The organism is Microbacterium sp. RU1D, assembly GCF_900156435.1.
GTDB lineage: Bacteria > Actinomycetota > Actinomycetes > Actinomycetales > Microbacteriaceae > Microbacterium.
Genome location: NZ_FTPQ01000004.1, coordinates 1 through 56309, shown reverse-complemented (window position 1 = coordinate 56309; position 56309 = coordinate 1). Strand labels below are relative to the sequence as shown.

The 56309-nt window shown below is 65.8% G+C and carries 58 protein-coding genes and 1 pseudogene (1 of these 59 running past the window's edge); 46 read left to right on the top strand and 13 right to left on the bottom strand.

All coding sequences use genetic code 11. From position 1 onward, the window contains the following. The 13 genes from B0B15_RS15650 to B0B15_RS16340 all read left to right on the top strand — a co-directional run. On the top strand, window positions 1-1343 hold the 3' portion of the coding sequence (locus B0B15_RS15650) for a hypothetical protein (RefSeq protein WP_143016384.1). It extends 112 nt beyond the left edge of the window; only the last 1343 of its 1455 coding nucleotides appear in the window; the start codon falls outside the window, past its left edge; the stop codon is at window positions 1341-1343. Beyond that, complete coding sequence (locus B0B15_RS15645; RefSeq protein ID WP_076677893.1) at window positions 1340-2116, top strand: FHA domain-containing protein; 777 nt, start codon at window positions 1340-1342, stop codon at window positions 2114-2116. Before B0B15_RS15650 ends, B0B15_RS15645 begins: the two co-directional genes overlap by 4 nt. A 146-nt stretch (window positions 2117-2262) precedes the next feature. After that, window positions 2263-2562, top strand: a complete 300-nt coding sequence (locus B0B15_RS15640; RefSeq protein ID WP_076677891.1) for a hypothetical protein — start codon at window positions 2263-2265, stop codon at window positions 2560-2562. 139 nt (window positions 2563-2701) lie between these two features. Continuing rightward, complete coding sequence (locus tag B0B15_RS15635) at window positions 2702-2908, top strand: hypothetical protein (RefSeq protein ID WP_256334332.1); 207 nt, start codon at window positions 2702-2704, stop codon at window positions 2906-2908. A 352-nt stretch (window positions 2909-3260) separates the two neighbouring features. Further along, window positions 3261-4274: a hypothetical protein gene (locus tag B0B15_RS16345; protein WP_146185214.1), complete on the top strand. Its 1014-nt coding sequence runs from the start codon at window positions 3261-3263 to the stop codon at window positions 4272-4274. A 285-nt stretch (window positions 4275-4559) separates the two neighbouring features. After that, on the top strand, window positions 4560-5207 hold the full coding sequence (locus B0B15_RS15625) for a DUF6349 family protein (RefSeq protein WP_076677885.1): 648 nt from the start codon (window positions 4560-4562) through the stop codon (window positions 5205-5207). 32 nt (window positions 5208-5239) lie between these two features. Continuing rightward, complete coding sequence (locus B0B15_RS15620; RefSeq protein ID WP_076677883.1) at window positions 5240-5545, top strand: hypothetical protein; 306 nt, start codon at window positions 5240-5242, stop codon at window positions 5543-5545. Between the two features lie 332 nt (window positions 5546-5877). Continuing rightward, window positions 5878-6126 (top strand): glutaredoxin family protein, encoded by a 249-nt coding sequence (locus B0B15_RS15615; RefSeq protein ID WP_076677881.1) that lies wholly within the window; start codon window positions 5878-5880, stop codon window positions 6124-6126. Window positions 6127-6228: 102 nt separating this feature from the next. Beyond that, window positions 6229-6465, top strand: coding sequence for a hypothetical protein (locus B0B15_RS15610; RefSeq protein ID WP_076677879.1), 237 nt, complete (start codon window positions 6229-6231; stop codon window positions 6463-6465). Window positions 6466-6590: 125 nt separating this feature from the next. After that, on the top strand, window positions 6591-7247 hold the full coding sequence (locus tag B0B15_RS15605; protein WP_076677877.1) for a ParA family protein: 657 nt from the start codon (window positions 6591-6593) through the stop codon (window positions 7245-7247). 10 nt (window positions 7248-7257) lie between these two features. Next, the gene (locus B0B15_RS15600; protein WP_076677875.1) at window positions 7258-7635 is read left to right on the top strand and encodes a ParB family protein; all 378 of its coding nucleotides are present in this window, start codon (window positions 7258-7260) and stop codon (window positions 7633-7635) included. 1 nt (window position 7636) lies between these two features. Next, window positions 7637-8152, top strand: coding sequence for a hypothetical protein (locus B0B15_RS15595; protein ID WP_076677873.1), 516 nt, complete (start codon window positions 7637-7639; stop codon window positions 8150-8152). Next, window positions 8149-8307 carry a hypothetical protein gene (locus tag B0B15_RS16340; RefSeq protein WP_164878236.1) on the top strand — a complete coding sequence of 53 codons (159 nt, stop codon included), beginning with the start codon at window positions 8149-8151 and terminating at the stop codon, window positions 8305-8307. The genes B0B15_RS15595 and B0B15_RS16340 overlap by 4 nt, the downstream gene beginning before the upstream one ends. A gap of 516 nt (window positions 8308-8823) precedes the next feature. Here B0B15_RS16340 and B0B15_RS15590 read toward each other — a convergent pair. After that, the gene (locus tag B0B15_RS15590) at window positions 8824-9072 is read right to left on the bottom strand and encodes a hypothetical protein (RefSeq protein ID WP_076677871.1); all 249 of its coding nucleotides are present in this window, start codon (window positions 9070-9072) and stop codon (window positions 8824-8826) included. Between the two features lie 77 nt (window positions 9073-9149). On the opposite strand from B0B15_RS15590, the gene B0B15_RS15585 reads away from it, so the two are divergent. The 18 genes from B0B15_RS15585 to B0B15_RS15500 all read left to right on the top strand — a co-directional run bounded on the left by B0B15_RS15585 (window position 9150) and on the right by B0B15_RS15500 (window position 25747). Then, complete coding sequence (locus tag B0B15_RS15585; RefSeq protein ID WP_083709110.1) at window positions 9150-9392, top strand: DUF305 domain-containing protein; 243 nt, start codon at window positions 9150-9152, stop codon at window positions 9390-9392. 263 nt (window positions 9393-9655) lie between these two features. Beyond that, window positions 9656-10036 (top strand): ArsR/SmtB family transcription factor, encoded by a 381-nt coding sequence (locus B0B15_RS15580; protein WP_083709113.1) that lies wholly within the window; start codon window positions 9656-9658, stop codon window positions 10034-10036. Further along, window positions 10036-10977 (top strand): cation diffusion facilitator family transporter, encoded by a 942-nt coding sequence (locus B0B15_RS15575; protein ID WP_076677867.1) that lies wholly within the window; start codon window positions 10036-10038, stop codon window positions 10975-10977. The genes B0B15_RS15580 and B0B15_RS15575 overlap by 1 nt, the downstream gene beginning before the upstream one ends. 111 nt (window positions 10978-11088) lie before the next feature. After that, entirely contained in the window at window positions 11089-11523 is a 435-nt protein-coding gene (locus B0B15_RS15570; RefSeq protein WP_076677865.1) for a hypothetical protein, read from the top strand. 79 nt (window positions 11524-11602) lie between these two features. Next, window positions 11603-12271 (top strand): DsbA family protein, encoded by a 669-nt coding sequence (locus B0B15_RS15565; RefSeq protein ID WP_076677862.1) that lies wholly within the window; start codon window positions 11603-11605, stop codon window positions 12269-12271. Next, the gene (locus B0B15_RS15560; protein WP_076677860.1) at window positions 12271-13272 is read left to right on the top strand and encodes a flavin-containing monooxygenase; all 1002 of its coding nucleotides are present in this window, start codon (window positions 12271-12273) and stop codon (window positions 13270-13272) included. Before B0B15_RS15565 ends, B0B15_RS15560 begins: the two co-directional genes overlap by 1 nt. 423 nt (window positions 13273-13695) lie before the next feature. Further along, the gene (locus tag B0B15_RS15555) at window positions 13696-14238 is read left to right on the top strand and encodes a signal peptidase II (RefSeq protein WP_083709109.1); all 543 of its coding nucleotides are present in this window, start codon (window positions 13696-13698) and stop codon (window positions 14236-14238) included. Continuing rightward, window positions 14235-14567 (top strand): DUF6804 family protein, encoded by a 333-nt coding sequence (locus B0B15_RS15550; protein ID WP_076677858.1) that lies wholly within the window; start codon window positions 14235-14237, stop codon window positions 14565-14567. The genes B0B15_RS15555 and B0B15_RS15550 overlap by 4 nt, the downstream gene beginning before the upstream one ends. Further along, window positions 14564-15151 (top strand): TlpA family protein disulfide reductase, encoded by a 588-nt coding sequence (locus tag B0B15_RS15545; RefSeq protein WP_076677856.1) that lies wholly within the window; start codon window positions 14564-14566, stop codon window positions 15149-15151. The genes B0B15_RS15550 and B0B15_RS15545 overlap by 4 nt, the downstream gene beginning before the upstream one ends. After that, window positions 15148-15915, top strand: a complete 768-nt coding sequence (locus B0B15_RS15540; RefSeq protein ID WP_076677854.1) for a cytochrome c biogenesis CcdA family protein — start codon at window positions 15148-15150, stop codon at window positions 15913-15915. Before B0B15_RS15545 ends, B0B15_RS15540 begins: the two co-directional genes overlap by 4 nt. Window positions 15916-16048: 133 nt before the next feature. Continuing rightward, entirely contained in the window at window positions 16049-17584 is a 1536-nt protein-coding gene (locus tag B0B15_RS15535; protein WP_278100885.1) for a cytochrome c biogenesis protein ResB, read from the top strand. A 10-nt stretch (window positions 17585-17594) separates the two neighbouring features. Next, the gene (locus tag B0B15_RS15530; RefSeq protein WP_076677849.1) at window positions 17595-18521 is read left to right on the top strand and encodes a cytochrome c oxidase assembly protein; all 927 of its coding nucleotides are present in this window, start codon (window positions 17595-17597) and stop codon (window positions 18519-18521) included. Continuing rightward, a complete protein-coding gene (gene lnt, locus B0B15_RS15525; RefSeq protein WP_239278247.1) occupies window positions 18518-20083 on the top strand; it encodes an apolipoprotein N-acyltransferase in 1566 nt (521 codons plus the stop codon). The genes B0B15_RS15530 and lnt overlap by 4 nt, the downstream gene beginning before the upstream one ends. Window positions 20084-20832: 749 nt before the next feature. Continuing rightward, window positions 20833-21498, top strand: coding sequence for a copper resistance CopC family protein (locus B0B15_RS15520; RefSeq protein WP_083709108.1), 666 nt, complete (start codon window positions 20833-20835; stop codon window positions 21496-21498). Between the two features lie 535 nt (window positions 21499-22033). Beyond that, entirely contained in the window at window positions 22034-22360 is a 327-nt protein-coding gene (locus B0B15_RS16860) for a M23 family metallopeptidase (RefSeq protein WP_239278227.1), read from the top strand. After that, complete coding sequence (locus B0B15_RS15510) at window positions 22357-22809, top strand: DUF4307 domain-containing protein (RefSeq protein ID WP_256334328.1); 453 nt, start codon at window positions 22357-22359, stop codon at window positions 22807-22809. The genes B0B15_RS16860 and B0B15_RS15510 overlap by 4 nt, the downstream gene beginning before the upstream one ends. An 11-nt stretch (window positions 22810-22820) precedes the next feature. After that, complete coding sequence (gene ccsB, locus B0B15_RS15505) at window positions 22821-23804, top strand: c-type cytochrome biogenesis protein CcsB (RefSeq protein WP_256334329.1); 984 nt, start codon at window positions 22821-22823, stop codon at window positions 23802-23804. Between the two features lie 236 nt (window positions 23805-24040). Continuing rightward, window positions 24041-25747 (top strand): bifunctional copper resistance protein CopD/cytochrome c oxidase assembly protein, encoded by a 1707-nt coding sequence (locus B0B15_RS15500; RefSeq protein WP_176776671.1) that lies wholly within the window; start codon window positions 24041-24043, stop codon window positions 25745-25747. A gap of 71 nt (window positions 25748-25818) precedes the next feature. Here the strand turns inward: B0B15_RS15500 and B0B15_RS15495 are convergent, their stop codons facing one another. After that, window positions 25819-26490: a cation diffusion facilitator family transporter gene (locus B0B15_RS15495; protein ID WP_076677837.1), complete on the bottom strand. Its 672-nt coding sequence runs from the start codon at window positions 26488-26490 to the stop codon at window positions 25819-25821. Continuing rightward, a complete protein-coding gene (locus tag B0B15_RS15490) occupies window positions 26487-26864 on the bottom strand; it encodes an ArsR/SmtB family transcription factor (RefSeq protein ID WP_076677834.1) in 378 nt (125 codons plus the stop codon). The genes B0B15_RS15495 and B0B15_RS15490 overlap by 4 nt, the downstream gene beginning before the upstream one ends. Before the next feature lie 89 nt (window positions 26865-26953). Here B0B15_RS15490 and B0B15_RS15485 point away from each other — a divergent pair, with 89 nt between their 5' ends. From B0B15_RS15485 to B0B15_RS15450, 8 genes are all read left to right on the top strand, one after another. Continuing rightward, window positions 26954-27235: a metal-sensitive transcriptional regulator gene (locus tag B0B15_RS15485; protein ID WP_058233655.1), complete on the top strand. Its 282-nt coding sequence runs from the start codon at window positions 26954-26956 to the stop codon at window positions 27233-27235. A 28-nt stretch (window positions 27236-27263) separates the two neighbouring features. Then, on the top strand, window positions 27264-27587 hold the full coding sequence (locus tag B0B15_RS15480; protein ID WP_058233654.1) for a cation transporter: 324 nt from the start codon (window positions 27264-27266) through the stop codon (window positions 27585-27587). Further along, window positions 27584-29890 (top strand): heavy metal translocating P-type ATPase, encoded by a 2307-nt coding sequence (locus B0B15_RS15475; protein ID WP_083709106.1) that lies wholly within the window; start codon window positions 27584-27586, stop codon window positions 29888-29890. The genes B0B15_RS15480 and B0B15_RS15475 overlap by 4 nt, the downstream gene beginning before the upstream one ends. Further along, entirely contained in the window at window positions 29887-32037 is a 2151-nt protein-coding gene (locus tag B0B15_RS15470; protein ID WP_083709105.1) for a heavy metal translocating P-type ATPase, read from the top strand. Before B0B15_RS15475 ends, B0B15_RS15470 begins: the two co-directional genes overlap by 4 nt. Window positions 32038-32129: 92 nt before the next feature. Next, complete coding sequence (locus B0B15_RS15465) at window positions 32130-32534, top strand: four-helix bundle copper-binding protein (protein WP_076677831.1); 405 nt, start codon at window positions 32130-32132, stop codon at window positions 32532-32534. A 90-nt stretch (window positions 32535-32624) separates the two neighbouring features. Beyond that, complete coding sequence (locus B0B15_RS15460; RefSeq protein ID WP_076677829.1) at window positions 32625-33092, top strand: DUF6153 family protein; 468 nt, start codon at window positions 32625-32627, stop codon at window positions 33090-33092. An 88-nt stretch (window positions 33093-33180) separates the two neighbouring features. After that, complete coding sequence (locus B0B15_RS15455) at window positions 33181-33783, top strand: DUF305 domain-containing protein (protein ID WP_058233676.1); 603 nt, start codon at window positions 33181-33183, stop codon at window positions 33781-33783. Window positions 33784-33847: 64 nt separating this feature from the next. Then, complete coding sequence (locus tag B0B15_RS15450; RefSeq protein ID WP_256334330.1) at window positions 33848-34720, top strand: F510_1955 family glycosylhydrolase; 873 nt, start codon at window positions 33848-33850, stop codon at window positions 34718-34720. A gap of 81 nt (window positions 34721-34801) precedes the next feature. Here B0B15_RS15450 and B0B15_RS15445 read toward each other — a convergent pair whose 3' ends face one another. From B0B15_RS15445 to B0B15_RS15435, 3 genes are read right to left on the bottom strand one after another with little or no spacing between them, the layout of a single operon-like run. Next, on the bottom strand, window positions 34802-35329 hold the full coding sequence (locus B0B15_RS15445; RefSeq protein ID WP_058233650.1) for a signal peptidase II: 528 nt from the start codon (window positions 35327-35329) through the stop codon (window positions 34802-34804). After that, entirely contained in the window at window positions 35326-35937 is a 612-nt protein-coding gene (locus B0B15_RS15440; RefSeq protein WP_058233649.1) for a cadmium resistance transporter, read from the bottom strand. The genes B0B15_RS15445 and B0B15_RS15440 overlap by 4 nt, the downstream gene beginning before the upstream one ends. Then, on the bottom strand, window positions 35934-36260 hold the full coding sequence (locus B0B15_RS15435; protein WP_058233674.1) for an ArsR/SmtB family transcription factor: 327 nt from the start codon (window positions 36258-36260) through the stop codon (window positions 35934-35936). The genes B0B15_RS15440 and B0B15_RS15435 overlap by 4 nt, the downstream gene beginning before the upstream one ends. Before the next feature lie 285 nt (window positions 36261-36545). Here B0B15_RS15435 and B0B15_RS15430 point away from each other — a divergent pair, with 285 nt between their 5' ends. The 3 genes from B0B15_RS15430 (at window position 36546) to B0B15_RS15415 (ending at window position 43411) form a co-directional block, all read left to right on the top strand. Continuing rightward, window positions 36546-37136, top strand: coding sequence for a recombinase family protein (locus tag B0B15_RS15430; protein ID WP_076677903.1), 591 nt, complete (start codon window positions 36546-36548; stop codon window positions 37134-37136). Further along, a complete protein-coding gene (locus B0B15_RS15425; RefSeq protein ID WP_076677827.1) occupies window positions 37136-37660 on the top strand; it encodes a hypothetical protein in 525 nt (174 codons plus the stop codon). Before B0B15_RS15430 ends, B0B15_RS15425 begins: the two co-directional genes overlap by 1 nt. An 84-nt stretch (window positions 37661-37744) precedes the next feature. Continuing rightward, a complete protein-coding gene (locus tag B0B15_RS15415; RefSeq protein ID WP_143733833.1) occupies window positions 37745-43411 on the top strand; it encodes a helicase in 5667 nt (1888 codons plus the stop codon). A 257-nt stretch (window positions 43412-43668) separates the two neighbouring features. On the opposite strand, the gene B0B15_RS15410 is transcribed toward B0B15_RS15415, so the two are convergent. Next, on the bottom strand, window positions 43669-43962 hold the full coding sequence (locus tag B0B15_RS15410; RefSeq protein ID WP_143016386.1) for a hypothetical protein: 294 nt from the start codon (window positions 43960-43962) through the stop codon (window positions 43669-43671). Window positions 43963-44230: 268 nt separating this feature from the next. Between B0B15_RS15410 and mobC the strand changes: the two genes are divergently transcribed. The 4 genes from mobC to B0B15_RS16605 all read left to right on the top strand — a co-directional run bounded on the left by mobC (window position 44231) and on the right by B0B15_RS16605 (window position 48915). Then, on the top strand, window positions 44231-44626 hold the full coding sequence (gene mobC / locus B0B15_RS15405; RefSeq protein ID WP_076677816.1) for a plasmid mobilization protein: 396 nt from the start codon (window positions 44231-44233) through the stop codon (window positions 44624-44626). After that, entirely contained in the window at window positions 44626-46236 is a 1611-nt protein-coding gene (locus B0B15_RS15400) for a relaxase/mobilization nuclease domain-containing protein (RefSeq protein WP_076677814.1), read from the top strand. The genes mobC and B0B15_RS15400 overlap by 1 nt, the downstream gene beginning before the upstream one ends. Before the next feature lie 22 nt (window positions 46237-46258). Beyond that, window positions 46259-47080 (top strand): hypothetical protein, encoded by an 822-nt coding sequence (locus B0B15_RS15395; protein ID WP_076677812.1) that lies wholly within the window; start codon window positions 46259-46261, stop codon window positions 47078-47080. Window positions 47081-47928: 848 nt separating this feature from the next. Further along, the gene (locus B0B15_RS16605; protein ID WP_076677810.1) at window positions 47929-48915 is read left to right on the top strand and encodes an SIR2 family protein; all 987 of its coding nucleotides are present in this window, start codon (window positions 47929-47931) and stop codon (window positions 48913-48915) included. Window positions 48916-48938: 23 nt separating this feature from the next. Here B0B15_RS16605 and B0B15_RS15385 read toward each other — a convergent pair whose 3' ends face one another. From B0B15_RS15385 to B0B15_RS16600, 6 genes and pseudogenes are all read right to left on the bottom strand, one after another. Next, window positions 48939-49307, bottom strand: a complete 369-nt coding sequence (locus tag B0B15_RS15385; RefSeq protein ID WP_076677808.1) for a DUF4913 domain-containing protein — start codon at window positions 49305-49307, stop codon at window positions 48939-48941. Then, entirely contained in the window at window positions 49307-51055 is a 1749-nt protein-coding gene (locus tag B0B15_RS15380) for a type IV secretory system conjugative DNA transfer family protein (protein WP_076677806.1), read from the bottom strand. The genes B0B15_RS15385 and B0B15_RS15380 overlap by 1 nt, the downstream gene beginning before the upstream one ends. Next, a complete protein-coding gene (locus B0B15_RS15375) occupies window positions 51052-52734 on the bottom strand; it encodes a hypothetical protein (RefSeq protein ID WP_076677804.1) in 1683 nt (560 codons plus the stop codon). Before B0B15_RS15375 ends, B0B15_RS15380 begins: the two co-directional genes overlap by 4 nt. Beyond that, window positions 52734-54236, bottom strand: a complete 1503-nt coding sequence (locus B0B15_RS15370) for an SCO6880 family protein (protein WP_076677802.1) — start codon at window positions 54234-54236, stop codon at window positions 52734-52736. Before B0B15_RS15370 ends, B0B15_RS15375 begins: the two co-directional genes overlap by 1 nt. Then, on the bottom strand, window positions 54236-55609 hold the full coding sequence (locus B0B15_RS15365) for a hypothetical protein (protein WP_143733832.1): 1374 nt from the start codon (window positions 55607-55609) through the stop codon (window positions 54236-54238). Before B0B15_RS15365 ends, B0B15_RS15370 begins: the two co-directional genes overlap by 1 nt. Then, window positions 55602-56309 (bottom strand): annotated as a pseudogene (locus B0B15_RS16600) (hypothetical protein); the annotation flags it as partial. The gene B0B15_RS15365 and the pseudogene B0B15_RS16600, both read right to left, overlap by 8 nt.

Sequence of the window (56309 nt, the reverse complement as noted above, 5' to 3'; positions counted from 1 at the left end):
AAGGCTCCACCCCTACCGAGGCGGGAGTCGCCGCCGCGGCCCAGCAGGCGGCCCAACTTGGTCTTCACGCGGTGCGAGTGCGTGCTGTCGTTGACGACACGGAGCACCGGATGGTTGTCACCGCAGACGGCACCGCTCACGAGCTCGCCATGCCGGCGCCTGAAACAGAGCAAAAGCGCTCACGTTTGCCGCTGCTGCTCGCGCTAGGACTTGCTGTAGTGATCGTCGTCGGAGGAACCGTCGCGACTCTCGCTGTCGTGTTGCAGTCGGCGCCGGCCCCCGTGGCCACCGCCGACCCCGGCCCCCCAGGTGCCGGGGCGAACATCCCGGTCCTGGTCCCGCCCGGGTTCTCCGAACAAGCAGCGTGGTCGCTGCCGATCGCCCCACGCAGCGAACCACGGCTCATCGACGACCAGCGGCTGCTGATCACCACGGACAGCGGCGAGCTGAATCTCGTCGACGCCGCGACCGGCGCCGTCACATGGCGCGGCGCCCAGGCACCTCGCGCGAACGACGTCGTACACGCCTCCGAAGTGCAGGGACGCCCGGTCCTCGCCACGGGCGAGTCCTCGCTCACCCTCTGGCCGCTCGATACGGATCGGTCCCCGGTGGCTCCTGTGGAAGTCAACGTCGGCCGCAGCGCAGAGGTGACTTACCTCGGCTCACAGCCGCTAATCACCTTGCCTAACCAGACCGCGGGCCTGTTCACCGGCGACGGTCTCACGTTGACGGACGTGCCCGTCACAGCGGTCCCCATCCTGTCGGGCCGCGAAGGGATCATCGCGGCCAACGAAGAGTCGTGGTGGACGCTCACCGCCGATCAAGCGCCCGTGAAGAAGCCGCTCCCCCGGCCCGAAGGTGTCGAAGGGGCCCCGCTGCTGATCTCCGCGGCCGACGACGACACTCTCATCGTCGTGTGGTCTCAGCGACCGGCTCTCACCGTGACACTGGTCGACCTCCCGTCGAACACGATCACGCTTACCGCCCCGATGAACGCCCGGATCACCGCCCAGGACGTTCCCATCCACGCCGCCGACGCCGAAACGCTCACCCTCGGCGAAGCGTTCATCGACTACAGCGCCGCCCCACGTGCCGTCGCGCTCCCGAGCCGCATGACCCCCGTCGCCGTATCCGGCTCCACCGTCTACGGCACCGAGAGCAACGAGGCCGTCCTCGTCGACGCCAGCGCGACGACGCCGAGCTCGGAGCCGTTCACCACTCTCACCACCGGAGTATCCGAGTCGCCGCTCGCAGCGCTCACCACGACGGTCTACGTCATCAGCGAGAAGGTCGACGAGACACTCGTCTACGCCTCGACCGCAACGGAAGGAGATGCCCCATGATGAACGTCAGCATCGATACAGACGGCACGGGCGTAGTCACGCTCCCCGGCCAGAGTGTGCCCATCACCGCAGCGGACTCTGACGCCGCGCGAGCGCAAGCCGTCGAGGTGCTGGTGGCGTACACCGCCACCACCGGTCAACGGCAGTACGCCCACGCGATCGACACGGGCACCTCCCTCATGCTCACCATCGACCCAGACGGCGCCGTCACGGTCGACAGGGAGCACGCCCGCGCCCTCGCCCCCGTGGTCGAACCCGCGGTGGACGAGGAACCCGCACAGCCAATCCGCGAAACCGTCGACGAACTCCCGGCGACACCAGCAGTCCTCCCCGAGCCTGCCGCCGACACAGTGCCGGCGCCCACGCCCCACATTGATCCCGACTTCGACCTCACCAGCGGTGGTGAACGTCGCTCGCGCGTGCGCAGCGCCATGATCACCTTTGACGACGGTTCCACGGAAATCATCCGCGGCACCATCCTGCTCGGGCGCCGGCCTCCCGAGGACGCCGAAGGTGTCGACGCGACCGTCACCGTCGATGACCCCGCGCGCTCAGTGTCGAAATCCCACTGCATCCTGTCGTTCCACGACGGCACACTCTGGGTCACCGACCAGTCTTCGGCCAACGGCACCACCGTCACCGAACCCGGAAAAGACCCCATCGACCTGACCCCCGGACACGCCCGAACGGTCGTTACCGGCACGCGCCTTCAAATCGGCGATCGCTCATTCACTGTAACCATTCCGGCTCCTCGAGCAACGCGGGCGCGGTAACCGGGCGCGGGCATTTCTCCCACACCCGGTGCAGGTCTTTGCGTACCCTACGAAGACCAGCATCCCGCGTTGTCGAATCTGCGCACCCCCGCATTGAGTCGGCAAGCTCCCTCGCTTTGCCATACCCAGAATCCAGGAGCCCCGAAGTGCCAGCACCGACAGTTCCAGCTGACGCGATCGCACTGCTGGCCCGCACCGGCCCCCGCAACATCATCAACTACCTGGTGAAGCACCCCGGCAGCTACTACGGCGAGATCCGTGAAGCGACCGTCACAGCGGTGAGTTCACTCACCCGCGACCTGCGTCTGCTCGAATCCATCGGAGTCATTCGCACCGACGTAGAACAGCCAATCGGAGCCCGCCGCGGCCGCGCTCCCCGTTACACGGTCGACGTCGACCGCATCGACGCGCTCATCGGCGAGCTCCGCGCGCAGCTGCTCGGCTAAGCACCCTCCCCCGAGGGGCCACCAACGTCCGACCGGCCAGCTAATGATGGCGCTACTACCGGCGTGTCAGCGTGTTAACGGTGGCGCTACCCAATACGTTCGCCCTATGGCAGTTCGTCGACTCCCCCGAGGCACGCGCGTGGATACCGTCGCGCTCGGTTGGAAGGTTGAGAAGGCTCAGAAGGAACGCTTCGAGCGCCTTGCCGCGCACGCCGGCGTTTCCTCCGCCGTGTTCTTCGAAGCGGTCGTGGACCATCTCAACACCGAACTGACCTCTCGCGGTCTGCCCGAATGGTGGCCCGCACAAGAACTCACGGACGGGGAGTTGCCTATCGACTCGCCCTAAAGAGAAGAGGCCCGCCGAAGCGGGCCTCAAAGCTCATGTGCCTCATCTGACTTGCTTGGCGGCGGGTCCCAGATGAAGCGGTTTTCAAGAAGTACCGGTGGAACCGGGCCTTCGTCGTTCCCTGACGCTGACCAGGAGAACAATGCACACTTTAGCGCGCCCGCGCGCCCATACGCATTCTCTAAACGCAAATTCGTCCCGCGTGTCGCGGGAATCTCCCCCTGCGCGCCCCCAGGACGCCGCACAGCGCAGCAGGTCACCCAGAGGCGGCAGCTGGGCACTCCCCGCGCCCGAGGGCGTCTATGGCCCTCTGAGGGCCTGGCCCAGTGCATCCGTCTGGTTCGACGCAGTGATGGACATCCTCCGCACCCCGGAGGGTGAAGAAGCCCGTCGACGCGCGAAAGTCGCCCCCGACACGCTCCTGCGCGTCGCACACGCCGACCGCACGGCCGCAGACCAATCCACGGGCCGCGGCGTCACCACCGCACACGACACCGTGGCGGGCGTGCTCGGCATGAGCGGAAAGACCGTCCAGCGAGCCCGGCAGCTGCTCGAGGTGCTCGGCCTGGCGGTGACCGTCGCTGAGGGCCGCTACCTGACCACAACCGAGCGCGCGCAAGCCCACGCTAAGCACGGTGGCCAACAGCTCCGGGCAGCGTCCACTCGTGCCCTGACACTCCCCCGCGGCTACACGCCCCCCACCGGCAACGCCGTCGCCGGCATCGATTCCACTGCTGTGGAAAATGTCCAGCTACCCACCCGTAGGGGGGTTAAGAACTTCTCTCCCGTTGGTAAAAAATCACCAAGGCGCGCGCATCCGCGCACGCGAGAAGACGCCGCTACGCGGCGCCCAGCTTCGACAAAAACCCGGCAAAAACCGGCTTCGCAGCAACCTCGCCCGATCGACGTTCAACGTCTTGCCGCGGGCCTGTGTGCGCGGATGTCGTGGCTGGACCGTGCGACCTCGCACCTCGGCAAGCTCTGCGACGTGCTGATCGCCCACGGCCTCACAGGGCGCGGATGGACTGCTGAATCGTTACTCGACGCAATCCAGCGCGGCCGCCTTGAGCGGCGTATCCCTCTCGTCGACGTCGCATCCCAGCGTGATCCGTTCGGGTACTTCGTATGGCTGCTTCGCGCCACCGTCGACGCCGGCTCTCCCGCTCCGTTCCTGCAGCTGCAGGTTGAGAGTCGGCGGCGTGCCGAGCGTCAGGCGCTCGAAGCTGCACACGAGGCCGCACGCCGAGCCGAGATCCGCGCCAACGCGGACGAGATCGCCGCGGTGATCGCGCGCATGCGCGAGCACTTCCCCTCCCGCCCGCGCCCAAGCCGTAGGCACTTCACCCCGCCTCACTCCGCGAGGTGATCGAGCCGGCTACGCCGACCAGCTGGGGCCTGACGGCCCGTTTGTTTGCCGTGAAGCCTTCGGCGGCTCCCTCCGCTTCGCTGCGGTCGTAGCTACCTCCGGGCTCCGTTCAAGTGGCTACGCCACCGGCTCCCCCGAGACTTTCGGCACGCGGTCGCTACGCTCCCTTATTTCGCGCCGAAACTCTCTCCTCCCCCGCCCTTCGGGTTGCACTGCACCCTTCGGTTGCTAAGGCGGAAAACCGCCTTCACGGCAAAAAAACGTGGAGGAGAAAGGAAAGAGACCATGACGCTGATGGACATGATCAACGACCTGATGCACGAAGACCACGTTGCGGGTCTGCCGCAATGGACGGGGATGCCGCTGGGACAGCTGGTCACCGATTACCACCACCCCGACGAGCTCGACGCGGCCTGGCGCCGCTGGGTCGAAATCAACGGCCACTTCAACAGCGTCTTCCTGTCCAAGATGTGGCACCGCAGCTACACCGTCCGTCACATGGATATCGGCGAGCACACGTTCGACCTGTACGACGTCGACCTCCGGTGCGCTGCAGGAGCCCACGACTCGCGGAAGATTGGCGACCCTCTCGGCCCGCTCTGCCAGTGCGTCGGCAGCATCACCGCCCAGGCCATCTGCTCCCGCTGCTCCTGGCACCACATCGGCACCGAAGCCGAATGCGTCGAGGCCTGGCACGACCACGCATTCCCCGGCTGGCGCGACCTTCCCACCCTTCCCGGCAAGCTCCGCGGCGGAATGGGCCCCACCAGCATGACGCCGAAGCTCGAGGCCTGGCTCGAGGACAACTACACGCCCGCGTTCCGCGTTCCGGGCGCCCCCATCCTCACCGAACGCCCCAGCTACGGCAGCCGCCACATACCCAACTACAGCCCCTTCGGCGGATTCGACCTCTCCGCCCCCAACAAGCCCTAATAGTACTAATCCCGTTACAGATTGGATCGACCATGACGAACCTCACCCCCCGCGACGTCGAAACCCTGCTCGACGATCTCGCCCAGCTGCTCCCGTTCCCGACGACCCTCTACGTGGACATGGGCGCCGAAGAGTGGACCGCCCAGCTCTACTACGGCCCCGTCGACCCCGACAGCGAACTGCCCATCCACCGCGTCGGCATCGACGCCCACACCGTTCGCCCCGTCTGGTGGATCGACCTGGACGAAGGAAGCCGCACCATCCTGCTCGAGGAAGTCACCCCCGACGACGTATGCGCGGTCGCCGCGCGCGTCGCTGAGACACAACAACATGACTAACCCCATTAGTACTGTTTCCGTTACACGACTGGCGGGAACAGTACTAATCCCGGCAGAAGAGCATCATGGGACCCAGCGGCAGACGGAGCAGCCGCCGGCATCGGACGATCGGACGGAGCCGATCGGCAGTCAAGGCCTGTCGGCCCGTTCTTTTGCCGTGAAGCCTTCGGCAGCATACGGTCGACCACCCTGCGCGCCAGAGCTTTCGCGGCATATCCTCGCTCGCTTCGCTCCCTCCGGTATTCCACGGTCACTGGCACTACGGCCGCTCTTCCTAGCGGCGATAAATCGCCTTCACGGCAAGAAAACGATTGGGATGGGAGGATCACGAAATGGACAAGCTCACGGTCTACACGACGGGCCCCAGCTGCGGAAAGTGCTCGATGACCAAGATGATGCTGAAAGGCAAAGGCATCCCATTCGTCGAGGTCGACATCACTCAGAACCCGGCCGCACACGAGTACGTGACGGAAGAGCTCGGCTACAGCATGGCCCCGGTTGTCGTCGTGGACGACGACGATCACTGGTGCGACATGCGCCCCGACCAGATCGACCGGATCGCCGCGAAGTTCGCCGCGTGACCCCCAGCCAAAACAGTACTAATCCCGTTACCACTAACCGAAAACACCCCTAATAGTACTAATAGGGGTACAGGCGCAAAGCGCACGACCGAAGGAGACACCATGGAGAAGATCGCCGTTACCCGCCTCGCAGACCTTCGCGCAGGGGACCGCCTCGTAAGCCTGGACGGCCGCGCATATATTCCGGTGCGGATCGTTGCGCAGGGGCTCGGGTGCATCGGCGCAGGAACCGTTCAAGGTGTGCGCCTGGTGAACCCGTTCCCAAGTAGCGACGTCGAGCACGTGTTCTACCCGTCGCAGATGGACGGGCACCGCATCGAGGTTGAGCGCAGCAACTAACCCTAATACCCCTAACAGTACTAATCCCGTTACTATGGAGTGAGATCCGAGACTCGCAGGGGTGCGCCGCCACGGCAAAGCGCACCCCTAAGAGTACTATTACCGTTACAAGGAAGGTGCCTCACATGACTCTTCGCATCCTCGCCGTCGTCGGGCAGAAGGGCGGCGTCGGTAAGACGACGACCGTCATGAACCTCGCCGCAGTGCTGTCAGATCATGCCCGCGTACTCGTCGTCGACGTCGACCCGCAGCGCAGCGCAACCGACTGGGCGGAGGCGGGAGGGGACAATGTGCCCTTCGACTTCGCTACCGAGTCAGACCCCCAAGTCCTCGCCGGTCTACGGCGCACCAACGAGTACGACGTGATCGTCGTCGACACCCCGGGAAGCTTGCGGGACACCGACGTTCTCGGCGCGGTCCTCGACAACAGCGATTTCGTCATCCTGCCCATGGAACCCGCGACCATGAGCGTGAAGCCCGCAGTTCGCGTCATTCGCCAGCTGATCGAGCCGCGGAACCTGCCCTACCGAGTCCTGGTGAGCCGTGTGAAGCGCGATCCCTCCGCGGTGCGCCGCAAAGACGACGCGCTCGAACTCCTCGACGAGATGCACCTCCCACGCTTCCGCAGCGTCATCCGCGAATACGTCATGCACACGGACGCACCGCTGACCGGGGAAGTGGTCACCACCTACCCCCGCAGCCGAGCCACCGCCAACGCCATCGACGACTACAAAGACCTCGCCCTGGAGCTCACGAGCCTCTGGGCCAACGGAAAGAGATAGGGGATCTCCCATGGCACGCAAAACCCTCTCCTCCCTCGTCGGGCGCCTCGAGGACGATCAGCCCGCTGAGACCCCACAGCCGGCGCCCGCCGCCGCCCCCGTGGAGAAGACCGCCGAGGCGGCCCCCGCGGCCGAGGCACCCGCGCCGAAGAAGCGCACCAAGTACCCGCCGAAGGTGTCGTTCTACCAGGAGCTTGAAGACACCGACCGCATCCGCGGTGCAATCCTGCACACGTTCGCACAAGAAGGGTTCCGCAACCTCTCGCAATTCCTCAACGCTGCCGCGATGAAAGAGGTCGAGCGCCTCGAGGCCAAGTACAACGACGGCAAGCCGTTCCCGCCCGTCAAGGCCCGCGAACTGCCCCAGGGGCGCCCAATGGGGGTATGACGTGAGCGCTCGAGCGCGGCGCGGCTGGGCGCTGGCCGGGATCATCCTCGCAAGCGGGGGTGTCGGATACGGCCTTCGCAGCGCCTTCCCGCCCTACCCAGCGCTGACCACACCCGTTGTCATCGACGAAGCTCTCTGGCGCGCGATTCTGAGCGGGCCCCCGATGGCCGGCGTCTTCGCTGTCATCGCCGCCGTCATCGCCTTCACTCCCGCCATCCGCTCAACCAAAATCGCCCGCGAGAACGCCGCGCGCGAACAGTGGTGGAACCGCGCGCAATGGGCCCTAGGGCTGGCCGCATCCGATGACCAGGAAGACCGCGAGGTCGCAAACGACGCCCTCCAGGCCCTGCTCGAGGACGCGACCCCCACCGAAGGCAAGATGATCTACCGCACGATCAAGAACCTTCAACGCCCAGCCGCCGTAGACACGCCCGCAATCGCGACGGAAAATAGACCGAGAAGGAAGGTGATCAGATGGCTCGGCATTCCCGCTCGTCCTTCACCGGACGCTTCGTGACATCGCACAAGGGCAGCCTCCAGCGCCGCATCGCGGCAGGCGAGGCCGACCCGATCAGCGATCGCGAGCGCGCACAGCTTCAAGAGATCCGCCAGACCTACATCCGCAGATTCGGCGTCGACCCCGAGGCCCAGACGGTCTCCAAGACCGCCTGACACGCGCTGAGAAGGGACCGTGCCCACGGGGCCGGTCCCTTCCTTCGTTCTCGAGCATCACCACATCAGCCGCTCGCACCGGATACATGCCGATCTTGCGCAAGGGAGAGCACGGTCCAGGGTGCGGCAACGCCGCATCGCATCGCGACGCGCAGCGCCCTTGACGGTGATCGACCGCGTGCCACGATCCCAGCATCCGGGGGAGGGGTGAATCACTTTCCGGACTCGCTCCCGGGGGCGCGCCCGAAGATGACTTACGGTCCATCTAGACATTTGTCTCATGGAGTCCGTCTTCGTTCTCAAAGGAGAAACGTCATGCCCCGACAGCGTCCGCAACCGCGGCCTTCCCTGATAAGTGAGCGTCCCGCCAGTTCCGACAACGCCCCTCACGCGGGGAGCTCGCCCCGTCGCCGGTCAACGCTGGCTGGTGGGAGCATTTTCGATCCCCCGTTTATGCCAACGGCACACGGGGACATTCCTGTGGCCGAAGGTGATGAGGGCCGAGCGCGATAGTCCTCACTTCCGGTTGCTCGTCGAGGGACCGGTGTGCTTGACGTACTCCGCCCAGGTGCATTCCACTGCGAGCTTCATCCCGTCCTCGGGAAAATAGCCGATTAGTTGCCGCTGAGCCGGATCGTCGTGAAACGTCACCGAGCGCAGCAGCTTCCGCCCCTGCACCTCGACCACGCGCACAATCGCGATTCGTCTGCTGCGGTCGAAGACGAGCCACACCCCCGGCTCGGGGGAGCGCTGCAGCTGAGACATCGGAGACCAAACCTGTACCACGCGCGGCCCTCACGCCCCGTTGACGGTCATGAGCCGTTGATCCCGCCACCGGCAGCATGGACCACGGCGGCGGCATGATGAGCGAAGACGACATGCAATCGCTCAAGCAGGCCACCGGAACCGACGCCGCCCGGCTGTTCCTCCAGCAGATGATCGAGCACCACCGCGGTGCCATCGACATGGCCCTGGAAGAAGCGACCAACGGCCAGAACAGCGACGCCGTCGCACTCGCCAACACCATCATCGAGGCGCAGACCTCCGAGATCGCCACGATGGAGGAGCTTCTCGCCACTCTCTGATCCCGCCCGGGGTGGGGCGCGGAAAGCCCACCGCGCCCCACCACCTGATCAGACGAAACGCACCCTGTGGCGCGACTACAACTACCACCGCGCGCCGGTCTCCGGCCCCGCGCCTTGTCCTTCACCACCCTCACCGCAATCGTCGCGCTTGCTCTGTGGGCGAGCATTCGGGTGGCCCACTGATCCGGCGAGAATGAGCATGGTTCCCAGTTGGATGCAGACGTGACGGACACGGCATTTGACGATATCATCGCTATGTGGCGATGAATAAAGAGGGTGGTCTACTCGATCCTGACGCGACCGCTGTGTACGCGCACCTATTCGACGCGCTTGGGGACCCCACGCGATTGGCGGTTCTCCAGCATCTGGCGTCCGGCGAGCATCGCGTCCGGGATCTCGTCCAGCACCTCGGATTGGCGCAATCAACCGTAAGTAAGCACCTCAGCTTCCTGCGGGACTGCCGACTAGTCACTGTTCGCTCGGAGGGTCGGGCTTCCTGGTTCGATCTTGCGCAACCTGTGGCGACTGCGGCTCTCATTAACGCCGCCGAACTCCTGCTGAGAGACACCGGCACGCGTGTCACGCTATGCGCTCACCTTCATCAGCCTGGTGAAGACTTCGCCCTTGGAACGGACGCGGCCTGATGGGCGCCGGTCACACGCACGCACCGTCTACCGGCGCGGCCGGGCATCCGACCGACCATCGGGCGCGTCTCTGGATTGCGTTTGCAATCACCGCGGCAATCGCCGTGACTCAAGCGGTTGGATCCTTCTTTACCGGCAGTCTTGCCCTCCTCACGGACACGGCCCACGCACTCACTGACGCATCCGGACTTCTCGTTGCACTCATCGCCGCGACGCTGGTGCTGCGGCCGGCTAGTGCGCGACGCACGTGGGGGTTCCGTCGCATCGAAGTTATCGCTGCCTTCGGGCAAGCGGCTCTGTTGATGGCGGTAGGGGGTTACACAGCCATCGAGGGGGTACGCCGGCTCTTCGAGCCCCCGGAGGTGCCAGCTGCGGAACTGCTGGGTTTTGGAGTCGTTGGGTTAGTCGCGAACGTCATCGCCATCTTCGTGCTGTCTTCCAGTCGCGGAGCTAACTTCAACATGCGGGCAGCGTATCTGGAAGTGCTGAATGACGCGCTGGGATCACTGGGGGTTATCGTCGCGGCTGTCGTCATCTGGACGACGGGTTTCTTTCAAGCGGACGCCATCGCCGGTCTTTTCATCGCCGCTCTCATCGTGCCGCGTGCGTTCAAGTTGCTACGCGAGACGTCGTCGGTGTTGATGGAGTTCACCCCCGACGGTTTGGACTTGGACGATGTGAGATCTCACATTCTCCAACTCGACCACGTCATAGACGTCCATGACCTACACGCCTCGACAGTCGCCACCGGCCTGCCGACAATCAGCGCGCATGTCGTGGTTGAAGACGAATGCTTCACGGACGGACACGCAGCCGCTGTCCTTAAGGACGTCAGAGCATGTGTGGCTCAACACTTCGAGGTGTCCGTGCTGCACTCCACCTTCCAGATTGAGACAGCCGACCTGCAAGATTCGGAACCCGGGGATGTCCGTCACGCTTAATCGCGGGCGCCGAACCGCTCGAACGGGCGTGTTCGCAGCCCGATCGCATATCGGCACACCGTCGGCCGTTCCCAGCCATTCGCCCAGAACCTCTCCGTACACTGGCTGCTGATGTATACCGACGCTCACGCCCGGCGCTCAGCGCTGGCGAAAGAGCACGGAGCGATAACGCGACTCATTACCATCATCGCCCTCGGGGCCCTCCTGCTGCTCGGAGTCGTGGCCCTCAACCATGGCGACAACGCCCCGGTAAGCGGTGTGGTCGCGACGGCATCTGACACTGCGCCGCACGACCCGGCCGCACCCGTCGCTACCTCTATCGTCGAGGCGAGCGTGTACGACGTATCGCCCGGAATGGCGCTGTGCGTTCTCGGCGTCGTCTGCGGATTCGTGCTGTACCTCGTTGTTCATCTCCTGGTGCGCCGCGGACCGGCTGGGATCACACTCGTCTGGCGCGCCCTCCCGCCGTCTTTGATCCACCCGGTGTCCGGCAGGCCTGAGGGCCACGCCCTCACAATCGCGCAACTGGGTATCTCTAGAACCTGACATCGGCACGTCGCCCCCGCGGCGACACTCATCCCGGGCAACCCGGGCTTTTCTTGTGCCGTCAAGTGTTGGAGTACCCATGAAAATCAACTGGAAGGCGACGGTCATTACCGCCGCCGTCGCCGTCGCGGTCGTCGCGGGGGCTGTCATCTATGTCCTAGTCGATCAGAACAACACCCGCGTTGCCGCCGAGGAACGGGGAGGAGGGTCGATAGCGGTTGTTAGAGACGACTCCCACGTCCTCGACGACGCCGGCGACGGCGCCATCACCATCGTGGAGTTCTTGGACTTCGAGTGCGAAGCCTGCGGCGCCTACTACCCCGTCGTCGAAGAGCTTCGTGTGAAGTATGAGGGACAGATCAACTACGTCGTTCGCTACTTCCCCCTTCCCGGCCACATCAACTCCGAAAACTCAGCGGTCGCTGCGGAGGCCGCGGCAGCCCAGGGACGCTTCGAAGACATGTACAACCGTCTCTTTGAGACGCAAGCACAGTGGGGGGAGTCTCAGCAAAGCCAAGCGGAGCTGTTCCGCTCGTACGCGACCGAGTTGGGCTTGGATATGACGGCCTACGACGAAGCTGTCGCCGACCCTGCCACTCTCGAGCGCGTTCGATCCGACCTCGACGACGGACGCGCCCTCGGCGTGGACCGAACCCCTACGTTCTTCGTCGACGGCGAACCTCTTGTCATTGAACGATGGAACGACCTTGAAAGTGCCATCACCACCCGCTTGGACGGCACCCCCTAGTGGCGGGCCTGTCACACCGACGAGTCATCATCGTGGGCGCAGGGCAGGCTGGATTGGCAACTGCAGCGGCACTGATCGCTCGCGGCATGGAACCGCAGCGTGACTTCGTGGTCATCGACAGTTCCGCGCGGGGACAACGCACGTGGAGTGCGCGCTGGCCTTCTATGCGGTTGCTCAGCAATGCTGAGCACTCCAGCTTCCCCCGCAGACCACTGGAGGGTGACCCGTATCGGTACCCCACCCCGGGAGACATCGAAGGCTATCTACACAGATTCGAAGCGGAGCTCGGGGTAAACCCCGTCTGGGGTGTCCAGGCCCTCGCCGTGACTCGCCACGGCAACGGCCCAACCCTGCTCTTGAGCACCACGGTTGGCGAAGTGCAGACCCGCAACGTCGTGTGCGCTACCGGCGCCGCAGCACGTCCCCGATTTCCGAAATGGGCCGCGGACGCCGAAGTCGAAGGAGTACAGATGCACACCAACGCCTACAGAACACCCGAGCAGATTCCGCGAGGCCGGGTACTTATTGTCGGCGGTGGTATCGCCGGGACGGAAGTTGCTTCCGACCTCGCGAAGTCGCACGACGTCACTCTGGCGGTCCGCACCCGACGGGCTGAAGCGCATCCGCGGCAATTCCCCACCCAGCCGCGCGTCTCACCGTGGCGGCGCGTGAAGATCGCCCCAGAACCCCTCTACGACGCACTCCGAGATAAAGGCGTCTCCATTCGAGCCGAGACGATTGGGGTGGACGGGGCCAAGTTCGCCTTCGCGGATGGCTACCGGCAGGCCTACCAGTCAGTCGTGTTCGCCACCGGGTACGAAGCGGGCGACGAGTGGTTGCCCACGCAGCCGCAGCTTCAGCGACGCATCCCCACCGCGACGACGCTACCCGGTCTGTTCGTTGCCGGAATCCCCGTGCACAGCCAGGCCAGAGCTAACACCCTTCCCGGGGTATGGACGGACGCGGCTCGTATTGCCCGATTCATCTACGCCCGACCTTGAAAAGACCAATGAGATTCTTCCTCGTATCCAGACCTCGCCATCGCGCAACGCAGGTCACGGTGACGCTGTGCGCCACTGTCGCTCTTAGCGCCGCCCTCATCGTTGCAGGACCCGCCGCGCCGACCTTTGCTGTCGTGGCCCCGGCGCTGAGCTCGGCCATGGATGTCAGCTTCACCACTGCGCCTCTGAGCGTCGAACGTTCAGGAACCACCGTAACGAGCTCCGAGACTCCATCACCTGGGCACCAGACCCATCCTCATTCCACGGCCACCCCACGCGCGGACGGTCGAGGAGTGCCCACCGGCGGTGGCGAGGTCGCTCCCGTGCTGGGAGTCTCCGCGGTGGCGATGATTCTCGGCGGAGCGCTGGTCACGCTTCTGGTCACAGCGCGGCGAACCCGCCACCTCCGGAAGGGCCAAGAAGGTGACCGCTGAGAAGACGCGGCCGTTCGCCGTCGCCTGCATGGTGGCAGCGGCCGCGGTGTTGATAGACCAGTTCAGTAAAGCCATCGCCCTGACTGCGCTTGCCGACGGGAGACGGGTGCCCATTATTGGGGACGCATTCGGTCTGCAACTCGCCTTCAACCCCGGCGCGGTGCTGGGAACGGGCTCGGGCATGACCTGGGTTCTCACCTTGATAGGCGTGGCAGCCGTTGCCGGGCTTTTCGTCCTGGCGGCCCGCGCGCGAACGGTGGGATGGGCGGGTGGTGTGGGGCTATTCCTCGGTGGAGCTGTCGGCAACCTCATCGACCGTTTCATGTCGCCGCCAGGATTCGCAATCGGCCACGTCACCGACTTCCTTGCATACGGGCGTCTGTTCATCGGCAACTTGGCAGACGTCTTCCTCGCCGCTGGAGCGATAGCGGTTGCAGTGATGCTGATGCTCCGCCAACGCGCCCACAGTGGCACCAAGGTCGCGCCTGCCACACCACCCACGTTCGGGGTTCCCCCGGAGGACAAGCAATGAAAAAGACCAAGACGCCATCTCGGTATCAACGAAACGCCCTCGCCCCCGGTCTGATCGCCGCAGCCGCCCTGTTCGTGGCGCCAGCGCTGCTGGACAGCGGCTGGTTCACGCTTGTGCGCTTCATCGTGGCAATCTTGGCGCTCATCGTCGCCTCGTTCGCCTACCAGGAGCGGCAGCTGTGGTGGGTGCCGGTGTTTGCTGTGATCGCGGTGGCATGGAACCCGGTGCTCCCCATCCCCGCTGAAGGTGTTGTCTGGACCGCGGCGCAACCCGCAGCCGCAGTCGTCTTCCTTGTCGCGGGAGCCATCATCAAGAGGGAGCGGGCATGAATCGCAAACTCCTCGCCCTCGGCACGGCGCTCATCATCGTCGGCGTGATGAGCGGTTGCACCGCCACGACCCAAACAACGGACGCCGGCGCGGGCGCATCGTTCTCCGATGGGAATTTCCAAGTGGCCGAGATTGCCCCGTCGGACAGAGGCGAACCCGTTCAGTTCGAAGGCGTCATCGAAACCGGTGAAACCGTCACCAGCGACGACTACCGAGGTGAGGTGCTCGTGGTGAACTTCTGGTACGCCGCCTGCGGACCGTGCATCGTCGAGGCTCCCATGCTCGAGGAGGTCTTTCTGCGCTTCCAGAACGAGGAAGTCGACTTCCTCGGAGTGAACACCTACGACCAAGCTGAGACAGCACTCTCTTTCGCGCGCGAGAACAACGTCACCTATCCCAGCGTCATCGACGTCAATGACGGTCAGGTGAAACTCGCCTTCGCGCAACTCACCCCGATCCAGGCCACACCCACAACGCTCGTAATGGACCGCCAGGGTCGCCTCGCCGCCCGCATCATCGGCCAACTTCCCAGCGCGTCCATCCTGTCCACCATCGTCGCGGACACGCTGGCGGAGAGACCATGAGCGCCGGGGCGCTCGTCGTCGACGGCGCACTCTGGCTTGCCATCCCCCTCGCCCTGGTCGCCGGTCTCATCTCCTTCCTATCGCCCTGTGTCCTACCGCTGGTGCCCGGCTACCTCGGGTACCTCGGCGGTGTGGCCGCCCCTCCCACCTCCACAACCGGAGGAGACGGTGCGACGACGGTCACCACACGCCCGCGGCTCGTAGCAGGCGTCCTGCTCTTCATCGCCGGATTTACTGTGGTCTTCGTCGCCGTGACCGTCTTGGGGGGATTCTTCGGGGTGGCGCTCTCGCGCTACGCCGATCTCCTTACCCGCGTCTTCGGCATTGTGAACATCGTCCTGGGGCTGGTCTTCACAGGCGCAATCCGGCTTGGACAGCGTGGCATGCGTCCGACCCTCCGTCGTCGAGCCGGGCTCGTCGGCGCTCCGCTTCTCGGGTTCTCACTTGGTGTCGGCTGGACACCGTGCATTGGCCCCACACTCGCAGCAATCCTGTCCGTGTCGTGGAACCTTGGTGACCCCGCCCGAGCCGGGCTCCTCGGTCTGTCTTACTCACTCGGCCTCGGAGTGCCCTTCCTCGTACTGGCGCTCGGATGGGGGTGGGCTGCGCGGTCCGTCACAGTCCTCCGCACTCACATCCGCACACTCAACCTCATCGGAGGCGCCGTGCTCATCCTGCTCGGGCTGCTCATGGTGACGGGCGTGTGGACCTCGCTCATGTCACTTCTGCAACAGGTGGTAATCAATGTCCCCCTCCCGCTCTGATACCCGCCACGTCGATTCAGACCCGCGGCGGCCGGCGGACCATCCTGACGGGGCCCCGAACGATCAAGACGGCCCACAGGTAAAGCTGGATGGCAAAGGGTGGCTCCGCTGGACATGGCGCCAGCTCACCAGCATGCGCACCGCGCTCATCCTCCTGCTCTCCCTCGCCCTGGCCGCAGTACCCGGCTCACTGTTTCCTCAACGAGGCGCCGACCCCAACGGCGTCATCCAATGGGAGCGCAACAACCCCGAGTGGTTCCCGTTCCTCGACGCCGTCGGATTGTTCGACGTTTACTACTCGCCCTGGTTCTCGTCCATTTATCTGCTGCTGTTCGTATCCCTCATCGGGTGCGTCATCCCGCGGGCGAAACACCACTACCGCGCTCTCAAAGGACAACCGCCGCGCACACCCATCCGGTTCGCTCGACTCCCCGAACACCTCGAGCGAGCCATCCCCGGCGAGCATCTCACCCCCGCGGCAGCTTTGGATCTTGCCGAAACAGAACTCGCCCGGCGTCGCTATCGCGTCCGCCGCTACGACGGGAAGGGGTGGACCTCCGTTTCGGCCGAACGCGGGTACCTCCGCGAGACCGGCAACCTGCTCTTTCACATCGCCCTGGTCGGCGTGCTCGTCTCCGTCGTCGTCGGCAAGGCGTTCGCCTACACCGGCCAGCGCGTCGTGGTGGAGGGGACAACCTTCGTCAACACCCTCAGCGACTTCTCCTCCTTCGACCCCGGCCGTTTCGCGGACGGATCCAACCTGACGCCGTACTCCCTCACGCTGGACCGTTTCGACGTCACCTACCAGCCAGCAGGCTCCCCTGGCGGTGGGCAAGCGGGCGACTTCGCCGCCAACGTCACGATCAGATCCCCCGGAGCAGACGACCGAACCGAGCGGGTGGTCGTCAACTACCCCATCACTGTAGGGACCGACCGCATCCATCTCCTCGGAAACGGTTACGCGCCTACCCTCACCATCCGTGACGCGGAAGGTCAGATCGTTTATAGCGACTCACTACCCTTCCTCCCGCAAGACTCCAACATGACCTCACTAGGCGTCGTGAAAGTTCCGGATGGCTTGCCGCAGCAGCTCGGGCTGATCGGCTTTTTCTACCCCACACAGGACACCTTGCCCTCAGGTGCCGCCACCTCGATCTACCCCGACGTAATCAACCCCGTCATCACCCTCAACGCATTCGCAGGCGACCTGGGCATCGACGATGGAACCCCCCGTTCCGTCTACGCCCTGGAAGTTGACCAACTCACCCAGCTCACCGGCGGCAACACCGGACAGGAATCCATTGAACTCAGGCCCGGTACCACCGGTGCGCTGCCCAACGGGTGGGGCACCATCACCTGGGAGGAAGCCGACGGTGCTCCGGTGAAACGGTTCGCGTCCCTGCAGATCCAACGCGACCCCAGCAGCGGCTGGGTCCTCGCGTTCTCTGTGCTGGCCTGCGTCGGGCTGTTCACCGGACTTCTCATACCTCGCCGCCGAATCTGGGTGAAAGTCCACCACTCGGCGACCACAACCGACTCGACGATCCACGTGGAGTACGCCGCCCTCGCCCGAGGAGACGACCCGGGGCTTGCCCGCGCGGTCCAGCACCTAGCGGAGGCTCACACAGAAGTGTGTGAGCGGGCGAATACGGCCGCGCAGCCACGATAGGTCCACAGCTATGAACGCCCCCCTCGACCTTGGCGACTACCTGCTGCCCGCAGCGCACCCCTTTACCCTTTTGCCGGGCGCCGCAACGGTGATGGCCACCATCTACCTCCTCGGGGCGCTGCGTCTGTGGCGGCAGCATCGACGGTGGTCGGTGTTGCGCACGGTGAGCTTCGTCTCCGGCTGCGCAGCCCTCGCCGCCGTCACCGGCCTCGCTGTAGAGGACTACGGCAAAGCCCTGCTTTCGGTGTTCATGTTTCAGCAGCTGACATTGATGATGGCCATCCCACCGCTGCTCGTGCTCGGTTCCCCGGGAACCCTTCTGCTGCGTGCCACCCCGCACCGCGGCGTCGGAAAAAGTGTCCTCAAAGTGGCGCACGGCGCGTTGCGGTGGCGAGGGTCAAGATGGGCCCTAAGCCCCTGGGTCGCATTACCCGCCTACCTCGCGGCCTTCTACGGCCTGTACATCGCAGATCTGCTCGATCCCGTCCTAGCCCTCCCCGGCGGTCACACCGCCTTAGAATCGGCGTTCCTGATCAGCGGGATCCTGTTCACCATCCCGGTGCTCTCCACAGATCCACTACCGGTCCGCATGAGCCACGGAGGACGGGCACTCGACCTTTTCGCTGAGGCAGCGTTGCACGCCTTCTTCGGGGTGTTCCTCATGATGGCGACCAGTCTGGTAGTAGGAACATTCGCTGAATCGACCATTGCCCTAGGGATCGACCCCATCGAGGACCAACGCGTAGCCGGCGGTCTTGCATGGTCCTATGGCGAGGCGCCCACACTCATCATGATCCTGATCGTGATGCACCGGTGGTTCCGGCACGACTCCGTTCGTGACGCCGCCGCAAGCAGATGGGCGGACGCGCACGGGGATCCAGAGCTCGACGAGTACAACGAGTACCTGCGCCGTCTAGAGAAAGGCGGGTCCGCATGACAGCACTTCGAGGGGCAACCGGCGCGCTGCGCATGCCCTCTATGTGGACCAGCGGCACGGATTCCTTGCCCGTGACGGCGGCGTTGCCCTTGGCGGCAGCGGCGGGGTTGCTGATGGATGCGGCCACACCGGACCTCGGATGGTGGCCGCTTGCTTTCGTGAGCGTGACGATCCTGCTCGCGGCTCTCCTCGGAAGAGGCACGCTCGCTTCCTTCGTCGTGGGTTGCGTCTTCGGGGCCGTGTTCAACCTTGCCCACCTCGTATGGGTGGCGCAATTCCTCGGACCAGTGCCCTGGTTGGCCCTCAGCGCCCTGCAGACAGTCCTGATCGGTGTCAGCAGCATAACCATCACCCTCACCTACCGTTGGGTGAAGGTACGTAGGCTCGGCGGGGCCTTAGACCTGCTGGGTATCCCCGCGCTGGTAGCAGCCCTGTGGGCCGCGCGGGAAGTACTTGTCGGAATGTGGCCGTACTCGGGCTTCCCCTGGGCACGGGTAGGAATGACGCAAGTGTCGGGACCATTTCCTGAAGTGGCGTCCTGGGTGGGAACGACGGGTGTGACCTTCCTCGTCGTGGGCGTGTGCGCCGCCCTCGTGCAGGCCCTCAGACCGGGGCGTCGCACTCTGCGTGCCGGCGTGCCGGCGCTCGTGGGAGTCCTGCTCATGGCGGTCACACCCCAGTACGCCACCCGGAGTATCGGAACGTTCACCGTCGGGTGGGTCCAAGGCAACGGGCCGGCAGGCTATTTCGACGACCGCAACGAAGGCGACATGCTCCGAGCCCAAGCATCAACATCGAAAACGATTCGGGGCCAGCAGATGGACGTGCTCGCCTGGCCAGAGGGCTCCGTGGACATCGACCCGGCGTCTTCAGAACCCACACGTCGAGTGCTGAGTGAAATCTCCGCCGCGTACGGTGCCCCGCTCCTAATGAACGCCGCAACCACGAGAGGCGAGCAAACGTTCAACTCAACCATGCTGTGGACGACGGACGGTAGCGAGCAGAGCTACGACAAACTCAACCCCGTCCCGTTCGGCGAATACGTGCCCGACCGGTGGCTGTTTGAACGTCTCGCACCTGACCTTGTCAGTCTGATCCAGAGGGAGTACACCCCAGGCAGATCGGCGCCAGTGATGGATATAGGAGGCACCCGCGTCGGGCTGGCGATCTGTTTCGACGTCATCTACGACGACGTGATCTTCGATGCAGCACGGCAAGGCGCGCAGGTCTACATCTTCCAGACAAACAACGCCGACTTCCGCGGAACAGACGAGAACGTGCAGCAGCTCGCCATCGCGCGAATGCGAGCCATCGAAACCGGGCGCGCAGTGGTCAACGTCTCCACCGTGGGAACAAGCCAAGTGATCAACCCCGATGGGTCGACCGAAGAGACCATCGGGGTGGACACGGCCGCTGGCCGAGTGAGCGAGGTGCCGCTACGGGCGGGGATCACGCCGGCGAGCTGGCTCAGCCCCACCATCGAAATTGCAATGGTCGTTGCATCGGCCGGTGTGCTGTTGTGCGTTCGTCTGCGCATCCACGTTCGTGCGCGGAAACGGTGATGAGCTGGACAAACGGCAGACCGCATCGCGCACCCCGCGCGAGCAGCGCACGCTTGGCCTCCGATGCCAGGCTGCCCCGGCTTGGCTGTGACGGCCAGTTCGGATTGGTACCATCGCTGCGATGCCGGTAAGCACGGGACGCGCCCCACTTGGGGCCAGTACCGCCTCCGTCGTGAGAATGAGGATCATCGCCAGCCTCGTCCTAATCTTGATGTGTCTGCTCGCTGTATGGTCAAGCAGCCACTCTGATGCTTCCACGACCTCCGATGCGGCGTCCGCGACCCACACGTGGGAGAGCGATCAAGGTAGTCGAACAGTCCTCGATGAGCCCGCCGGTGACGTTGTCAACAGCCTGACGCAGGCTCTCCCAGCGGCGGCCGTAGCGCTATGCCTGGTAGGCGTGTGTGTGGCGGGAATGCTGCTGGAGCATCGCTTCCGTCTCATGCGGTCGAATCTCAATGTCATCCGCTCACCTCGACGCGATCAGCCTCACGTTTTACGTACCGTCCGCTCACACACCACGACGCTGAGCTTGACCGAACTGTCTCTCTCACGGACCTGACCCGTACCGGGGCTCCGAAAATCACACCTTCTCGGCTGATCTGACGCCAACGAAGTTGTAGTCGAACGCAACTTCCCACCCCTTCGGGCGCGGCCGTACAGGTGCACTCGGAGCGTTTCTGATCCGACGCTCGACGACTGCCGTGGGCGCCCAATCCCCGGGCGCCGCAGTCCCACTGAAAGACGCCATGCACACACTTTTCGCCCCCCGTTCGCCTCGCTGGTTCGCAGCCGCCGGCATTGCCGTGACGGCACTATCCCTGATGTTCGTTCTACCCGGTTCGCCGCCGGCTCGTGCTCACGACGCTTTGGTCCAGTCCTCCCCAGCAGCGGACTCAGTCGTCTCAGCGACGCCCGCTGAGGTGTCAATGACATACAGCGGGGAGGTCTTCGACGCCTCCAGCGCCATCGCGGTCGAAGTGATTGACTCCTCAGGAGCGAACGTTGCACTGACGCCTCCGGTCGTCGCTGACACGACGGTGACCCAGGCAGTGAAGCCAGTCACGTCTCCAGGCGTAGTCACGGTGCGATGGCGCGTGGTCTCCAGCGACGGTCACCCCATCAGCGGTGAGTACGCGTTCACGGTTGACGCTCCCGTAACGCCCACGGCGTCCGCCGAACCGGACCCCTCTGCAACCACGGGTGCCCCCTCCTCATCTGAGCAGAGCCCGGCCATCTCGTCGACACCAGAACAAAGCGCGACAGCAGACGCCGTGGCGGAGGTCGAAGAGCCACGGAGCGGAATCGGTCTTCCGCTGTTAGTGACTGGCGTCGCTGTCGTCATTCTGGGCGCGGCGGCGCTTGTGCTTTTCTCGTCCGGACGGCGTCGACGACAGCAGCAGGTGGGGCAGTGAAGGAACACCGTCAATGAGCAGTGAGATTTGGTCGACACACCAGTCACGCCCTCTAACGCGCAGGGAACGGCGCCACGCTGATGAGTTCAGGATGCGTGAGGCGCGGAGCTCCCACGGTCCTGAGGCCGCGCGCGCAATGCGCGCCCGCCCGCTTGTTGCGAGTGCGTTGGCGCTGGCGCTCATGTGTCCTCTGGCGCTGCCGGCGTACGCGGCCTCACCTGTCACGGACTCCGAGCCGACCTTGCAGCAAGCCGCTGCGGACGACTCACAACAATTCACCGTGTCCTCCGCGCTCCCCGCTTCGCCCCTGGACAGGCAGAGCTACGCAGCGACGTCTCAGGAAGAAATTCATCAGAAAAAGGCGCGAGAGGCTGCGGCGGCCGCGGCCGCCGCAGCACGCGCAGCTCGGCCCGCTACCACCTTCGCTGCTGAACGCGCAGTCCCCGTCCTCGCCGCCGGTAGCGGGGTTGTGCGCTGGCCATTGACCTCGACGTTCAGAGTCACGGACCAATTCGGAGCAAGAGGCGGGGCGCACATGGGCACCGACATGGTGACCGCGGGCGGCACGCCAATCTACGCGTCCGTGGCCGGGACAGTCGATGTCTCGAGCGAGAGCTATGGCGCCTACGGCGTCGCTGTCACCGTTGAGTCCGTCGTCAACGGCCAACGTATCCGGGCCGTCTACCCGCACATGCAGTACAACACCCGGCAGGTCGGCAGCGGCCAGGAAGTGCAGGCGGGCCAACTCCTCGGACTCGTCGGAAGCACAGGCCGCTCCACCGCAAACCACTTGCATTTCGAGGTGTCCGTCAACGACGTCACCGTGGATTCCCTGGCGTGGTTGGAAGCGAATGCTCAGTGACTAAACGCGCCATTACAAAGCGCGGCGGCAGGCGCCGCGCCGCACCGCAGCGAACGGCACTGCAAAAGAAACTCGACGATCGATACGGCCGCACTTCGCTTCCCTGGCGTCGCCGAGCTTTCTGGATCAGTGTTGCTGTGTTCGCGGTGGCTGCCATTGCCTACCTGGTCTGGATCACACTTCAAAATAGCTTGGACGACATCTCCATCGCCGAGACCGGCTACCTCGTCGTCGATGAGCGGGCTGTGACGGTGTCCTTTCAAGCCACCCCTCCCTCCGGCGCACGGTTCGCGTGCGCCATCCAAGCCCTGGACGAGGATTTCGGCGTCGTGGGGTGGCGGGTCGTCGAGTACGCCCCCTTCCCCGAGACCACTCGATCCTTCACCGAGCGCGTTCCGACTCTCGCCCTGGCAACCACCGGCACCGTCAAAGAGTGCTGGACAATCTAAGGATTCCACCCGTGACCGAATCATCCGCCCTCACCCTTGATGGGCTGTCCCTGCTGATGGTGTGGACGGCCATCGGCGTTTACGCGCTCGCCTTTGCGGCGTATGCCATCGACCTTGCCGTGCGCGTGTCTCGCGTCGAGGCGCCCGCTGCGGAACTCGTGACGGTCGGGGACGTGGCTCCACCGGTGGCGCCCCCGGCGGCCGCGGTGCAATTGCAAGTGCCGCCACGTGAGCGCGAACGTCTCGTATGGGCACGTATCGGAACCGCCCTCACCATTTTGGGATTCGCGCTGCAGCTGAGCGGGGATGTCCTCCGAGGCATCGCCGCAGCTCGTGTGCCGTGGGCGAACATGTACGAATTCGCACTCACCGGCACTCTTCTCATCGTCGGCGTGTTCCTTTTCGCCCTTCGGCGGTACGACCTGCGTTTCCTCGGCTCCTTCTTGCTTGGGATGGTCGTCCTTCTTCTGGGTGGTGCGACCTTGGGGTTCTACGTCGAGGTCACCCCTCTGATGGACCCGCTGCGTAGCGTGTGGCTTGTCATCCACGTCTTCGTGGCCTCCCTTGCGACTGCGCTGTTCGCCATCGCGTGCGGCCTGTCCGTGACGCAACTTCTGCAACACCGGCGTGAGAGTCGCCCCTCCGTCAACACGCGGCGGGGCCTGCTTCGAACCCTGCCCACCTCTGAAGATCTGGAAGCCCTGGCTTACCGGTTCGCCATCATTGGCTTCATCTTCTGGACCTTCACCCTGATTGCCGGCGCGATTTGGGCAAACGACTCCTGGGGACGCTTCTGGGGTTTTGATACCAAAGAGGTGTGGACTTTCATCATCTGGGTGCTGTACGCCGGGTACATCCACGCTCGTGCCACCCGTGGATGGCGCGGTAACCGTTCTGCGTGGCTGTCTATCGTGGGGTTCGCTGCGGTGCTGTTCAACTTCACCGCCGTGAACATGTTCTTCAAGGGTCTGCATGCCTATTCGGGGCTGAACTGATGCCTACTTCCGGCGCTAAGCTCGGGCACGCCCACTCGACGGTAAGGGTGGGGGCACCTGGCTCCACGCGGCTTCCGTCTCTGCAACCGCGCCGGTGGAACGTGTACCGCGTGATTGCGCTCATCATCCTCGTCGTCAGCGCAGTCGCTGCCTTGGTGTGCGCTCTCGCAGTCGGCGGTGGCGCTGCCCCCTTGCAACTGGCCGACGCCGGGCCCCTCGCACGGTGGGGGCTGCCAGTGTCAAAGCTCGTCGTGAACATGAGCGCCGCGGGAATGGGAGGGGCGCTCTTTGTCGCCTTGTTCTCGTTGCGCGTCGAACAGCGCGGGTTTGAATTGGCGTTGGATGTTGCTGCGCTATCTGCCGCCATCTTCACCGTGGCATCTGCTGCTACTGGCTTCTTCAGCTTCATGGTCATCTTCAACCCCGCTTTGAATGCCGGTCCCGAATTTGGGTCTCAGCTTGGCCGGTACCTCGTGCAGACCGAGGGGGGACGTGTGTGGTTGATGACGACCATCGCGGGTGCCATTCTCGCGGTGCTCACATTTGCGGTGCGTTCGTGGGGCGGGACAGCAACCGTGGCACTTCTCGCGCTGGCAGCGCTTGTCCCGATGGGAACACAAGGCCATTCAGGTGATGAGGCCTCTCACCAGCAAGCCACGACAGCCATCGTCATACACCTCATCGCCGCAGCGGTCTGGCTCGGTGGTCTGCTGCTGCTGGCGATCATTCGTTCCGTCACTTCCAAGAGTGAGATGGCGACAGTTCTGATGCGGTACTCCACCATCGCCGTTATTGCCTTCGCGCTCGTCGCGTTCTCGGGCACGGTTCGAGCCGCCATCGGCCTAGAAACTCTCGGTGCTCTCGCCTCCCCTTACGGCCTCATCCTCATCGTCAAGGTTGTAGCCCTCACCGCCATCGGTGTTCTGGGGGCGATCTACCGACTGCGTCTACTCCGAAGGATGCGCGCCAACCCCAGCGACGCCAAGACTTTCTGGCTGCTGTTGTGTGCGGAGTTGGGATTGATGGGGATGGCTAGTGGAGCGGCTGCCGCTCTCGCGAGAACACCGCCGCCGATTCTCCCCGAACCTGCAGGCGCGCTCACACCCGCTGAGGTACTCACCGGCGCTCCGCTACCTCCTGAGTGGACTATGTCGCGTTGGTTCACGGCGTGGAGCCCCGACCTGCTGTGGTTAGTTGCCGCCGTGCTCGGACTCATCTTCTACGTGAGCGCTGTGCTGCGGCTAAAGGCGCGTGGGTACCGATGGAACCCCTGGCGGGCGACCGCGTGGGTGGCAGGGACGCTCCTCTTGGTATGGGTCACTAGCGGAGCGTTGGGCGCTTACCGTAGCTACATCTACAGTGCGCACGTTCTTGGGATAGTCATTCTCCTTGTCGGGGTGGTGCCCCTTCTCGCAGCCGGGGCGCCAATCGAGCTCGCCCGCAAGGCAGCCCATCGCCGCGAAGACGGCAGCAGGGGAGGGTATGAATGGGCGCAGGTGCTCATGCATTCGCGAGGTGTGCGTTTCGCTTCGGCACCCGTGGTCGCTGTCCCGGCCACCGCGATGTTGATTTGGCTGCTTTTCAGTTCTGACCTCCTCCGTTGGACAGTAGGGGATCTCCTAGGGCGGCAAATGGCGACGGCAGCAACCCTCGTCGTGGGATCTCTGCTCGTGCGTGGCTTGATAGGTGGTGACGGGTCCAGCCGCCGGCCGACACAGATGAAGCTGCTGATGGTCGTCGGTTTAGCTGTGGCGATGGCGGTTGTATCTGTGTACATCTCTACTGCCGGTCTAGTAGCCGCCGACTGGTTCGGTGCGATGGGCCGCACCTGGGGTAGAGCACCAGCCGAAGACCAAGACTTCGGTGGAGTGGTGCTGGCTGCTGGCTCCGCGATCGCGGTCGTTCTGGGTGGGTGGGTGGTGTTCCTCTCCCGTGCGCGGTAGAACGACGTCCTAGATTCCTCATGCGGCGTGCGACAGAAGCCGTCATGGCTGATCTGAGGTGCTCTACCCGCTCAGCGGTGATGGTCGTCGTCGTGCTCCTCCTCGAGGAGCATCCCCACGGAGGTGGCGCAGGCGTCACCGCGCCATGCCTCGATACCCTCTCGGATTGCGAAGGCGGCGATGACGAGTCCGGCGATCGCATCGGCCCACCACCAGCCGAACAGGCTGTTGACAATGAGGCCGACGAGAACCGCGGCGGACAGGTAGGTGCAGATGAGGGTCTGCTTGGAGTCGGCCACAGCGGTTGCCGATCCCAGCTCGCGGCCCGCGCGTCGTTCCGCCAGCGAGAGGAATGGCATGATGACGACGCTGAGCGCGGTGAGCACGATTCCGACAGTGGAGTGCTGCACGTCGACCTGGCCCACGAGCGCGAGCACCGACGTCGCGGTGACGTAGGCGGCGAGGGCGAAGAACGCCACGGCGATGACGCGCAGCGTGCCCTTCTCCCACCGCTCGGGGTCGCGGCGGGTGAACTGCCAGGCCACGGCTGCCGCCGAGAGGACCTCGATCGTGGAGTCCAGGCCGAACCCGATCAGCGCAGCCGATGAGGCGACGGTGCCGGCGGTGATCGCGACGACGGCCTCAATGAGGTTGTAGGCGATCGTCGCGGTGACGATCCACTTGATGCGGCGTTGGAGAGTGTGCCGGCGGTCGTCTGTGGGGCGAGAGGTCGTGGTGGTCATGCGCAGGTGCAGCTTTCTCCGGCGCAGCAGCCCGGTTCGACATAGAGGACGACGCGTAGCAGCTCGTCCAAGGCGGGTGAGAGGTGAGAGTCAGCAAGCCGATACCAGGTGCGCCGCCCATCCGGCACAGCCTCCACGAGCCCGCACCCTCGAAGGCACGCGAGCTGGTTCGACATGACCTGTCGGGAGACGCCGAGAGCGTCCGCTAGGTCGGAGGGGTAGGCGGGTGCTTCCCGCAGTGCCAGCAGCACGCCCGCGCGCGTGGAGTCGGAGAGCGCGTGGCCGAGGCGCGCGAGCGCGGCGGTATGCGTCACGGTGGCAGTCGCAGTGGCTGTGGACACGTGTCGACAGTACAGGACTTGCTGAATAATCATCCCCGGTTGGGCGGCCCACTCCGGTGGACGCGCGCAGGGGGATGAATAGGAGTGTTGCGCTACATACCCTAGGGGGGTATGGTATCTAGGTGAACGGATACGAGGGCAACAAAGACGACCTCCAGAAGCGGCTGCGTCGCGTCGAGGGTCAGGTACGAGGGATCGCCCGAATGGTCGATGAAGACAAGTACTGCATCGACATCCTTACGCAGGTCTCCGCCGCGACGAAGGCTTTGGAGACGGTTGCTCTATCCCTGCTCGGGGATCACCTCCGCCACTGCGTCGCGGAGGCGAGCGCAGAGGGCGGCCAGGTTGCCGCAGAGAAGATTCGTGAGGCCAACGACGCGATTGCACGGCTCGTCCGTTCCTGATCCCGCACCGACCCCAGAGGAGCAAATCATGACCGACCGCATCGACCTCGGCCTGAAAGACACCAACGCCGGCTGCGCTTGCTGCGCCACGTCCGCAGCGACAGACGCACCCGCGTCCACCGCGGCGACGGTGACAGAAGACGTCCTGGTGACCGGAATGACATGCTCGCACTGCGTGTCGAGCGTCACGGAGGAGCTGACTGCGATCGACGGTGTCGAGAATGTCACGGTAGACCTCAACGCCGGCGGTACGTCGCGCGTCACCATCCACAGCTTGACCCCGATCGATGCCGCCGCAGTGCGGGCCGCGGTGGAGGAGGCCGGCTACACCCTGGCCGGCGCACCCGCATGAGCGCGGTCGACGTCGAACTCGATATTTCCGGGATGACATGCGCGTCGTGTGCGACCCGGATTGAACGCAAGCTGAACAAGCTTCCCGGTGTGGAAGCAACGGTGAACTACGCCACCGAAAAAGCACGTGTTCGCGGGAACGACGTCGACCCTGCCACCCTGATCGCCGCCGTCGAATCCGCGGGGTACCAGGCGGCTCTCCCCGCACCGCCACCGAGCGGTGATATCGATGAGAACACCCCAAACCGAGAGGACGGCGAGGTCGGGGCGCTACGGCGGCGTCTGCTGATTAGTGCCGCCCTGTCGCTGCCGGTGGCAGTGTTGTCGATGGTCCCGGCGTTGCAGTTCGAGTACTGGCAGTGGCTTGCCCTCACTCTCACCGCCCCGGTGGCGGTCTGGGGCGCGTGGCCGTTCCACCGGGCCGCGGCCGTCAACGCCCGACACGGCGCGGCGACCATGGACACCCTCATCAGCGTTGGCGTCATCGCCGCATTCGGGTGGTCCCTTTACGCGCTGTTCTTCGGTGGCGCAGGCGTGCCCGGCATGACGATGACGTTCACCCTCGTCGGTACCCCGCAGGCCGGGGGCCACGAAATCTATCTGGAAGTGGCCGCGCTGGTCACCGTCTTTATCCTGGCCGGGCGGTATGCCGAAGCGCGCGCGAGGAAATCATCGTCGGAGGCGTTACGGGCGCTGCTGGAGATGGGCGCGAAGCACGCCACGCAGCTCGTCGACGGCGCCGAACGGATGGTGCTGGTCGCGCAGCTGTCGGTCGGAGACACTGTGCTCGTTCGACCGGGGGAGAAGATTCCCTCCGACGGGCTGGTGATCGATGGTGCCTCCGCCGTCGATGCCAGCATGCTCACCGGAGAATCAGTCCCCGTCGAGGTGACGACTGGGTCGCGTGTCGTAGGAGCGACGGTGAATGTCGGCGGCCGCCTCACCGTAGAAATCACCCGGGTCGGCGCCGACACCGAGCTCGCGCGCATGCGCCGGCTGATGGAGGAAGCCCAAACCGGCAAGGCCAAGGTGCAACGCATCGCTGACCGGGTGTCGGCCGTGTTCGTCCCGATCGTCATCGGACTTGCCGCCGCCGCCTTCGTCGGCTGGATGATCGCTGGGGCATCGCTGGAACAAGCGTTCACCGCCGCGGTCGCGACACTAATCATCGCGTGCCCGTGCGCGCTTGGCCTCGCCACCCCCACCGCCCTCTTGGTGGGCACCGGCCGGGGCTCGCAGCTGGGAATCTTGATCCGTGGACCGCAGGTGCTGGAGCAGACCCGCACCGTCGACACCATCGTGCTCGACAAGACCGGCACCGTGACCACCGGCAAGATGACCGTCACCACCGTTCACCCCGCCCCTGGTGTCACCCGGGACGAGCTGCTGCGGGTCGCCGCTGCGGTCGAGGCGGGCTCCGAGCATCCCGTCGCCCGCGCGATCACCGCCACCGCGCCTGGTGCATATGCGGACAGCTTCGCCTCGCACGCCGGGTTCGGTGTGCAGGGGATCGTGGACGGCGCCGCGGTGGTCGCGGGCCGCGCCTCCTGGCTGGCCGAGCAGTGGGGCATCCACCCACCGTCGGAGGCCGCAGCGGAGCTGAACACGCTCGCTCGTACCAGTACCGCAATCGCGGTCGGCCGCGACGGGCGGTACCTGGGCGCGATCGGCGTGGCGGACACGGTGAAGCCGACCAGCTCGACCGCCATCGCACTGTTCCGCGCACTCGGGCTGCGCCCGGTGCTCCTCACCGGCGACAACGACACCACGGCCGCACGGATCGCCGCTGAGGTCGGCATCTCCGACGTGCACGCCGGCGTCACCCCCGCCGGGAAGCTCGAAGTGATCCGCCGGCTCCAAAACGATGGCCACGTGGTCGCAATGGTCGGTGACGGCGTCAACGACGCCGCGGCCCTCGCCGCAGCCGACCTCGGCCTTGCGATGGGGGGCGGCACGGACGCGGCGATCGCCGCCAGTGACATCACGATCGTCTCCGGCGACCTGACCGTCGTGGCCGACGCGATCCGACTCTCCCGCCGCACCCTCCGCACCATCAAGAGCAATCTGTTCTGGGCCTTCGCCTACAACGTCGCCGCCATCCCGATCGCCATGGCCGGGCTGCTGAACCCGCTCGTCGCCGCGGCGGCCATGGCGCTGTCGTCGGTGTTCGTCGTGACCAACAGCCTCCGGCTGCGCCGGTTCCGCCCCGAGCCGGCACCCGTGCACATCGCCCGCACTCCCATGCCCCAACCGAACCTGAATCGTGCGCCGTGGCGGCGCACCCAGCGAAGGAGGCTCCCATGAGCCAGCACGAACATCACAACCACTCGGCCCGCACGAACCACCAGGGCCACAACGCTCCGGCGGCAACGGCAGTACACGACCACGTAGCGATGGGCCACCCGCACGGCACGGATGATCGGGCACCTGCGGCGGGGCACGCCGGGCACGGTCACGCCGACCACGGCGGTCACGCCGGTCACGGTGATCACGTCGCCCGGTTCCGGCGGCTGTTCTGGATCATGCTGGTTCTCGCGGTGCCGGTCGTGGCTTTCTCCAGCATGTTCTCGATGCTGATCGGCTACCCGCTGCCGGACGCGGCGTGGGTGGGATGGGTGTCCCCGATTCTCGGGACCGTCATGTATGTCTGGGGTGGCGCCCCGTTCCTTACCGGCGCCGTCAGCGAGCTGCGCGCCCGCAAGCCCGGCATGATGCTTCTCATTGCCCTCGCGATCACCGTCGCGTTCCTCGCGTCCTGGGGGGCAAGCCTCGGGCTGTTGCACCACGAGTTGGACTTCTGGTGGGAGCTGGCGCTGCTGGTCGTAATCATGCTTCTCGGGCACTGGATCGAGATGCGATCCCTCGCCCAGACCACCTCCGCCCTCGACTCCCTCGCCGCGCTCCTGCCCGACGAGGCCGAGAAGGTGGACGGGGAAACCACCGTCACCGTCGCCCCCGCTGAGCTGCAGGTCGGTGACGTGGTTGTGGTCCGCCCCGGTGGGCGGGTTCCCGCGGACGGGCGGATCGTGCAGGGCTCGGCCAGCATGGACGAGTCGATGATCACCGGAGAATCCCGCCCCGTTCGCCGCGGCGACGGCGATCAGGTCGTCGCCGGCACGGTCGCCACCGACTCCGGAGTTCGCGTAGAAATCACCGCGGTCGGGCAGGACACCGCCCTCGCGGGCATCCAAAAGCTCGTCACTGAGGCTCAAAACTCCTCCTCTCGCGCGCAGCGGCTCGCGGACCGTGCTGCGGGGTGGCTGTTCTGGTTCGCGCTCGGCGCGGCCGCGGTCACCGCCTTGGTGTGGTCCCTGGTGGGATTCCCCGACGAAGCGGTCATCCGCACCATCACCGTTCTGGTCATCGCCTGCCCGCACGCCTTGGGACTGGCGATCCCGCTCGTCGTGTCGATCGCCACGGAGCGTGCCGCGCGCGGCGGTGTTCTGATCAAGGACCGTCTCGCGCTGGAAAGCATGCGCACCGTCGACACGGTGCTGTTCGACAAGACCGGCACACTCACCAAGGGAACGCCGGCCGTCACCGCGATCGACCCTGCCGAAGGGGTCGATGCAGACGAACTGCTGGCCTTGGCCGCCGCCGCCGAGGCGGACTCTGAACACCCCCTTGCTCGGGCGATCGTGAACGCCGCGAAAGAGAAGCAGCTCACCGTCCCCTCCTCCAACGACTTTGAATCGTCACCGGCCGTCGGTGTCCGCGCGCAGGTCACCGGGCGCACCGTCCAGGTCGGCGGCCCCTACATGCTCGAGCAGGAGAAGGCCGCTGAGCGGTCGATCGCGAACGAGTGGCGCAACGAGGGTGCGATCATCCTCCACGTCCTCATCGACGGGCAGGTGGCAGGAGCGCTGCGCCTGGCGGACGAGATCCGCCCTGAATCGCGCGCCGCGGTCGACGCGCTGCACCAGCGGGGCGTGCAGGTGGTCATGATCACCGGAGACGCCGAAGCGGTTGCCGCATCCGTCGCCGCCGACCTCGGCATCGACCGCTACTTCGCCGGGGTCCGCCCCGAAGACAAAGCATCCAAGGTCAAGCAGCTTCAGAACGAATCCCGCAAGGTCGCCATGGTTGGTGACGGGGTGAACGACGCACCCGCCCTCGCGCAAGCCGATGTCGGTATCGCCATCGGCGCGGGCACCGATGTCGCCATCGCGTCCGCCGGGGTCATCCTCGCCAGCGACGACCCCCGCTCCGTGCTGTCCGTGATCGACCTGTCGCGGGCCAGCTATCGGAAGATGAAGCAGAACCTGTGGTGGGCCGCCGGATACAACCTCGTCTCCGTCCCCCTCGCCGCCGGAGTGCTCGCCCCTATCGGGTTCGTCCTCCCCATGTCCGTCGGAGCGATCCTGATGTCGCTGTCCACGATCGTCGTCGCACTCAACGCGCAACTTCTTCGCCGGCTCGACCTCAGCCCGCAAGCCGTCGCCGCGAAGTAGTTTCCCCGCGCCCGCAACCCCCGGGTCGCGCTCGGCGCCCGCTTTTATCGTGGCAGGCGCCGGGGACGGTCCCCGGGAAAGGACCAGCGACCATGACTGCTGTTGACCAGATGCTCACCACGCACCCCAAGGCCGGAACCATTGACGCTGCGGACGCCCTCGCCCGCTGTATCCAGGCGTGCATCGAGTGCGCGCAGACCTGCACCGCGTGTGCCGACGCTTGCTTGTCGGAGGACATGGTGGCCGAGCTGGTGACGTGCATCACCAAGAACGCCAACTGCGCCGACGTATGCGCCGCGACCGGTGCGGTGCTTTCTCGACAGACGACGGTGGACGCCGATGTGGTTCGCGCTGTTGTGGAGGCGTGCCGCACCGCGTGTGCCTCCTGCGCGCAGGAATGCGAGCAGCACGCCGACATGCACGAGCACTGCCGCGTCTGCGCAGAGGCGTGCCGTCGCTGTGAGCAGGCGTGCACCGACCTTCTCGCGGCGTTGTAACCGCGGCACACCAACGACCCACCCCGACGGGTCCAGAGCCCGCCGTCACTGCCGGGAAAAGTTAGCCTAGAAATCCATCAGGAGGTGAGAATGTCGCTGATTGCCCTTGCACACCAGTTGCGTGGCCAGCGCGCGGTCACCCGCACCCTCCTGATGATGCTGGCTGTCGTCGGCGCCGTCATCGCGGGGCTCCTGGCCATGCACTCCCTCAACACCCACGCCACCACCGCCGGCCACGGCGGCACGGTGGCCGTCAGCGCCGAGCCGGCACCACCCAGCGCCCACCACGACGCCTCTCCCGGTACCGCAGCGGTGAACACCACCACCGCCGCCACGGATCATGCAGGCTGCACCGACTGCGGCGACGATCACGCGATGACCTGGATGGTCTGCGTTCTCGCGCTGCTTGTCAGCGTGATCCTGTTCGCGCGGCTGCGGATCGGCTGGCGGATCACCCTGCGAGACGACGTACTCGCCATGATCCACCCCCGATCGCCCGCATCGGCCCACCCGGTTCCGCCGCCCTCACTTACCGTTCTCTGCATCAGTCGCACGTGATGACGCGTCCGCCCGCCTCCATGCGGGCAACGCACCTTCCGGCTCGACAACCGTCGCGCCTCATCACTGACTAATGGAGAACACCACCATGAACACCCGCGCCGCGGCGACCGCCGCGCTCACCCTCACCAGCCTTCTCGTCCTCGCCGGATGCTCCGGCGGAACCACCTCCGGCGGCAGCATGCCCGGAATGGACCACGGAAGCAGCAGCAGCGCTACCCCCGCGCAATCTGCTGACGCCAACGAAGCGGACGTCATGTTCGCCACCATGATGATCGAGCACCACACGCAAGCGATCGAGATGTCCGACACCCTCCTGGCCAAAGACGGCATCGACGAGCGGGTGACCGCGCTGGCGGAGCAGATCAAGGCCGCCCAGGAACCTGAAATCGCGCAGATGGAAGGCTGGTTGGAGGACTGGGGCGCCAGCGCCCCCGACACCGGCAGCATGGACCACGGCGGCGGCATGATGAGCGAAGAAGACATGCAGTCGCTCGAGCAGGCCACCGGTACGGACGCTGCCCGCCTGTTCCTCCAGCAAATGATCGAGCACCACCGCGGTGCGATCGAGATGGCGCAAGAAGAAACCGGCAACGGCCAAAACAGTGACGCCGTCGCCCTGGCCAACCAGATCGTCGAATCGCAAACGTCCGAGATCGCCACCATGGAGGAGCTTCTGGCCACTCTCTGATCACCCGTGGTGGGGCGCGGAAAGCCACCGCACCCCACCACCGGATCAGACGAAACGCACCCCCATGCAGCACCACCACACCAACCTCACCGCGCCGGGCTCCCGCACCCGCGCCCTGTCCTTGGCCGCCTTCGTCCCCATGGTCGCGCTTGCTCTCGCAGGCTGCGCCAGTTCACCGTCCCTCACAGGTGACGACCACCCCGAGCAGCCGCTCACGCACGTGCACGGCATCGTTGATGACCCCGCCACCGATGGGTTCCTCATCGGAACCCACGAGGGCATCTTCACCGTCACCCGTGACGGTGAGCTGGGCGCCCGCCTGGCGAAGACGGACTTCGACGCGATGGGCCTGACCGTCCTTGACGACACACTCGTGGCATCCGGCCACCCCGGTCGGACCACCCCGCCCGAGCTGGGAGCCCCCAACCTGGGCATCATCCGAAGCTCCGACAACGGGCAGAGCTGGCAACCCACCGCATTCACAGGCGAGAAAGACTTTCACGCCCTCGCCGCGGACCCCCGCGGAACGCTCTACGGCGTCGCCACCGACGCCAATGAAATGCTCACCAGCACAGACGGCGGTGTCTCCTGGCAGCCCACCGGGGCACCCGTCTACGCCATGTCGCTCGCCGTTGACGCAGCGGGGCGAGTGATGGCCTCCACCGCGGACGGTCTGCTGGTCAGCACCGATCGGGCTGCCACATTTCAGGCGTGGCCGGATGCTCCCCTTCTTGCCGGGCTCAGCGCCTCCCCGGACCACAACCGCGTGGTCGGTATCGGCACCCAGGGACGGATCTGGGCCACAACCGCGGGAGCGCAGAACTGGTTCGAAGTCGGAACGATCCACGGCACCGCCCAAGCCGTCACCATCACCAACAACGGCGACATCCTCGTCGTCGATGACAGCGGCCTGAGCCTCATCCCCTACCAGCAGTAACGCGCATCGCGGCGGGCACCGCCCTCCGCCACCCGCGAAGGGCCCGCACGAATACCCGTGCGGGCCCTCCTCGTTCCCAGATCAGCCGCGGTGCTGGGAACCGTCACCGGTGCTCCCGCTGATGGGAGCGTGGTCTCGACGGAGCAGATACAAGGCTGCCCACCCGAGCAGGCCGAGGGTTGTGAAGATGTCAGCCACGTTGAAGATGGCGAACCAGTCGACAGCGATGAAGTCGACGACCTCTCCGCTGAGCGGTCCGGTTTCAGCGCGTGTGGTGCGGTCCCACAGGTTGCCGATCGCGCCGCCGGCGGCGGCAGCCAGCAGCGCAGTAGCGCCCATGCTCTGCCTCCGCAGCACTCGGATGACGATCCACGTGAGCAGCGCGGCGACAAGGACCATAACGCCGACGACAAGCGGCGCTCCTACATCGCCGCCGAGACCGAATGCGACCCCAGGGTTGAACACGAGGCGCAGGGATACGCCCAGTCCAAGGTCGATATCACGGCCTCCGTCGAGGTAGGACAGGGCCCACGCTTTGGTGAGTTGGTCGACCGTGAAGGCGGCAACTACGGCAGCAGCGGCAGCGAGGAGGCGTGTGAATCTGCTCACGACAGGACTTCGATGAGGCGAACGATCACGCCGGACTCGATCAGGATGTACAGGCCCAGCCCGATGAACACGGCCGGCACGAGCCAGTGCTCGATCTTCTCGAGGGCTTCTGTGACGGCTTTGCTGGTACCTACGAAGCGGGCGACAAGGCACCACACGGCGACCAGGACCAAGAACACGATGATGGTGACGATGGTGTCCGGAACCGGGTTGGTGCGGAACACAGGGGTGTACAGCGAGATGTTGTCGGCGCCGTTTGCGATGGTGATGCCGGCAACTCCGAGCAGGCCCCCGGCGCTGATGGAGCTTTCGTCGTCGTCGTCATCGTCGCCGCGACGTCGGAGCGTACGAATCAGCCCGTACACACCGATCGCAAGTGGGACCAGGCCCAGCAGCCCGACCCATTCGTCCGGGACGATGGTCAGGCCCGCGGCGGCGAGGCTGCTGATTGCGACCAGGGCGATGAAGCCGAGGTACTGCCCGGCCACGACCTTCCATCCCGGGAGGGCTCCGCGTGCGGACGCGAGAAACAGAACGGTGAGGACGACGATGTCGTCAATGTTCGTCGCCGCGAACAGGCCGATGGCAGCCACGATGGTTCCGATCATCGGGCGTCGCTCCCGTACGTCTTGCACAGATCGACCTTGAAACCCGTCGCGGCGAGGAGGCGCTCGGCCGCTTCGAGAACATCGATCACCTCAGGAGTGGAGACAGAGTAAAAGTTCTGCCGGCCCTCACTGCGGGCAACGACAAGCCCGCATTCGCGGAGGCATCCAACGTGCTCCGACACGGTCGATTGCGCCAAGCCGAGCTCATCGGTCAGGTCCCTCACCCGAGCTTCACCGGCTGACAGCCGACGCAGTATCGACAGGCGACTGTGATCGGCAAGAGAGTGGAACAGGGAGACGGCAGCTGCAAGATCTTGTGTCATCGTCACCCGCCGATCATATCGGTTTTCACCGATGAACACCGGGCGTGCAAAACCGATCGGTTTCGCACCACCCCCGAGGTCGTCGGCAAGATCCCGTGGATTGGCGGGTAGATGTGATGCGAAACCCCGGTGCGAATGGTGTCCGGATGGGGATCGCTATCCGGTACGGCAGGGGCCGGCGGCCCAGCGACACGGATTCCGCGAAATCCCGCGGGGGACACTCGTACCGCATAGGCGTCCGGTTGCCCATACCGTTAAGGGTAACCTATGCGGTACGCTCCGCTTATGAGGGTGGGATACGCGCGAGTCTCGACAATCGAGCAGGACGCCGAGCGGCAAGTGGCTCGGCTGCTCGAGCTCGGCGTGCCAGAGGACCGCATCTACAGCGATGTCGGTTTTAGCGGCGCGAAAATGACCCGGACCGGGCTGGACAACGCCCTGGCCGCGGTGCGCGAGGGCGACACCTTCGTCGTTCCCGCACTCGACCGTCTCGCGCGGAACACCGAAGGAGCGCTCGAGGTGATCCGCCGACTGACGGATGCCGGGGTGATCTTCCAGAACGGCACCACGCCATACGATCCGAAGGACCCGATGGCGAAGCTGTTCTTCACCATCCTCGCCGCCGTCGCCGAGGCGGAAGGCGGGTGGATCAGCTTGCGCACGCGCGAGGCTATGGCGCGACCAAAGGTCCGCGCGAAGCTGAAAGGCCGGCGCCCGAAACTGACCGAACGCCAGGACGAGAACATCGCCAAGCACATGGCCGCGGGCGATCTCGCGGTCGCGGAGATCGCGCAGATGTTCAACACGTCACGCACGGGCGTCTACCGAGCCCAGGCGCGCCATCAGGCGCGCAGCGCTCAGAGGGTGGGGGAGTGATGGAAACGCTCAGGATCGTCGGCCTCGTCGTCGGCGGGATCATTCTCCTGGGTGCTCTGGCGACCATGGGCGTGTGGGTGCCGAAGGTGCTCTATCGCAGCCCGGAACCGGGCAAGCTCGACGGCCTCACGGTGAAGTTCACCGATGCCCGGGTGTCCAAGGACCGCGTCATCGACCGCACGTGGGCGGTGTCGGTGTACATGCAGAACGAGGGCAGCCGCCCGCGGGAGATCCCGCGCATGGCCTACGACACCGCGTTCTGGTCGAACAGGCGGACGGGCATGACCCGGGCCCGCACCGAGTACAAGGGGCACCTCGAGCACGATTTTCAGTACGAGGTTGTCCAGGGCAACGGCGTCGTCGCCAATCGCGTGCTCAATCCCGGCGACACCCCTGCCGTGTTCACCGCCTACGTCACAATGCCGGGGGACCAGTACCCCGAAGCGCTGGATATCGCGTCATTCGACGGGTCCCAGGCCGTCAAGCATCTGCGCGGGCGCCTACAGGTGAGCGCGGACGCATGATCTCTTCCCCAAGGGGCCAGGCCCCGCGCCTTTCCGGAGGGCTGTCGATAGCCTCGATCACACGGCTGATCGAGGGGGGCAGAGATGGCACCACGTCGTCGCGCGCAGCGGCCACACGAAGGGCAAGGCGTCTTCGACCTGTGGGGGCTGTCCGAGCAACAGGCCGACCAAAGCATCGAGCAGGCGCGGAACGCGCCGCCCGCGCCCGTCGAGCAGCAGCTCGTCGACGGGCAACTGGACTTCAACTTCGACGAGGACACGGAGGTTCGCGATGAACCGGTACGGGATGCTCGCACGCGAGCACTGGACGAAGTACGCACCCAGCAGAGTGGCGCAGCTGGAGAACCCGGACGAGTTCTTCGAGAGCCTGGGGGAGCAGGTAGCGGATCGGGTGACGACCCTCTCTCGGATTCTCGAGGGGCAGCATCGCCCGTCCCCGGACTACCTGGACCAGGTGGCGCTGCTGAACGCCTACCGGAAGCAGGCGGAGGAGCGGGCGCTGAGCGATCTGGTGTGGTTGACGCCGGATCAGGTGGAGTACGACGAGACGGAAGCGGCATCCCAGGAACTGGGGGAGCTTCCCGATCGGGCGGAGCTCGAGCGGCAGATTCGGTACCTGCAGGAGGATCAGAGCGACCCGGACTCGGCGCTGCTGACGGCGGTGTACGAGGAACGTCTGGCGCAGATGCAGCAGACGTTGGCGCGGATCGTGGAACTGGAAGCGAAGGTTCCCGAGGGGTACTGAGCTTCCGTCCTGCCGCGCAGGACGATCTGGCACCCTCGGGTGTCAAGGCGCGCTTCCAGGCGAACATCGCCGCCATCGAGACCCTTCGTCGGCTCGATGCAGAGCAGCGGCCGGCTACCGCCGATGAACAGGCCGCGCTCGCGCGCTGGTCGAGTTGGGGCGCCATCCCGGAGGTGTTCGACGAACGCCGCGACGACTGGGCGCGTGAACGGGAGCAGCTGCAGAGCCTCTTGACGGACGCGGAGCTCACCGCCGCGCGCCGCACGACCATCAACGCGCACTACACCGACCCCGCTTACGTCGACGCCATGTGGGCGGCGATGCAGCGCCTCGGCTTCGAGGGCGGGCGCGTGCTCGAGCCGGGTAGCGGCGCGGGGACATTCATGGGCATGGCGCCGGTGGGCGCCGAGATGACCGGTATCGAGCTTGACCCGCTCACCGCCTCCATCTCGCGCGGGCTCTATCCGGCCGCAGATGTGCGCACCGAGTCGTTCGCGGACACCCGCTTTCCGCGGGCATCGTTCGACGCCGCGATCGGCAACGTCCCGTTCGCCGACGTCGCGCTGCACGACTCCACGCACAACCGTGGCGGGCACTCGATGCACAACCACTTCATCATCAAGTCCCTCGCCCTTACGCGCCCGGGCGGGCTCGTCGCCGTGCTGACAAGCCGGTTCACGCTCGACGCGCAGAACCCCGCCGCCCGCCGCGAGATGAGCGACATGGCCGACCTGGTGGGCGCGGTGCGCCTGCCCACTGGGGCACACCGTCGCGCCGCCGGCACCGAAGCCGTCACGGATCTCCTCATCCTTCGTCGACGCGAACCCGGCGCCGAGCCCGCGGACGCGACCTGGGAGAGCGTCACCCCGCGGCTCATCGACGGGGAGAAGATCTACGTCAACTCCTACTTCGACAACCGACCAGACCACATCCTCGGCGCGCTCGAGGTGGGAACCGGCATCCACGGCTCGACCACGCTGCAGGTCCGCGGAGATCTCGCAACCGCGGCCGCGCAGCTGGACGCCGCCCTCACCGACATCACGACCAGCGGCATCGAACGCGGGCTCACCATGGCGGCGCCGAGCGCCGACGTTCTCGCCGAGCGGGAAACGCGTGTCACAGCCGATCCTGCGCTGTGGGACGGAACCATCGTCGACCAAGGCGGGGGAGAGTTCGCCACCGTCGCAGACGGCGCGCTGACGCAGCTGAAGGTGCCCCGCACCCACGCGCGAGAACTCTCAGCACTGCTCGGGCTTCGTGACCAGGCTCGCGCCCTGGTCACACGGGAGGCGCGCGAGTCGGAGGACACCGACGAGATGGTGGCGCAGCGTCAGGCGCTGCTCGCCGACTACCGCGCCTACGTCGACTCCTACGGCCCGATCAACCGGTTCAACGAACGTTCCACCGGCCGCGTCGGCGCGGAGACCGGAGAAGAGATCCTCGCGCGGGTCATGCCGAAGGCGGTCAGTCTCATGAGAGATGACCCGTTCGCGGCGCTCACGCTGGCGCTGGAGCGCTTCGACGAACAGACCCGCACCGCCGTGCCCGCCACGCTTCTCACGGAACGTGTGGTGGCGCCGCGTTACATCGCGCAGGGCGCCGAGAACGCTCAAGATGCACTCGCCCTGAGCCTGGATCGCACCGGCAGCGCAGACCTCGCCGTGATCGCCGACCTGCTCGGCGTCGACGAAGCCGACGCCCGCGAACAGCTCGGCACACTCGTCTACGACGACCCCGCGACCGGTGGCATCGTGCCGGCCCCCGAGTACCTTTCGGGGAACGTCCGCACGAAGCTGGAAGAAGCCGTCGCCGCCGCCGAAACCAACCTGGCTCTCGAGGTGAACGTCACCGCGCTTCGCGAGGTGATGCCCGAACCCATCGGCATGGAAGAAATCGAGCCCCGTCTCGGCGCCGTGTGGATCGACGCTCCTACGCACCAAGCCTTCCTGCGCGACATCCTGCAGGACAACAGCGTCACCGTGGAGAACCCTCTTCCCGGCAAGTGGGACGTGCGCGGGCAGCGGTGGGGCATTCGCGCCACCAACGAGTGGGGCACCGATCGGCGCCCCGCTACCGACATCGCCGCAGCACTCATGGAGCAGCGCAACCTGATCGTGCACGACACGATCAAGGGCGCCGAGGGACGGGAACGCCAGATCCCGAACGCCGTGGAAACGGAAGCCGCGCAGGAGAAAGGCCAGGCGCTACAGGCACGGTTTGCGGAATGGGTATGGGAAGAACCCGAGCGTGCGGCCCGCCTGCACGACGAGTACAACCGCCGCTTCAACAGCCTCGTTCTCCGCGACTACTCCGCCGCCGGCGACCACCTCACGCTGCCAGGGCTCGCGAGCAGCTTCACGCCACGCCCGCACCAGCGCGGCGCGGTCGCGCGCATGATCGCCGAACCCGCGGTGGGGCTGTTCCACCAGGTCGGCGCGGGCAAGACCGCCGAGATGGTGATGGGCACGATGGAGCTCAAGCGCATGGGCATGGTGAACAAGCCCGTCGTCGTGCTCCCGAACCACATGCTCGAGCAGTTCTCCCGTGAGTGGCTGCAGATGTACCCCCAGGCGAAGATCCTTGCGGCGTCGACCGCCGATCTCACCGGGGACAAACGACGTCGTTTCGTCGCACGCGCCGCGGCGAACGACTGGGACGCCGTGTTGATGACGCAGAGCGCGTTCAAGACGATTCCCCTCTCGCCTCAGTTCGAAGCGGACTACATCCAGGCGCAGACCGACCAGCTTCGCGCCGCCCTCGCTGACGCGCAGGGCGAGGACGCCAAGTCGATCAAGCAGATCGAGAAAGCCATCCTCCGAGCAGAGCAGGCGTACCGAGCAAAGGCCGATATCCCACGCGACCCCGGTCTGGAGTTCGAGAGCACGGGAATCGATTACGTCGTCGTCGACGAGATGCACATGTACAAGAACCTTACGGTCGTGTCGAACATCCAAGACGCGGGCAAGGTCGGATCGAAGCAGGCCACCGACCTGCACATGAAGCTGGAGTATCTGCGCAGCCAACACGGCGATCGCGTCGTCACCGCCGCGACCGCAACGCCGCTGGCCAACTCGGTCACCGAGGCCTACGTGATGCAGCGCTACCTCCGACCGGACCTGCTCGAAGAGGCGGGCATCACCTCGTTCGACGGGTGGGCGGCAACGTTCGGCGAACAGGTCACCGAGTTGGAGATGGGGCCCGCAGGGGACTTCCGCGTGAAGACCCGATTCGCGAAATTCCAGAACGTCCCCGAGATGCTGCGCATGTGGCACGTGTTCGCCGACGTGAAGACCGCGGAAGACCTCAACCTCCCCACCCCCGCGATCGCGGCACGTGACAGCGACGGTGAGCGCGCTCACGCGACCGTCGTCATCCCGCCGTCTCCCGCCATGCAGGAGTACATCGTAGAGATCGCCGACCGCGCGGAGCGGGTGCGCGCCAAGCAGGTGTCGCCCACCGAAGACAACATGCTCAAAATCTCCGGCGACGGCCGCGCCGCCGCCCTCGATATGCGCCTGGTGCGTCCCGGCGTCGAGCCCGATGGGCTCGGCAAGCTGGACTACGTTGCTGACCGCGTTGCCGAGCACTGGCGACGCGAACGTGATCTCATCTTCACCGACAGCACCACCCGTGAACCCTCGCCCATCACGGGCGGCTTGCAGCTGGTGTTCTGTGACCAGAGCACCCCCGCCGCAGGCCGCTGGAATGCCTACGACGAACTACGCACCAAGCTCACCGAACGCGGCCTCCCGGCCGACTCGATCCGCTTCATTCACGAAGCGAAGAACGACGCCGAGAAAGGCCGGCTATTCGCCGCCGCCCGCAGCGGACACGTCGCCGTGCTGATCGGATCGACCGGGAAGATGGGCGTCGGAACGAACGTCCAGGACCGCATCACGGCCATGCACCACGTCGACTGCCCGTGGCGTCCCAGCGACCTCGAGCAGCGCGACGGCCGCGGCATCCGCCAGGGCAACCAGAACGACGAGGTGGCGATCTACCGGTACGTCGTCGAGCGCAGCTTCGACGCCTACTCGTACCAAACGGTCGAGCGGAAAGCGAAGTTCATCAACCAAATCATGCGGGGCCGGCTGGACTCGCGCGAGATCGAGGACATCGGCGAGTCCGCGATGAGCGCGTCGGAGGCGAAGGCCCTGGCATCCGGTAACCCGCTCATCCTGGAGAAGGCGCAAGCCGACCAGGCGCTGCAAAAACTCCGCCGTCAGGAGACCGCGCACCACCGCGCCCAATCGTCCCTGAGCACACGCCGCAGCAGCGCCGTGAAGGAGATCGACAGCGGCCAGCAGATCGTTGCCCAGTTGCGTGAAGCCGCCGCCCGCTCCACCGATGTCAGCGGCGACAAGTTCCGCATCGAGCTCGGCGAACGGACCTACACCAGCCGATCAGAAGCAGTGGAAGCTCTCGGCGCTTGGGCCCACCGATACGGCCTCCAGTACGGCACTGCCATCCCCGTTCCCGAACGCATCGGCTCCATCGGCGGGCACGTCATCACCGCGCACACCGAGCGCCAGTACTACGCCACCACGGGCGGAAAGAACATGCTCAGGCTCACCCTCGAAGACGCCCCCGGCATCGGCGTCACCGTCGATCCGGCAGAAGCGCTCCGCAACAACATCGGCACGATGGTGCAACTCGGAAACCGTGTCGACAGCATCCCCACCGTCATCGCAGAACACGAACGGCGGATTGCAAACGCCCACGCTGTCATCGCACAAGCCGACTCCCGCCTGGGTGCCCCGTTCGCTCACGCCGACGAACTCGCCGCCGCGCACCAGCGCGTGCAAAGCATCGCCGAACAACTCAACGCACAGGCCACGCCGGAACAGCCGGCGCCGTCCGAGTCGACGAGCGCAGAGCCGAAGTCGCCGTTCGCCGCGGCATTCCCGCGCACACTCGCGCGGGACCTCTCACGAGGCGGATCAGCGGCGTCCGATCGACGGTCCACATCGGCTCCGGTCATCGAGCGCGAAGATCTCGAGCGCTAGTCGTTTGTGAGCATCCGTTCCTCTCCCAGCTCCCCGATACTTGCCGCTCTTTGCGCAGCTAGCCCCCGTCAAGGGTGCGGCGCCTGCCGCATCACGTAGTGACGCGAAGCGCCCTTGACGGGGGCTAGCTGGGTGATACCTTCCGGCATCGGGGTGGTGGGTCCGTGGACGTGACCAGGGTCCCGCTGTCCACCTGTGGGCGGGTGGAGCCCGAAGGTAGCTCAGGCCGTCCACAGGTGGTCAGGGGGATACGCAACTCATTCCGTTGTGGACTCTTCCGAAGTGGTGCTCTGGCGACGAGACTGCCGCCGCGGACGGGGGGTCTTCGCTGCCTCGGCGAAGCCGATCTTGCTCAGCTCACCGCTCGTCCAACCCGCGCTCACGGCCGCGGCGTAGGAGCGGCTGTAATCGCTCTCGGCGGCGGCGACACGCTCGCGAGCGTCGGCGAGTTCGACGTTCGTTCGAACGAGGTCGTCGATCATCGCGAGGCGCGATTCCTGCAAGTCGCGTGCGCGACGCAGCACCTCATCGGGGTTCATCACGTTAGCCATGTCGTGTCCTTCTGTCGGGGGGAATGTGAGACAGCGCGCAGCGCGCGCTCAACATCGAGTGTGTCAGCCACGGACGCGCACAACAACCCGTGAGTTCTTCTTGCTTCGATGACTGGAAGTAGTACTGGAATGCAAACGGGGGAGAGCAAGCTATACATTTAGGTCCCCTAAATGGCCCCTTTTCTTCCGCTGCGCGGCCGGATGCGGCACACTGGAAGTGTGGTCCCGTGTTCTTACGGGTCGTTGCACTGGGCGAGAGGACGAGCGGATGACGGACAACGCGCGTACCGCTCAGAGCCGGCGCCGCCGCGCGAACGTCAAGGGTGGGCGCGTCGCGGAACACCGCGTGAAGGTGTCTGCCGAGGAAGAGCTCGCGCTGGTGAAGCGTTCCAAAGAAGCGGGTGTCACGGTCGCGCGTTTGCTGGTGGAGGCTGCTCTTTCGGACGGTGACGGCAAGACCGCCGTCCAGCGCCGGGACGAGCTCACTGAGTTGTTCCACATCCGACGCCTGCTGGCGTCGGTGTCCAACAACGTCAACCAGATCGCGCGTGCCGTGAACGCCGGCCACGGCGTCGACGGCGAACTGAAGCACACACTCGCTGCCGTTGATCGCGTTTGCGGATCACTCGATTCATACATGAACGACAGTGTGGTCGCGCGATGATGCCGAACATCACACGCGGTGACCGTATGGCGGGGCTGATGATGTACCTCGCCGGCCCCGGACGCGCCAACGACCACAGCGACCAGCACGTCGTGGCCGGACACGACGTCGTGATGCAGGCCGCCCGCGGAGCGTCCCTGCAGAGCTCTGACACGGTGCTCGATCTTGCGCTCGTCCTCGACCAACCTCGACGCCTCTACGGCACTGAAGTGACCGCTCCCGTATACGAGTGGGACGACGCTAACCAGCGCAAGATCAAGGTCGGCGAGAAGGACGCGCACGTCTGGCACTGCTCGCTCAGCCTGAACCCCACCGAGGGACCGCTCAGCGACGCCCAGTGGAACGCCATCGCGACAGACTTCGTGAACGAGATGGGCTTCACCGACCCCGACGGCGGTAAGTCCTGCCGCTGGGTAGCTGTGCGCCACGGGCTGTCGAAGAACGGCAACGACCACATCCACATTGCGGTCAGCCTCGTCGCCGAGGACGGCAGCAAAGCGCGCATCCACAACGACCACCACCGCGCGCAGGCGGCGGCCAACAAGCTTGAGCACAAGTACGGACTCCAGGTGCTGGAATCCCGCGAAGCGGAACGCGAGACGGTGCGCGGCAACAAGCCCGGCGACCTCCAGCGCGCAGCACGCGAGGGTGACGACGTGACCCAGCGCGACGAGCTCCGACGTCGCCTCCGCGGCGCGGCCACGGCCTCCAGAAGCGAAGCCGAATTCGTGGCACAGGCGCGCGACGCGCGCGTGCTCGTACGCCCCCGTTTCGCGAAAGGCGACACGTCGCGCGTCGTCGGATACTCCGCCGCTCTCGTTCCGACCGTGAAGGACGGCGAGCGTCCCCAGCCCGTGTGGTTCGCCGCGTCCAAGCTGGACACCAACCTCGGGCTCGGCTCACTCCGGGAACGCTGGGGAAGCGACGCGGACGCCGAGGCGCAGGCAGCGGCCGCCTGGGCGCAGCGGCACCAGAACCTGCGGGCTGGAGCCTCGGATGTTCCCGCAGGGGTGCGCGCGAAGCGTCTGCCTCTGCACGTCGTGCAGCAGCTAAACGAATCTGCCCAGCAGATCGTGGTGCCCGACCGCACGGCCCGCTTTACGCGGGTCGCAGCCGTCGACGCATCGGGAGCGCTCGCCCGCGCCTCGCTGTACTTCGAGACCACCAGTCACGGCCCCATCGCCAAAGCATCGGACGTGCTGGCACGGGCCTCCCAAGCCAGCCGGTACGACCCCAACCAGCCCGAGCGACAGCGGATCGAGCGCAAGCAGCTCGGCGCCGACGCCGCCTACGTCTCACGACTCGCGGCGCGCGCGGTCGGTCGCGACAGCGCTGCAGGGTGGCTCGCCGTCGCACGCCAGATTTCCCGTGTCGGCAACGCCGTCGCCGCAGCCGAGCGCGCCCGCGGCCGACTCGCAGCCGCCCAGGAGACCACTGCCGCCGTCACCGCCGCGGTCGCCGTGATCGAACGCGCGGAAGCCCAGCGCCCAGGCGGCACGGCGGGCACGTCCTCGGCGACTCAGCCTGGACGCCCAGGGGCTGCTCCGAGCATGCGACCTACAGTGCCGCCCACCACCCCCGACAGCGACCGCGATCGCGGCCGCGGATAACAGCACGAGAAAGGACACGAGCATGGACGAGGAAGACGTCATCGGCAACGAGTTCGACCGGGTGCTCCGCGCCGCAGCAATGGGGGCAGGACAGGCAGCCGAAGGACTACGCCGCCGCGCCCAAGCGCGCGACGAGGCCGCACGCGCCGACGTGATGCAGAAGCAGCGCGACCAGGCCAGCCTCACGGCAACCATCTACGAACGCGTCCAACGGGACGAATTCTGGCGCAACGCCAACGGTGAGCGCGTCGCCAACGCCGCAACATACGGCGCCACGCTCTACAACCACGACCCCAAGGCGCGAGAGATCTACGAAATCGTGCGCGAACGCACGAACAACCAGTTCGGGCTGAACGTCGACGAGCTCCGCGCCGCGCACCCTGAAAACGAGGAAGCACGACGTAACGCTCTGCTCAACGCCGTCGACGACCGCCTGGCAGCCCTCCGTGCAGACGCGCAGGCCGCAGACGACCGCTCAGAGGCCGCACGCGAGCGCGACGACGAAGAACAGGCCAACGATGAGCAACGCCAGTCAGACGCCGATCTGGCGCGCGAGCGCGCGGAGGCCGCGGACGAACGCGCCGAGGAACGCGAGGACGCGGCCGCGTTCCACCGTGGCGAAGCGCGCGGCCACCAGGCCGAGGCACGCGGTCTCGACAACGACTCGGGGCGCGAGAAGGGTCTCAGCGCCCAGCAGCTCGAGGTGAAAGAGGCAGTCGACCGCAGCTTCCCCGAGCCGGCCGGCGAGTCCGTCGCCCGCGGTCTACGCCGCGGGTCGCCCCGCGCACGTACCGCGCGCGGAGGATCGGCGAGCCGTGAACAGGTGCAAGAGATCTCCCGCTGAGGCGGGAAGAATGCTTCCATTGGATCGTGTGATCGTCACACACGACGAAACCCCGTCCAGGGTGCTGAGCGTCGCTACGCGATGAGCTTCGCTCTCCCTGGACGGGGGTTTCTTACGTGCGCAAAACCGGCAACCATCCGACCGCAGCGGGGCGGTGCGGGAAGGGCTAGAAAGGCAGCGCGCTCAAAGGCTGCGAGCTGTCGAGCACAAGAATGCCGGTCCTCACTCTGCGGTTGCGATTCGCTCGTCTTCCACCGGCGATTGGCGATACTTCCTATATGTCTGCCATGCGCCGAGTGTCAGTGCTTCTTGGGGCCGGGGCGTCGCGCGACGCCGGTCTCCCTCTCACGTCTGAACTAGCCGCGGGTGTGCTGCAGCGTCTGACAAGTGAGACGCCCTCAACCGGGCGACGACCTGATTGGCTCGTTGCGCTGAACTTTGTCTACGGCGCCATGGTCAGCTATCGATCGCGCGACGGGGGGAACGCCTTGGATGCTGTGAACATCGAGACGTTGATCTCGGCTCTACGTCTACTTGGGCGGCGAGAAGACCATGAGGCCGCGCCCTTCGTAGAGAGCTGGAGGGACCCCGTTCTACGAGCGGGTCAGCTGCAAGTAGATGAGAACAGTGCACGCCGCCTGACGGATGCTTTATCGGCGGTGACAGCGCCGAGCGATGACCGCTTCCGCGCGCGAAGGGGGAGCCGGCCGAACGACGGCCTCAATCTCGCCTACGCAGTCGCCGCAATCGCGGATCTCGCGCGCACGCCGACAAGGCTCAGTTCATACAGGGACGCGAACACATGGGTCACCCGCACACTCGGGAAACTCCTCCTACCGTCGAAGCCGGTGACCTACCTGCACCCGCTTGCAGATCTGGCGAAGCGACAGGCCGGAGGCCTGGACGTCATCACCCTCAACTACGACCTGACAATCGAAACCGCTATGGCCGAGAAGTCGCTTGCGGTAAATCGTGGGATCGAGAATTGGCCTTCTCGGCGGGTTTTCTATTCACCCGATGCGCCTGTGCGGCTACATAAAGTGCATGGTTCGCTCGACTGGGCAATGGAGATAGACCCTCATCGCCAGGTACCCGTCATGAAGGACTTACATGGCGAGATTGCCCAGCAGCCATGGGTCGTCGTAGGCGACCGAGAAAAACTGGCCACCGAAGGGCCGACACTCGAGCTGATGCAACACGCCGCTGACGCTCTGGAGCGTTCGGACCATCTCGTCATCGCTGGCTACGGCTTCGGAGACGACCACATCAACCACATGATTCGCAACTGGCTCGAACGAGACTCGACGCGCTCTGTGGGTCTCATTGAGCCGCAGTGGTCCTACCCAGACGACCGATCGTTCCGGGGGCGCCTTGGCCGTCTCTACGGTGAGCAATGGGACCACGCAGATCAATCTCGTCGAGCCACTCGAGTTCAAGGGTTCCCCGGCACCGCTGCAGAGATGCTGGGCGTCGCTCTTGCGCGTCCCGAGGTCGACACGTCGCTAGCAGTCGACATCGAGGTGATGGACCAGAAACCTTCTGGGTGGGATCTTGATGTAACTGTGCGTCTGACCGGCACCCCGCTCTGGCGCGTGGGCTTCTCTGCAGATCAGGCCCGATGCGAAATCCATGCCGAAGCCGGTCGTGTCGAGACCATCTATGGGGCGACCCAGTATCTCGACCGCTGGGAGGCCGGAGAGCAGATTCGCATCACCATACGAACAGGTTCGTTGCCCCGAACTGGATGGCAGCTGCATGTTGAAGGGCACGATCTTGTCTCGACCATTCGCCGATCACTGATGCTGGCAGACTTGGAGATAACCCGAGAGCCCTGAAGTGAGGTTTGTCTGAGTGACCTCTAGAACATGCCGGCGGGGGGAGAGACGGACGGCCAGGCGTCCGGGACCGTGCGCTCGTTGCCGAGCTTGTCGAGGCGCCAGAACGGTCCGTTCTCGGACGTGAGTTCGCGCATCGTGGGGTCGAGGTAGTCGCGGAAGAAGACGGCCATGCCTGTCGGCCCTTCGAGGCGGAGGTACTCGAACGATCGCCAGAGCGCTTCGAGCCGCATGGCGACTTCCTGGTACTCCCACCACCGTGGGTCCCAGCGGTGCTTCGCGGGGTTGCGTCGGTAGGTCGGCAACAGGAACTGCTCGACGAACTCGGCGACGTTCGCGTAGGTCGTCTCGACGACTTCGATGTCGTCGTCGTCTGGTTCGATGGCGTCCATCAGGCCACGTCCTTGCTCGAGGAGGCGACGGCGCGAGCTTCGTAGTACTCGCGGCTGTCGTTGACGGCCTGGGCGTAGGGCCGCTTGGAAAAGTGGTTCAGCTTAATCAGCGTCGCCGGGGCCCCGGATGCCAGGAGTACCGCGCGGCCGCGCGGCATCGCCGTGAGATCGGCGGTGTCGAGAATGCGCTCTCGCTGCAGGCTCGTCGTCACGCTCCGTCCCTTCGACTGCGACGACGAGGACCGCTTCACGACGTCGTGGTCACCGATAAGGCTGGCAAGGAACGGCAGGAGCTTGTCTTCGGCGAGGCCGGCGCCCGCGACACGGATGTTGGCCGCGGACCAGAGCTTGCTCATCCCGGTCTCCCCGAACGCTTCAACTCCCTGCGCCCAGGACTGGAAGAACGCCGACATGATGATGCCGCGTGAGCCGTAGTGCGAGTAGACATCGGGGAGCTCGCGCCAACGGCACACGTTCGCGGCTTCGTCGAGCACGGCCATCAGCGGGGTCGGTAGCCGGCCCCCGGCTTGCGTGGAGCCGTACCGCTCCGCGGCCATGAGAATCGCCATGGTGAGGGCGCCGGTGATCGCTCGAGCGGAGCCGCCACCCTCCTTGGAGATCAGGTAGATGGTGTCCGTGGAGCGTACGAACGCATCGGGATCAAAGTGCGGCCGCGATCGCGTCTCGTCGGTGATCCAGGGCAGCACTTTGGTGTTGCCCAGCACGCTGATCCAGGGGCGCAGCGTGCCGTACACGCCGTCGCGCTGCTTCTCCGTGAGGTTCTGCGTCTGCCGAAGCGCACGGCCCTGCTCTGTCTGACCGTTCTCGGAGAGAATTTGTGCGGGGTCGTCAGGGGCTCCCGGACGAGAGTCCGGGTCGTTGGCCCAGGCGAACACGTTGCGCACCGACAGGCCCCCGAGGGCCGCGGCGAGCATGAGGCGGGATAGCGTCTCGCGTCCCGCCGACTCGAAGTAGGCGTCTTGCTTTGACCCGGCCGCGGTGGCGGACGTGATGAACACGTCCGCCATTTTTTCCGCGGTCTCCATGTCGTGCACGAACGACAGCGGGTCCCACCACCAGGTGGGTTCCTCCCCGATGATGTGCTGCACGTCGTGCACCCAGACGACACCGTTCTCCGAGCGGGGGCCGCGGGAGAGATCCACGATGTCGCGCTTGTTGGAGGTGGCCAGGACCGGGCCCCGGGTCTCGAGAATCTGCGGGACACAGACGCACGACGTTTTACCGGCGCGGGGTCCCATGATCCACAGCTGCACCCACTCCCACGACGCATAGAGACGCTTGCCGCTGGGAATGTGGCTGGCCAAGGTGACGCCGGGGCCGGCTTTCTCGGCGCCGAGTCGGGCGCTATCGGCGCGTGCCGCCGGTTCGAGAAGGTCGGCGACGTCGCGCGTCTGCCCCATCGAGGATGCCTTGTGGTCCACGCGGGAGCGCTGGTTCCACTGCTTCCAGATCGCCCAGCCGAGGATGCTGGCGAGGCCGACCACGACCACGGCCATCACGATCGTCGTGCCGATCTGAAGGGCCGTGGGAGGAAGCGTCCCGCGAAGCATGGCGGTCAGCACTGTGCCGATGCCGCGGTCGGGCAAGTTCTGAATCGCGGGGTTCAGCTGCGCGCCGACCCAGACCACGGCGAGGCCGACGAGTCCGAGCATGAGGACGCCGCCGAGGATGATCCAGCCGAGGTCGTTGCCGGCGGGCTGAGCGCGGCGGTTTGCCTGCCTGCTCATGCGTCCACCGCGTCGTACTCGTCGACGGGATCGAGGCCCATAGCCGCGGTGCCCTCGGCGCGCGCCTGTGCCTGTTGCCAGGCGCGGTTGGTGTTGTTCACCTCGAGCTCGGTCGGGGTCAGCACCACGGTGAAGGGGATACCGGGCTTCTTGCCGAGCTTCAGCAGGAAGTTGCCGCGCCCGGGAGGGGCCGCGGAGCGGCCGGTTTCGGGGTTCACCGCGCTTTCTGCGGACCAGTCCGAGATCATCGTGGTCTCCGTCTGAGACATGGCGAAGACCTTCTTCAGATTGCCCATCTCGGCGTCTGCGAGGCCGCCGAGGAAGACCATGCCGGATCGTTCGACGAAGCCGGATGCGATCTTGCTGAGGTGCTCGGAGCTCAGCTCGAGGTCGTTCATCGTGTGGGTGATCATCACCTGTCCGATGCCGCGCTGACGGTTCAGGCGCGTGAGCGAGTCGAGGAAGTAGACCATGACGTCGGAGGCGCGCAGCATCCGCCACAACTCGTCCATGACGAGGAAGTAGTGGCGCTGCTCTTTCAGGCCCGCCTCCGCCAGGTGCTTGTCAGCCGACACCACCGCGGAGCCGTAGTTCCAGCACACGGTCTGAACGGCCGCGTGCATCTGGTGATCGGCCTCGTCAATGGTCGACACGTCGAAGACCATCGGCCGTCCAACCTCGATGTGCTCGGTTGTCTCACGCGCGAACATGTCGCCGAAGGGACCGTTCGGACCGAGGGCGGTGAGCCCGTCGACGAGGCTCTGCACGCGCTCGTGATACCGGTTCACGTCGTCGCGGTCGATGGCGAGGGCGGCGAGGCGGGGTTCGCGGTTGCGCACCAGGTTGGTGACGTCGCCGATGACCGGAGTGCGCTCGGATCGCTCGTCAAGGATGCGCAGCGCTTCCGAGAGAATCGAGCGTTCGAAGGACTCCAGGGGCCGGTTGTTCACCAGGGCCACCAGGCCGATGACCTGCGTCAGCCGGCGCCCGCGCATCTCTTCGAGCGCTTGTCGGCGGTGCTCCTCGTCGGGAATCTGCTCGAGCTGGCCCATGAGTGGGCCGAGGTCGAGCACGTTGAGCGCGCCGACACCGCGGCCGAGGCGGATGACCTGCCCGTCCATTGCGGCCATGAGGTCGGCGTAGTCGGGTTTGGTGTCCGAGAGGACCATGGGGACGATGCCCCACCCCTCGAGGATCGCGAGGATGTGACGAACGAGGCTGGACTTACCCAGGCCCGGGCGTCCGATGACGAAGGCGCTGGGGTTGCCGATCAGGTTCGCCAGGAACCAGCTGATCGGGTCCGCGCACACGACGGAGCCGGTGGTCAAGTGCCGCCCCAGCGGGGCGCCGACCACGGGGCTTCCGGAACCGGCGATGAAGGGCCAGAGGCCGCACACTTGCACCGTCGTGCCCTGGTACTCCACGGGTGTTTCGATGTAGTTGACGCGGCCGGTGCCGCGTCCGGCCCATCCGCGGCGTCCGGGACGGATCGCCGCGTCTGCGCGGCCTGCCGCTGCGCTGTTGAAGAACTCCTGCAGCCGGTCCAGGGCGCCCGAGGATTTCGGCTGTGCCGTGGACAGGCGCTTGGCATCCCGCCGCGTCTGGCGGGCCTTCTTCGGAGACAGCGTGAGGGAAAGATCGTCGTCCGAGTAGGGACGCCGGTTGTCGCGGCGGGCCATCACAGCCACGCCCGCATCTTGTCGTCGAGCAGCGAGTGTTCGGCGAGAACGACCCCCAACGGGAGCCCCGCCTGGAAGGCGACCGCTTGATTGCCGAGCGCGGGGCGGATGCGCAGACGCGCCGCGTTGGCCATCGACGGAATGATCTTGTCCAGGCGCGGGAAGTCATCCGACGTCGCCGTGGTCGCCGTGATGATCATGCCGAAACGCACCAGGCCGGCGCCCTGTGCCTCTTCCTGTGCGGCCTTCTTCGCGTAGGCGAGACGCTGCTCCTGGCGGGCGCTGATGCGCTGCTTCTGCGAGCCCGCGAACGCGGCGTTGTTGATGTCGCTCTCCACCAGCGACGCGCTCTCGGACGACGGGATCGGCCGGTAGAGGATCGTCACGCGCTTACGGAGGACGTTCGGGGTCGGTTCCATGATGCGTCGCAGAGCGGTCGAGTAGAACTGCCCGCGCGGGCCCTCGAACATCTCCCACGTCTTCGACACGGCCCGATCGTGGAAGTACCGGTCCAGCTGGTCGTTGTGGAAGACCGGACCCGCATCGGGCCAGGACAGGCCCGTCCCGCCCTCCGCGCGCGCTTCCTCGATGAGGGATGCCACGGTGGGGTCGTAGCTGGTGCGGGTGAAGTCGATGATGTCCTGCGCGGTACACGCGCGCACAGACGTTCCTGCGCCCGTCGAGTACAGATTGCCGATCAGGCTCGGCAGCCGGTTGGCGATCTCTTCGACCATGACCGAGATGCCGCGGTCGCTGGCGTCCTTGTCGAGTCCCTTCCCGGAGAAGGTCACCGCGATGCGCGTGGTCACGGAGGGTGAGCCCGAGTTGTAGTGCTCGGGCAATTCGTCGATGACGGCGGCGGAGAATGCCGAGGCGTTGTCGCTGAGGTTCCCGCGCGTCATCCGCTCGAGGCGCAGGCCTGAGTCAGGCGCCGTTTCGACTGTGACGCTGGCGCCGACGATGCCGCCGTCCACGCCCAGCTGTGCCATCCATGCACCCCAGTGCCCGACCTGAGAATCGATGACTTTCTGATCGACCAGCTGGTCACCGTCCGGGAACGCCTCGAGCACCACGGTGTAGTGCTTCGTTGCGCGCACGCGGATCAGGCCGAAAGGGTTGCCGTATGCGTCGGTGTGCTCGGAGAGCTCGCTCGCAGCGAGCAGGCCCGGGACGCGCATCTTGCCGTCCGGGACGCGACCCGCAGGGCCGGCGAGGTAGAGGTTGTTGCCCTTCTTCACTTTGCGGCGGTGCGCGAACATGAGCACGCCCCTTTCGTAGATGTTTCGGCCGTCAGCGCGTCCGCGCCACAGCATGAGGCCCGCAGCGGTCGCGCCGACAGCGACGACGAGCAGCGCACCCAGAATGTTTCCGGTCACCAGGAGCAGCACCATGAGGATCACGACGGGGATTAGCGCGAGCGAGACCCCCATCGGCAGGCCCAAGATGCCCAGGCGCCCGGGCTTGACGATGTTTCCGTAGGTCACGCTGGCGTTCTCAGACATCACTTCTCCTCCGCGGCGTCGTCAACGGTGCGGTTGATGGTGCGGGCCCCGCCCGCGGTCAGATCGGCAACACGTCCCGTGTTGTCTCGGCGGCGCGTGGTGGGTGCCGCGGACTGTGCGCCGCCCGCCGCGGCGCCGCGCGTCGGCGCGGCAGAAGTTTGCGCACCGCCGCCCGCGCCCCCTGAGCTCGAAGGCGCAGCAGAGGCGCCGCGGCCGTTCTGCGTGCTCGGAGAGCCGCCGCCGCTGCTCGAGGGCGCAGCGGTCTCGCCGCCGCCCGTGCGCGGTGCCGTGGCGACAGCTGCGCCGCCCCCACCCCCGCCGCTGTTATTGGCGGCGGTGCTGGCGACGGCTCTCGCTCCCTGCCCGGTAGCGGCCGCGGCGTTACCCGCGGTCGATGCCGTCGTTGCGGCACCCTTCGCCGCAAGAGCGCCACCCGCGGCGGCGCCAGCGCCCAGAGAGACGACCGCGGCGCCCGCGGCCACACCGCCCGCGGCGAGTCCGGCACCCGAGAACGCCGACGAGACACCGCCAGCGGCCACCGGGGCGATGAACTTGATGATGGCTGGCAGCGCCAGCCCCGCGATCAGCAGCGTCATCACGCCCACCGACACGTGATAGAGCGACGCGCCCAATTCATCCGTCGTCGTGAACGACGGCGGCGTGCGAATCAGGAGCAGCCCGAGAGCGTAGATCACAGCGGCAACCGGCTTGAACAGAATCAGCGCCAGAAGATACCCCTGAGTCTTCTTGAAAGCCTGGTTTCCCGCCTCCGTGGCGGATGCCGCGGCCAGAGCAGGCAGGAACGCGAACACCAACGTGACGAGCACGCCGCGCAGGATCATCAGGATGACGTTCATCAAACTGCCCAGCAGAGCCACAATGCCCAGGAGGACACCAGGGCCGACGCCGGCCGTCATGATCGCCTGTGTCGTGAGCAGCTGCGTGAGGTCGAGATCCTGGGTACCGGTGGCCCGCTCGATGATCCAGGGGGCAAAAGAGTCCCCGGCAAGGATCAGCGCCGTGGTGGCAGCGGCGTACACGCCGGTCACCACGATGAGGTTCACGATCATCTTCACCGCGGGAATGCCGTCTCGGAACGAGTTCGAGAAGATCATGCGGATGAGGGTCACGAGTAGGCCGACGATCGCGAGGACGATCGTGTAGAAGTGCAGGCCACTGGTGATCTGTCCGATTGCGTCGGACTGCACATCCGGGGAGGGGATGTTGATCCAGAAGCTCGTCAGCCACCCCAGGAACTGCACGGCGCCGTCCGCGAGAGAGCGGACGAACTCCTCAATACCGCCCTTGACGACGTTGCCGATGCCACAGCCAATATCCAGCGGCCCGCAGTCTTCCAAGCCTCCGTTATTCATTGGCCGACCACGGGGTGTAACGCGCCCCGGTGTACTCGGTCGGGGTGAAGCTCGAGGCGGCGTAGTCGACCAACCACGTCGTCTGTTGCTCATCCCACGCCATGCTGACGGTGAACGACGCTTCGGTGTCGTTCTGACCGAGGATGAGTTGGACCGTGACCCTTTCGGGCTGCACGGCGGTGAAGGTGAAGCCGCGGATCTGCGCCACCCGGCCAGCAATCTGGTCGCGGGTCTGCCCGCGCGTGTTGGCGATGTACTGCTCGCCGCCGCCGTTGTCGACGGCGTTCGCCGTCACGACTTCTCCGAAGTTCTCTCGAGCGATCCCGGCCACAGCATTTGCGGCGGCGAAGAGCGCGCCGGTCGGCGAGGGTGCGAAGCAGCCCCAGGGCCCGTCTGAGACGACGGGCCCGTATTCGGTGCTTGTGGGGTAGAAGAAGTACCGCTCCGATTCCCATTCGGCCGGGGGGCCCGCGGTGGGAATGTCCTGATCGGCGGTGTTCACGTCGCACGCGCCGCCGCTGGTGGGGGGCGCGCTCGTCGTGCTCGGCTGAGAGGCGCCCGACGTGTCAGACGGCTCGGCGCCGGGCTGCGCGGCGTCGTTCTGCCCCCCACGTCCCAGGACGAGGACGAGAACGATCGCTACCGCGACCGCGACGACGAACAGGGCCGAGACGATCCACCATCGGTTGAAGGGGTTGTT

What these genes read in the sequence shown, in the direction of transcription:
- B0B15_RS15395 (WP_076677812.1), top strand. Translation starts at nt 46,259, where the DNA reads ATGGACGAGGAAGACGTCATCGGCAACGAGTTCGACCGGGTGCTCCGC.
- B0B15_RS15520 (WP_083709108.1), top strand. Translation starts at nt 20,833, where the DNA reads ATGCACACACTTTTCGCCCCCCGTTCGCCTCGCTGGTTCGCAGCCGCC.
- B0B15_RS15450 (WP_256334330.1), top strand. Translation starts at nt 33,848, where the DNA reads ATGCAGCACCACCACACCAACCTCACCGCGCCGGGCTCCCGCACCCGC.
- B0B15_RS15380 (WP_076677806.1), bottom strand. Translation starts at nt 51,055, where the DNA reads ATGAGCAGGCAGGCAAACCGCCGCGCTCAGCCCGCCGGCAACGACCTC.
- B0B15_RS15605 (WP_076677877.1), top strand. Translation starts at nt 6,591, where the DNA reads ATGACTCTTCGCATCCTCGCCGTCGTCGGGCAGAAGGGCGGCGTCGGT.
- B0B15_RS15645 (WP_076677893.1), top strand. Translation starts at nt 1,340, where the DNA reads ATGATGAACGTCAGCATCGATACAGACGGCACGGGCGTAGTCACGCTC.
- B0B15_RS15475 (WP_083709106.1), top strand. Translation starts at nt 27,584, where the DNA reads ATGAGCGCGGTCGACGTCGAACTCGATATTTCCGGGATGACATGCGCG.
- mobC (WP_076677816.1), top strand. Translation starts at nt 44,231, where the DNA reads ATGACGGACAACGCGCGTACCGCTCAGAGCCGGCGCCGCCGCGCGAAC.
- B0B15_RS15600 (WP_076677875.1), top strand. Translation starts at nt 7,258, where the DNA reads ATGGCACGCAAAACCCTCTCCTCCCTCGTCGGGCGCCTCGAGGACGAT.
- B0B15_RS15460 (WP_076677829.1), top strand. Translation starts at nt 32,625, where the DNA reads ATGTCGCTGATTGCCCTTGCACACCAGTTGCGTGGCCAGCGCGCGGTC.
- B0B15_RS15625 (WP_076677885.1), top strand. Translation starts at nt 4,560, where the DNA reads ATGACGCTGATGGACATGATCAACGACCTGATGCACGAAGACCACGTT.
- B0B15_RS15440 (WP_058233649.1), bottom strand. Translation starts at nt 35,937, where the DNA reads ATGATCGGAACCATCGTGGCTGCCATCGGCCTGTTCGCGGCGACGAAC.
- B0B15_RS15495 (WP_076677837.1), bottom strand. Translation starts at nt 26,490, where the DNA reads ATGACCACCACGACCTCTCGCCCCACAGACGACCGCCGGCACACTCTC.
- B0B15_RS16345 (WP_146185214.1), top strand. Translation starts at nt 3,261, where the DNA reads ATGGACATCCTCCGCACCCCGGAGGGTGAAGAAGCCCGTCGACGCGCG.
- B0B15_RS15415 (WP_143733833.1), top strand. Translation starts at nt 37,745, where the DNA reads ATGGCACCACGTCGTCGCGCGCAGCGGCCACACGAAGGGCAAGGCGTC.
- B0B15_RS15425 (WP_076677827.1), top strand. Translation starts at nt 37,136, where the DNA reads ATGGAAACGCTCAGGATCGTCGGCCTCGTCGTCGGCGGGATCATTCTC.
- B0B15_RS15535 (WP_278100885.1), top strand. Translation starts at nt 16,049, where the DNA reads ATGCGCACCGCGCTCATCCTCCTGCTCTCCCTCGCCCTGGCCGCAGTA.
- B0B15_RS15550 (WP_076677858.1), top strand. Translation starts at nt 14,235, where the DNA reads ATGAAAAAGACCAAGACGCCATCTCGGTATCAACGAAACGCCCTCGCC.
- B0B15_RS15565 (WP_076677862.1), top strand. Translation starts at nt 11,603, where the DNA reads ATGAAAATCAACTGGAAGGCGACGGTCATTACCGCCGCCGTCGCCGTC.
- B0B15_RS15365 (WP_143733832.1), bottom strand. Translation starts at nt 55,609, where the DNA reads ATGAATAACGGAGGCTTGGAAGACTGCGGGCCGCTGGATATTGGCTGT.
- B0B15_RS15615 (WP_076677881.1), top strand. Translation starts at nt 5,878, where the DNA reads ATGGACAAGCTCACGGTCTACACGACGGGCCCCAGCTGCGGAAAGTGC.
- B0B15_RS15375 (WP_076677804.1), bottom strand. Translation starts at nt 52,734, where the DNA reads ATGGCCCGCCGCGACAACCGGCGTCCCTACTCGGACGACGATCTTTCC.
- B0B15_RS15400 (WP_076677814.1), top strand. Translation starts at nt 44,626, where the DNA reads ATGCCGAACATCACACGCGGTGACCGTATGGCGGGGCTGATGATGTAC.
- B0B15_RS15580 (WP_083709113.1), top strand. Translation starts at nt 9,656, where the DNA reads ATGAATAAAGAGGGTGGTCTACTCGATCCTGACGCGACCGCTGTGTAC.
- B0B15_RS15545 (WP_076677856.1), top strand. Translation starts at nt 14,564, where the DNA reads ATGAATCGCAAACTCCTCGCCCTCGGCACGGCGCTCATCATCGTCGGC.
- B0B15_RS15370 (WP_076677802.1), bottom strand. Translation starts at nt 54,236, where the DNA reads ATGTCTGAGAACGCCAGCGTGACCTACGGAAACATCGTCAAGCCCGGG.
- B0B15_RS15530 (WP_076677849.1), top strand. Translation starts at nt 17,595, where the DNA reads ATGAACGCCCCCCTCGACCTTGGCGACTACCTGCTGCCCGCAGCGCAC.
- B0B15_RS15430 (WP_076677903.1), top strand. Translation starts at nt 36,546, where the DNA reads ATGAGGGTGGGATACGCGCGAGTCTCGACAATCGAGCAGGACGCCGAG.
- B0B15_RS15575 (WP_076677867.1), top strand. Translation starts at nt 10,036, where the DNA reads ATGGGCGCCGGTCACACGCACGCACCGTCTACCGGCGCGGCCGGGCAT.
- B0B15_RS16860 (WP_239278227.1), top strand. Translation starts at nt 22,034, where the DNA reads ATGGGCACCGACATGGTGACCGCGGGCGGCACGCCAATCTACGCGTCC.
- B0B15_RS15410 (WP_143016386.1), bottom strand. Translation starts at nt 43,962, where the DNA reads ATGGCTAACGTGATGAACCCCGATGAGGTGCTGCGTCGCGCACGCGAC.
- B0B15_RS15465 (WP_076677831.1), top strand. Translation starts at nt 32,130, where the DNA reads ATGACTGCTGTTGACCAGATGCTCACCACGCACCCCAAGGCCGGAACC.
- B0B15_RS15610 (WP_076677879.1), top strand. Translation starts at nt 6,229, where the DNA reads ATGGAGAAGATCGCCGTTACCCGCCTCGCAGACCTTCGCGCAGGGGAC.
- B0B15_RS15570 (WP_076677865.1), top strand. Translation starts at nt 11,089, where the DNA reads ATGTATACCGACGCTCACGCCCGGCGCTCAGCGCTGGCGAAAGAGCAC.
- B0B15_RS15385 (WP_076677808.1), bottom strand. Translation starts at nt 49,307, where the DNA reads ATGGACGCCATCGAACCAGACGACGACGACATCGAAGTCGTCGAGACG.
- B0B15_RS15435 (WP_058233674.1), bottom strand. Translation starts at nt 36,260, where the DNA reads ATGACACAAGATCTTGCAGCTGCCGTCTCCCTGTTCCACTCTCTTGCC.
- B0B15_RS15620 (WP_076677883.1), top strand. Translation starts at nt 5,240, where the DNA reads ATGACGAACCTCACCCCCCGCGACGTCGAAACCCTGCTCGACGATCTC.
- B0B15_RS15470 (WP_083709105.1), top strand. Translation starts at nt 29,887, where the DNA reads ATGAGCCAGCACGAACATCACAACCACTCGGCCCGCACGAACCACCAG.
- B0B15_RS15490 (WP_076677834.1), bottom strand. Translation starts at nt 26,864, where the DNA reads ATGATTATTCAGCAAGTCCTGTACTGTCGACACGTGTCCACAGCCACT.
- B0B15_RS15540 (WP_076677854.1), top strand. Translation starts at nt 15,148, where the DNA reads ATGAGCGCCGGGGCGCTCGTCGTCGACGGCGCACTCTGGCTTGCCATC.
- B0B15_RS15455 (WP_058233676.1), top strand. Translation starts at nt 33,181, where the DNA reads ATGAACACCCGCGCCGCGGCGACCGCCGCGCTCACCCTCACCAGCCTT.
- lnt (WP_239278247.1), top strand. Translation starts at nt 18,518, where the DNA reads ATGACAGCACTTCGAGGGGCAACCGGCGCGCTGCGCATGCCCTCTATG.
- B0B15_RS15480 (WP_058233654.1), top strand. Translation starts at nt 27,264, where the DNA reads ATGACCGACCGCATCGACCTCGGCCTGAAAGACACCAACGCCGGCTGC.
- B0B15_RS15590 (WP_076677871.1), bottom strand. Translation starts at nt 9,072, where the DNA reads ATGTCTCAGCTGCAGCGCTCCCCCGAGCCGGGGGTGTGGCTCGTCTTC.
- B0B15_RS15585 (WP_083709110.1), top strand. Translation starts at nt 9,150, where the DNA reads ATGGACCACGGCGGCGGCATGATGAGCGAAGACGACATGCAATCGCTC.